Annotated in this window: 56 protein-coding genes and 1 tRNA gene (1 of these 57 only partly in view); 22 read left to right on the plus strand and 35 right to left on the minus strand. The window is 68.7% G+C overall.

The genetic code is table 11. The features are described from left to right. Together DFR50_RS25785 and DFR50_RS25790 are read left to right on the plus strand one after the other, a co-directional pair. A partial coding sequence (locus DFR50_RS25785) for a YHS domain-containing protein (protein WP_113892166.1) occupies window positions 1–608 on the plus strand: 608 nt, incomplete at its 5' end. A 128-nt stretch (window positions 609–736) separates the two neighbouring features. After that, entirely contained in the window at window positions 737–1,105 is a 369-nt protein-coding gene (locus DFR50_RS25790; protein WP_113892168.1) for a phenol hydroxylase subunit P4, read from the plus strand. Between the two features lie 270 nt (window positions 1,106–1,375). Here DFR50_RS25790 and DFR50_RS25800 read toward each other — a convergent pair whose 3' ends face one another. The 5 genes from DFR50_RS25800 to DFR50_RS25820 form a co-directional block, all read right to left on the minus strand. Beyond that, window positions 1,376–1,603 carry a hypothetical protein gene (locus tag DFR50_RS25800; protein WP_113892172.1) on the minus strand — a complete coding sequence of 76 codons (228 nt, stop codon included), beginning with the start codon at window positions 1,601–1,603 and terminating at the stop codon, window positions 1,376–1,378. Between the two features lie 288 nt (window positions 1,604–1,891). Beyond that, window positions 1,892–2,752: an HpcH/HpaI aldolase/citrate lyase family protein gene (locus DFR50_RS25805; RefSeq protein ID WP_113892174.1), complete on the minus strand. Its 861-nt coding sequence runs from the start codon at window positions 2,750–2,752 to the stop codon at window positions 1,892–1,894. Window positions 2,753–3,800: 1,048 nt separating this feature from the next. Then, window positions 3,801–4,142: a hypothetical protein gene (locus tag DFR50_RS25810; protein ID WP_113892176.1), complete on the minus strand. Its 342-nt coding sequence runs from the start codon at window positions 4,140–4,142 to the stop codon at window positions 3,801–3,803. A 6-nt stretch (window positions 4,143–4,148) separates the two neighbouring features. Next, a complete protein-coding gene (locus DFR50_RS25815; protein ID WP_113892178.1) occupies window positions 4,149–4,703 on the minus strand; it encodes a group III truncated hemoglobin in 555 nt (184 codons plus the stop codon). A gap of 182 nt (window positions 4,704–4,885) precedes the next feature. After that, a complete protein-coding gene (locus DFR50_RS25820; RefSeq protein ID WP_113892180.1) occupies window positions 4,886–5,179 on the minus strand; it encodes a DUF6522 family protein in 294 nt (97 codons plus the stop codon). Window positions 5,180–5,353: 174 nt separating this feature from the next. Between DFR50_RS25820 and DFR50_RS25825 the strand changes: the two genes are divergently transcribed. Next, window positions 5,354–5,800 carry an RrF2 family transcriptional regulator gene (locus tag DFR50_RS25825; protein WP_113892182.1) on the plus strand — a complete coding sequence of 149 codons (447 nt, stop codon included), beginning with the start codon at window positions 5,354–5,356 and terminating at the stop codon, window positions 5,798–5,800. Between the two features lie 81 nt (window positions 5,801–5,881). Here DFR50_RS25825 and DFR50_RS25830 read toward each other — a convergent pair whose 3' ends face one another. Continuing rightward, entirely contained in the window at window positions 5,882–6,061 is a 180-nt protein-coding gene (locus DFR50_RS25830; RefSeq protein ID WP_113892184.1) for a hypothetical protein, read from the minus strand. A gap of 420 nt (window positions 6,062–6,481) precedes the next feature. Here DFR50_RS25830 and DFR50_RS25835 point away from each other — a divergent pair, with 420 nt between their 5' ends. After that, the gene (locus DFR50_RS25835) at window positions 6,482–7,591 is read left to right on the plus strand and encodes a hypothetical protein (RefSeq protein ID WP_113892186.1); all 1,110 of its coding nucleotides are present in this window, start codon (window positions 6,482–6,484) and stop codon (window positions 7,589–7,591) included. A gap of 266 nt (window positions 7,592–7,857) precedes the next feature. Here the strand turns inward: DFR50_RS25835 and DFR50_RS32660 are convergent, their stop codons facing one another. Then, window positions 7,858–8,733, minus strand: a complete 876-nt coding sequence (locus DFR50_RS32660; protein WP_342634581.1) for an endonuclease domain-containing protein — start codon at window positions 8,731–8,733, stop codon at window positions 7,858–7,860. A 627-nt stretch (window positions 8,734–9,360) separates the two neighbouring features. Here DFR50_RS32660 and DFR50_RS25845 point away from each other — a divergent pair. Both DFR50_RS25845 and DFR50_RS25850 read left to right on the plus strand, forming a co-directional pair. Then, the gene (locus DFR50_RS25845; RefSeq protein WP_113892188.1) at window positions 9,361–10,164 is read left to right on the plus strand and encodes an NAD(+)--dinitrogen-reductase ADP-D-ribosyltransferase; all 804 of its coding nucleotides are present in this window, start codon (window positions 9,361–9,363) and stop codon (window positions 10,162–10,164) included. Window positions 10,165–10,265: 101 nt separating this feature from the next. Further along, complete coding sequence (locus DFR50_RS25850; RefSeq protein WP_113892190.1) at window positions 10,266–10,841, plus strand: TMEM175 family protein; 576 nt, start codon at window positions 10,266–10,268, stop codon at window positions 10,839–10,841. 264 nt (window positions 10,842–11,105) lie between these two features. Here DFR50_RS25850 and DFR50_RS25855 read toward each other — a convergent pair whose 3' ends face one another. The 7 genes from DFR50_RS25855 to DFR50_RS25885 all read right to left on the minus strand — a co-directional run bounded on the left by DFR50_RS25855 (window position 11,106) and on the right by DFR50_RS25885 (window position 16,363). After that, window positions 11,106–11,981: an SIR2 family NAD-dependent protein deacylase gene (locus DFR50_RS25855; RefSeq protein WP_113892193.1), complete on the minus strand. Its 876-nt coding sequence runs from the start codon at window positions 11,979–11,981 to the stop codon at window positions 11,106–11,108. After that, window positions 11,978–12,190: a putative nitrogen fixation protein NifT gene (gene nifT, locus DFR50_RS25860; protein WP_113892195.1), complete on the minus strand. Its 213-nt coding sequence runs from the start codon at window positions 12,188–12,190 to the stop codon at window positions 11,978–11,980. Before nifT ends, DFR50_RS25855 begins: the two co-directional genes overlap by 4 nt. Continuing rightward, window positions 12,187–12,486 carry a nitrogen fixation protein NifZ gene (locus DFR50_RS25865; protein ID WP_113892197.1) on the minus strand — a complete coding sequence of 100 codons (300 nt, stop codon included), beginning with the start codon at window positions 12,484–12,486 and terminating at the stop codon, window positions 12,187–12,189. The genes nifT and DFR50_RS25865 overlap by 4 nt, the downstream gene beginning before the upstream one ends. After that, the gene (locus DFR50_RS25870; RefSeq protein WP_113892199.1) at window positions 12,486–13,253 is read right to left on the minus strand and encodes a 4Fe4S-binding leucine-rich repeat protein; all 768 of its coding nucleotides are present in this window, start codon (window positions 13,251–13,253) and stop codon (window positions 12,486–12,488) included. Before DFR50_RS25870 ends, DFR50_RS25865 begins: the two co-directional genes overlap by 1 nt. A 20-nt stretch (window positions 13,254–13,273) precedes the next feature. After that, complete coding sequence (locus DFR50_RS25875) at window positions 13,274–13,468, minus strand: 4Fe-4S binding protein (protein ID WP_113892201.1); 195 nt, start codon at window positions 13,466–13,468, stop codon at window positions 13,274–13,276. A gap of 66 nt (window positions 13,469–13,534) precedes the next feature. Next, window positions 13,535–15,028: a nitrogenase cofactor biosynthesis protein NifB gene (nifB, locus tag DFR50_RS25880; RefSeq protein ID WP_113892203.1), complete on the minus strand. Its 1,494-nt coding sequence runs from the start codon at window positions 15,026–15,028 to the stop codon at window positions 13,535–13,537. Between the two features lie 579 nt (window positions 15,029–15,607). Then, window positions 15,608–16,363: an acyl-[acyl-carrier-protein] thioesterase gene (locus DFR50_RS25885; protein WP_170153396.1), complete on the minus strand. Its 756-nt coding sequence runs from the start codon at window positions 16,361–16,363 to the stop codon at window positions 15,608–15,610. 335 nt (window positions 16,364–16,698) lie between these two features. On the opposite strand from DFR50_RS25885, the gene DFR50_RS25890 reads away from it, so the two are divergent. Next, window positions 16,699–17,874 (plus strand): aminotransferase, encoded by a 1,176-nt coding sequence (locus DFR50_RS25890; RefSeq protein WP_210209047.1) that lies wholly within the window; start codon window positions 16,699–16,701, stop codon window positions 17,872–17,874. A gap of 183 nt (window positions 17,875–18,057) precedes the next feature. Here the strand turns inward: DFR50_RS25890 and rdgB are convergent, their stop codons facing one another. The 3 genes from rdgB to DFR50_RS25905 are packed head-to-tail and all read right to left on the minus strand — an operon-like array spanning window position 18,058 to window position 21,040. After that, entirely contained in the window at window positions 18,058–18,702 is a 645-nt protein-coding gene (rdgB, locus tag DFR50_RS25895) for an RdgB/HAM1 family non-canonical purine NTP pyrophosphatase (RefSeq protein WP_113892209.1), read from the minus strand. Next, window positions 18,699–20,198: a M48 family metalloprotease gene (locus DFR50_RS25900; RefSeq protein WP_113892211.1), complete on the minus strand. Its 1,500-nt coding sequence runs from the start codon at window positions 20,196–20,198 to the stop codon at window positions 18,699–18,701. Before DFR50_RS25900 ends, rdgB begins: the two co-directional genes overlap by 4 nt. Beyond that, window positions 20,195–21,040, minus strand: coding sequence for a thermonuclease family protein (locus DFR50_RS25905; protein ID WP_113892213.1), 846 nt, complete (start codon window positions 21,038–21,040; stop codon window positions 20,195–20,197). The genes DFR50_RS25900 and DFR50_RS25905 overlap by 4 nt, the downstream gene beginning before the upstream one ends. 57 nt (window positions 21,041–21,097) lie before the next feature. On the opposite strand from DFR50_RS25905, the gene DFR50_RS25910 reads away from it, so the two are divergent. Next, a tRNA-Arg gene (locus DFR50_RS25910) sits at window positions 21,098–21,174 on the plus strand. A 64-nt stretch (window positions 21,175–21,238) separates the two neighbouring features. Here the strand turns inward: DFR50_RS25910 and DFR50_RS25915 are convergent. Next, window positions 21,239–22,303 (minus strand): hypothetical protein, encoded by a 1,065-nt coding sequence (locus DFR50_RS25915; RefSeq protein WP_113892216.1) that lies wholly within the window; start codon window positions 22,301–22,303, stop codon window positions 21,239–21,241. Window positions 22,304–22,995: 692 nt separating this feature from the next. Continuing rightward, window positions 22,996–24,639, minus strand: coding sequence for a porin family protein (locus DFR50_RS25920; RefSeq protein WP_113892218.1), 1,644 nt, complete (start codon window positions 24,637–24,639; stop codon window positions 22,996–22,998). A 721-nt stretch (window positions 24,640–25,360) separates the two neighbouring features. On the opposite strand from DFR50_RS25920, the gene DFR50_RS25925 reads away from it, so the two are divergent. The 7 genes from DFR50_RS25925 (at window position 25,361) to DFR50_RS25960 (ending at window position 35,300) form a co-directional block, all read left to right on the plus strand. Further along, window positions 25,361–26,101, plus strand: a complete 741-nt coding sequence (locus tag DFR50_RS25925; RefSeq protein WP_245428149.1) for a response regulator transcription factor — start codon at window positions 25,361–25,363, stop codon at window positions 26,099–26,101. Further along, window positions 26,088–27,467 carry a sensor histidine kinase gene (locus tag DFR50_RS25930; protein ID WP_113892220.1) on the plus strand — a complete coding sequence of 460 codons (1,380 nt, stop codon included), beginning with the start codon at window positions 26,088–26,090 and terminating at the stop codon, window positions 27,465–27,467. Before DFR50_RS25925 ends, DFR50_RS25930 begins: the two co-directional genes overlap by 14 nt. Window positions 27,468–27,627: 160 nt before the next feature. Next, window positions 27,628–30,810 (plus strand): efflux RND transporter permease subunit, encoded by a 3,183-nt coding sequence (locus DFR50_RS25935; RefSeq protein ID WP_113892222.1) that lies wholly within the window; start codon window positions 27,628–27,630, stop codon window positions 30,808–30,810. Continuing rightward, window positions 30,807–32,114, plus strand: coding sequence for an efflux RND transporter periplasmic adaptor subunit (locus tag DFR50_RS25940; protein WP_113892224.1), 1,308 nt, complete (start codon window positions 30,807–30,809; stop codon window positions 32,112–32,114). Before DFR50_RS25935 ends, DFR50_RS25940 begins: the two co-directional genes overlap by 4 nt. Before the next feature lie 17 nt (window positions 32,115–32,131). Next, window positions 32,132–33,580, plus strand: a complete 1,449-nt coding sequence (locus DFR50_RS25945) for an efflux transporter outer membrane subunit (protein WP_170153397.1) — start codon at window positions 32,132–32,134, stop codon at window positions 33,578–33,580. Window positions 33,581–34,152: 572 nt separating this feature from the next. Further along, the gene (locus tag DFR50_RS25955) at window positions 34,153–34,512 is read left to right on the plus strand and encodes a hypothetical protein (protein ID WP_147262926.1); all 360 of its coding nucleotides are present in this window, start codon (window positions 34,153–34,155) and stop codon (window positions 34,510–34,512) included. A gap of 449 nt (window positions 34,513–34,961) precedes the next feature. After that, the gene (locus DFR50_RS25960) at window positions 34,962–35,300 is read left to right on the plus strand and encodes a hypothetical protein (protein ID WP_113892231.1); all 339 of its coding nucleotides are present in this window, start codon (window positions 34,962–34,964) and stop codon (window positions 35,298–35,300) included. 72 nt (window positions 35,301–35,372) lie between these two features. Here DFR50_RS25960 and DFR50_RS25965 read toward each other — a convergent pair whose 3' ends face one another. Genes DFR50_RS25965 through DFR50_RS25980 form a run of 4 tightly spaced genes read right to left on the minus strand, consistent with a single transcriptional unit; the run spans window position 35,373 to window position 38,556 of the window. Continuing rightward, complete coding sequence (locus DFR50_RS25965) at window positions 35,373–36,497, minus strand: YihY/virulence factor BrkB family protein (RefSeq protein WP_245428151.1); 1,125 nt, start codon at window positions 36,495–36,497, stop codon at window positions 35,373–35,375. 10 nt (window positions 36,498–36,507) lie between these two features. Then, on the minus strand, window positions 36,508–37,584 hold the full coding sequence (locus DFR50_RS25970) for a DUF3618 domain-containing protein (RefSeq protein ID WP_113892235.1): 1,077 nt from the start codon (window positions 37,582–37,584) through the stop codon (window positions 36,508–36,510). Then, window positions 37,581–37,976: a phage holin family protein gene (locus DFR50_RS25975; protein ID WP_113892237.1), complete on the minus strand. Its 396-nt coding sequence runs from the start codon at window positions 37,974–37,976 to the stop codon at window positions 37,581–37,583. Before DFR50_RS25975 ends, DFR50_RS25970 begins: the two co-directional genes overlap by 4 nt. A 10-nt stretch (window positions 37,977–37,986) precedes the next feature. Further along, complete coding sequence (locus DFR50_RS25980) at window positions 37,987–38,556, minus strand: hypothetical protein (protein ID WP_113892239.1); 570 nt, start codon at window positions 38,554–38,556, stop codon at window positions 37,987–37,989. Window positions 38,557–38,778: 222 nt separating this feature from the next. Here DFR50_RS25980 and DFR50_RS25985 point away from each other — a divergent pair, with 222 nt between their 5' ends. Continuing rightward, window positions 38,779–39,606, plus strand: coding sequence for a lytic murein transglycosylase (locus tag DFR50_RS25985; RefSeq protein WP_113892242.1), 828 nt, complete (start codon window positions 38,779–38,781; stop codon window positions 39,604–39,606). 409 nt (window positions 39,607–40,015) lie between these two features. After that, the gene (locus DFR50_RS25990) at window positions 40,016–40,939 is read left to right on the plus strand and encodes a glycosyltransferase family 2 protein (protein WP_210209048.1); all 924 of its coding nucleotides are present in this window, start codon (window positions 40,016–40,018) and stop codon (window positions 40,937–40,939) included. Between the two features lie 34 nt (window positions 40,940–40,973). Here the strand turns inward: DFR50_RS25990 and DFR50_RS25995 are convergent, their stop codons facing one another. Beyond that, window positions 40,974–41,609 (minus strand): glutathione S-transferase family protein, encoded by a 636-nt coding sequence (locus tag DFR50_RS25995; protein ID WP_113892246.1) that lies wholly within the window; start codon window positions 41,607–41,609, stop codon window positions 40,974–40,976. 165 nt (window positions 41,610–41,774) lie between these two features. Beyond that, a complete protein-coding gene (locus DFR50_RS26000) occupies window positions 41,775–42,341 on the minus strand; it encodes a cytochrome b (RefSeq protein ID WP_170153398.1) in 567 nt (188 codons plus the stop codon). Between the two features lie 405 nt (window positions 42,342–42,746). Between DFR50_RS26000 and DFR50_RS26005 the strand changes: the two genes are divergently transcribed. Next, window positions 42,747–44,210, plus strand: a complete 1,464-nt coding sequence (locus DFR50_RS26005) for an MATE family efflux transporter (protein ID WP_113892250.1) — start codon at window positions 42,747–42,749, stop codon at window positions 44,208–44,210. Here the strand turns inward: DFR50_RS26005 and DFR50_RS26010 are convergent. Beyond that, complete coding sequence (locus DFR50_RS26010; protein WP_113892300.1) at window positions 44,147–44,959, minus strand: alpha/beta hydrolase; 813 nt, start codon at window positions 44,957–44,959, stop codon at window positions 44,147–44,149. The two genes, DFR50_RS26005 and DFR50_RS26010, sit on opposite strands and share 64 nt — an antisense overlap. 157 nt (window positions 44,960–45,116) lie before the next feature. Here DFR50_RS26010 and DFR50_RS26015 point away from each other — a divergent pair, with 157 nt between their 5' ends. Continuing rightward, window positions 45,117–46,097, plus strand: a complete 981-nt coding sequence (locus DFR50_RS26015) for a nucleoside hydrolase (RefSeq protein WP_113892252.1) — start codon at window positions 45,117–45,119, stop codon at window positions 46,095–46,097. 12 nt (window positions 46,098–46,109) lie between these two features. Here the strand turns inward: DFR50_RS26015 and DFR50_RS26020 are convergent, their stop codons facing one another. From DFR50_RS26020 to DFR50_RS26035, 4 genes are all read right to left on the minus strand, one after another. Further along, window positions 46,110–47,345: a cation:proton antiporter gene (locus DFR50_RS26020; RefSeq protein ID WP_210209049.1), complete on the minus strand. Its 1,236-nt coding sequence runs from the start codon at window positions 47,343–47,345 to the stop codon at window positions 46,110–46,112. A gap of 82 nt (window positions 47,346–47,427) precedes the next feature. Continuing rightward, on the minus strand, window positions 47,428–48,105 hold the full coding sequence (locus DFR50_RS26025; RefSeq protein WP_113892256.1) for a D-lyxose/D-mannose family sugar isomerase: 678 nt from the start codon (window positions 48,103–48,105) through the stop codon (window positions 47,428–47,430). Between the two features lie 19 nt (window positions 48,106–48,124). Beyond that, window positions 48,125–48,661, minus strand: a complete 537-nt coding sequence (ppa, locus tag DFR50_RS26030; RefSeq protein WP_113892258.1) for an inorganic diphosphatase — start codon at window positions 48,659–48,661, stop codon at window positions 48,125–48,127. Window positions 48,662–48,745: 84 nt separating this feature from the next. Next, window positions 48,746–49,252 (minus strand): GNAT family N-acetyltransferase, encoded by a 507-nt coding sequence (locus DFR50_RS26035; protein ID WP_113892260.1) that lies wholly within the window; start codon window positions 49,250–49,252, stop codon window positions 48,746–48,748. 162 nt (window positions 49,253–49,414) lie between these two features. Between DFR50_RS26035 and DFR50_RS26040 the strand changes: the two genes are divergently transcribed. Beyond that, entirely contained in the window at window positions 49,415–50,230 is an 816-nt protein-coding gene (locus tag DFR50_RS26040; RefSeq protein WP_113892262.1) for a DUF3108 domain-containing protein, read from the plus strand. A gap of 942 nt (window positions 50,231–51,172) precedes the next feature. On the opposite strand, the gene DFR50_RS26045 is transcribed toward DFR50_RS26040, so the two are convergent. From DFR50_RS26045 to DFR50_RS26060, 4 genes are read right to left on the minus strand one after another with little or no spacing between them, the layout of a single operon-like run. Next, window positions 51,173–52,114: a hypothetical protein gene (locus tag DFR50_RS26045; RefSeq protein WP_113892264.1), complete on the minus strand. Its 942-nt coding sequence runs from the start codon at window positions 52,112–52,114 to the stop codon at window positions 51,173–51,175. Between the two features lie 52 nt (window positions 52,115–52,166). After that, window positions 52,167–52,601 carry a DUF1178 family protein gene (locus tag DFR50_RS26050; RefSeq protein WP_113892266.1) on the minus strand — a complete coding sequence of 145 codons (435 nt, stop codon included), beginning with the start codon at window positions 52,599–52,601 and terminating at the stop codon, window positions 52,167–52,169. Then, window positions 52,598–52,861: a glutaredoxin 3 gene (gene grxC / locus DFR50_RS26055; RefSeq protein WP_113892268.1), complete on the minus strand. Its 264-nt coding sequence runs from the start codon at window positions 52,859–52,861 to the stop codon at window positions 52,598–52,600. Before grxC ends, DFR50_RS26050 begins: the two co-directional genes overlap by 4 nt. Window positions 52,862–52,914: 53 nt before the next feature. Next, window positions 52,915–53,709 (minus strand): ComF family protein, encoded by a 795-nt coding sequence (locus DFR50_RS26060; RefSeq protein ID WP_113892269.1) that lies wholly within the window; start codon window positions 53,707–53,709, stop codon window positions 52,915–52,917. 64 nt (window positions 53,710–53,773) lie between these two features. Between DFR50_RS26060 and DFR50_RS26065 the strand changes: the two genes are divergently transcribed. Together DFR50_RS26065 and DFR50_RS26070 are read left to right on the plus strand one after the other, a co-directional pair. After that, window positions 53,774–54,667 (plus strand): methyltransferase domain-containing protein, encoded by an 894-nt coding sequence (locus DFR50_RS26065; protein WP_245428157.1) that lies wholly within the window; start codon window positions 53,774–53,776, stop codon window positions 54,665–54,667. Between the two features lie 143 nt (window positions 54,668–54,810). Beyond that, window positions 54,811–55,191, plus strand: coding sequence for a hypothetical protein (locus tag DFR50_RS26070; RefSeq protein WP_113892273.1), 381 nt, complete (start codon window positions 54,811–54,813; stop codon window positions 55,189–55,191). 101 nt (window positions 55,192–55,292) lie between these two features. On the opposite strand, the gene DFR50_RS26075 is transcribed toward DFR50_RS26070, so the two are convergent. Then, window positions 55,293–55,479: the 3' end of a DMT family transporter gene (locus DFR50_RS26075; protein WP_113892275.1), read on the minus strand. It continues 725 nt past the right edge of the window; only the last 187 of its 912 coding nucleotides appear in the window; its start codon lies beyond the right edge, outside the window — the gene reads right to left on this strand; its stop codon occupies window positions 55,293–55,295.

Consider the following 55,479-nt stretch of genomic DNA (forward strand, 5'->3'; position numbering starts at 1 on the left):
CGCTGTTCCAGGATCTCGCCCGCTACGGCCTGCGCCCGCCCAAATACGCCGACCAGGCGACGGTCGAGGCCGACCACGTGTCGCACCAGAACTGGCTGACCTTCCATCAACATGCCCACGTGGCGGCCTTCCACACCTGGGCGCCGGACCGCGAGCACCTCGACTGGCTCTCGGAAAAATATCCGACCACGTTCGACAAGTTCTATCGGCCCAACTGGGAGATGTGGGCGGAGATGACGAAGCAGGGCAAGCGCTTCTACAACATGGCGTTGCCGATGCTGTGCCAGACCTGCCAGATCCCGATGGTCTACACCGAGCCGGGCGATCCGACCACGATCTGCTTCCGCGAGTCGAACTTCAAGGGCGAGCGGTATCATTTCTGTTCGGACGGCTGCAAGGACATCTTCGACGGCGAGCCGGAGAAGTACGTCCAGGCTTGGCTGCCTGCGCACGAGATCTACAAAGGCGCCTGCGGCGGTCCGACGGTGCCCGATGTTCTGGCCTGGTACCGCCTCAACGCCGGCGTGGACAACATGGACTACGTCGGCTCGCCGGACGAGGCGCTGTGGAACAGCTGGCAGGCCGGAGCGGTCAAGGCCGCTGAATAGGCTTCCCCCGACGGGGGCGGGCATCAGGCCGCGCGCCCACCCATGTTCGCGCTCGAAAGGTTCCAATCGACCCCCTGCGCGCGTCGCCCACGCCGCGCGCCCCAAGCTTCGCACTCCCGGAGGAGACAATGGCCGTCACGGCGCTTTCGCCCGACTACGAAAAGCACATCGAATACCGCGACTTGGAAAAGAACTTCCACGGCAATCGTATCGTCTACGTCCACTGGGAGGAGCATCTGTCGTATTGCGCGCCGCTCGCCTTCCCGCTGCCGCCCGACATGCCGTTCGCCGCCTTCGTCGAGGTGATCGTCAAGGGGCACTACACCGCCCATCCGGACTTCGACAAGATCGACTGGGACAGGGTCGAGTGGATGATCGACGGCGCGCGGGCGAAGCCGGACCCCGGCCAGTCGCTCGCCGACAACGGCGTCGGCCACAAGTCGGTGATCCGCTTCTGGACCCCGGGCCTCAACGGCTATCGCGGCTCAAGCCGCTGAACGCCGTCGCCGTCGGTCGAGCGCCGCCGGCGGCGGAGCGTGGCGGAGACGGCGCGGCTGGTCGCGGTCATGGACGAGCCGGGCGCGGGCAGCACGGCGACGCTCGCCAAGGCGAAGTTCCGCGCAAGGTTCTCGCCACCCGCCTGGTAGAGGGCGCCCAGCGCGCGCCGGTCGTCGAGGCCGCTTGCGCGCGCTGGGCGCACGGGAGGCGCGACGTCTTCGACCTCGCCAGGCGCCTCGTGACCTCGCCTTCGGCGGCGATCGGAAAGATCATTGCTCCCAGGGCCACCGTCCGTGGGAACGGCGGTAACGGACCGCCTTCACGGCGTTGTGAGCGACTCTGATCTTGGCGGCGACGAATGGGGCTGCGAGGGCGCCGATGACGCATATGCCGATGATATAAGCAACCCGGATCGGCGGGAGGCCCAGCGCGGCGAGGGCCAAAATCGTGCTCCCCACCGCGAGCGCGACACTCTGGGTCAGGGTCAGGTTCGGCATTGCTTCGTCCTGTCGCGCGAACTCGAGTCCGGCGCGCCGGGCGAGGCTACTCCCTCTTGGCGCCGATCCCAATCGGTCATTGAGCCTGTCGCCGGGACGGCGCGCCGGGCGGGCGGGAAATCCACGAATCGTCGCCGCAACGTCCACGTCCATGGCGGCGATCGGGGCGGCCGCGGCGATCGGCGCGGCCGTCGCCTGGGCCCTGCGCCTGTGCTGGTGGACACCGACCCGAGCCGGAGGAACGCCTCTTGGGACGCCTGCCGCTGAGGCAGGGCCGACGCGGGCGTGTCAGACGGAGGCGAGCGTCTTCTGCGCCGCCTTCAGATGCGGGATGTCCACCATCTTGCCGTCGATGCCGAGCGCGCCCGCGCCGGGATTGGCGGCGAACGCCTCGACGATCCGGCGCGCATGGGCGATCTCGGCCTCCGACGGCGCGTAGCAGCGGTTGATGATCTCGACCTGGTCGGGATGGATCGCCAGGCGGCCGAGAAATCCATCGCGCCGCGAACGGCGGCAGTCACGCTCGAGCCCTTCCGGGTCGCGGAAGTCGGCGTGGATGGTGTCGATCGGCGCGACCTCGGCTGCGACCGCCGCGAACAGGCATTGCGCGCGGGCGACCTGATAAGGGAAGGTCCAGCCGCCCTCTTCCCTGTTCTCGGTCGCGCCGAGCGCGGCGGCGAGGTCCTCCCCGCCCCAGGTCAGCGCGGCGAGGCGCGGGTGCGCCGGGGCGTAGCTGTGCAGGGCGAACATCGCCTTCGCCGTCTCGGTCGCGACCACCGCGATCCGGACGGCGCCGAGCGGCATGCCGGCCTTGGTCTCGAACGCGTCGAGATAGTGGCCGAAACAGGCGATGTCCTCCGCGCCGTTGGCTTTCGGAACGAGGACGCCATCGAGGCCCGGCTTCACGACCGCGGCGAGGTCGTCGAGGCTGAGGCCGGTGTCGAGCGCATTGATGCGGACGAAGAACGACCAGCTTCGCGGCGCCCCGCTGTCGAGCAGGCGCGCGACATGGGCGCGCGCCTCGGCCTTCCGGTCGGGCGCGACGGAATCCTCGAGGTCGAGAATCAGCGCGTCCGCGCCGGACGCCTGCGCCTTCGCGACCTTGCGTTCCGAATCGCCGGGAACGAACAGCAGCGAGCGCAGCTTCATCGGCCCGTTCCTGGCGCCGGGGCGGGAACGGTCGCCGCGCGGGCGAAGGTCCGACCGACTGCGCATTCCTGGAAAACTCTTCCGCTCAAGGCAAGGCCTCCGCTCTCATCGTCTCAGTTCGCCCCGAACTCGGGCGCTGGAACCCGCTGCGCGGTCCGATCCGGCGCATCCGTTTGCTCGCTCACGGCGCCGCGACCACGACCCCGCGGACACACCTGACGCGCTTTTGGCGCCGACTCAATGTTTCCAATGCATTGGGCGCCACATTTTGTCACGCGGTAACTCCCAACCCCGTCATTGCGAGGAGCAAAGCGACGAAGCGATCCACGACGCAGTTTGCGTCCATTTTGCAAGGATTGCTCCGTCTTCTGCTCGCAACGAAGCTCGAGGGACGGCGTGGCGGTCCACGAGCCGCAACAGCAGCCCAGCGGCCCCTGGGTCGCTTCGCTTCGCTCGCGATGACGGCGTTCTTCGGCGTCCACCTTGGGAGATACGTCACGCGGCAACTGCCGACCTGCCGCTCGGCGGGCCCCCTCCACCATCCCCCGGATCAAGTCCGGGGGATGGTGGTGGGGGCGAGCGCCGAGGCTTGGGAGACACGTCACGCTGCAACTGCCGAGGCAGTTGCCCGCGAGGAGACGGACAGGGCATGCCCCGGGAGCTGCAGCGTCCCGTCGCCCCGGGGACGCGCCCTCCCGTCGAAAGGGGCGGCCGCCGCTCCTACGGTCGGCTTGGGAGTTGCAGCGCCGACCATCCTGGCGGGGCGGAAACGCCCAAGTGGGGTGGGCGCACTGCCGGCGCCGGAGGCGCGCCTGCTCCGCGCCCGGTCCGATTGCCGTGATGAACGAATCAAACACCGAAACCCCGAGCCGGCCGCCCTTCGCAAGGGACGGTGGAACCGGCTCGACCCTGATCACAGCCTAGCATCGACTTCGGTTTTACGGAAGCATTTGTCGCGCGCATGTCGGCGGTGCAGGGGTCTTCCGGTCGCATGGGCTACGTGCGACCGGCGCCCCCGCGCGCCGTCGCCGCGGCGCCGGTCCCGCGGTCAGGGCGTCCCTCCGCCGGCCTCGTCGGAACGCCGTGCGGCGACACCCGCAAGCAGCGCGCGGGCGCGGGTCTGCAAGGCGGCGAGCGTCGCCTCCGCCCCGCCGGGCTTGGCGCGGGTGGTCGCGACGAGACGGACGAACGCCTCGAGGTCCGCGGCGCGCGTCTCGGCGCGGTCGACGCGGTCGAGGGCGGCGACGAACGCGTCCAGCTCCACCAGGCGCGCGCGGCGGTCCTGACAGACGCCGACGCAGGGCCGAGAGGCCTCCACCCGGCCGCAGCCGATGCAGCGCCAGCTTTCGATGACTTCGACGCTTTCGGCGAAGGTCGCGAGATCGGCCATCGTCGGTCAGGCCGGGTCCAATGACCGATAGCGCTGCCCCTTGCCGAGAAAGGCGCCGTTGGACCCGGCGATTCCGATCTCGAGACTCTCTGCGATGCGCCGGGCGCGCGCGATGACATGATCGGCCGCTCGCGCGGGGCAGATCTCCCGCGCCGTCTCCTCGAACAAAGCGAGCCAGCGATCGAAGTTGGCGGCGTCGACCGGCAGCGGCAGGTGCTTCGCCATCGGAGTCCCGTGATAGCGTCCGGTCATCAACGCCACCGAGGACCAGAACGCGCACATGCGCCGCAAATGCGGCTCCCAGTCGCGGATGCGGGTCGCGAACACCGGTCCGAGCAGCGCGTCCGCCCGCACCCTGTCATAGAAGCGCCGCACCAGGCGCTCGATCATCGGCTCGTCGATCCCGGTTTCGGCGGCGATGCGCCCGGTCAGCGCCGCGCGGCGCGCCTGATGCGAAACGTCGAGCGCGATGTCGGTCAAACCTTCGTATCCCGCGACGCGCGCACGGCCCGGCGCCCGTTCGAGGTCGCGGACCGTCGGGTCCTGTGCGCGGATGGACATGAAGCCTCCATTTCCGTTCGTCGGCCGAGGGGATCAGACAAACCCCGGAGGGTCTAGAGCGATAAACAAGTATCCTCAATACCACAATTGGCCGCATGCGGCTCGACGCGCCTCGTCCGCCGGCGTCCTCGCGGCCGCCCGGGGTTCGCCTCGCCGGCCCGGAGCGTGGCGAGTCGGGGAATTCAGGCCCGAAGCGAAGGGGGAAGCGGCCGCTCGCCGAAGTCGATCGTGCTGCGCCGCAGAATCCGGCCCGAGGAATCGACCACGATTCGAAAGCGGCGACTGCGCAGGAAGAAGGTCAGCCGGGTCAAACCGGCGTCCTGATCCTGGCCGACCTCGCATCGGCTCGTGAGTTCCCCCGACCGCATCAGCGGCTGGACATCGCTTGCGGACATCCCGAGACCCTCGGCGATCGTCGCCGCGTCGACGGTCGCCGAGCCGTTCCCGAAGCGCACAGCTCTCGGCGTCGAAGCCATCGGGACCCTGCTGGAGGCATAGGGCTTGCGCCGACAAAGTGTTATGTTTGTGGCTTGGACGACGGGTTGGGGCATGGCCGCCGCGCCTGGGCTGTTGACCGGCGCGCGGCGCCCGGAGGTCGACCCGGGGTCCGCGCCGCCCCGAAGCACGACGGCGCGGCTGTGGGATTCTCCATGCGACTTCTCGCCTCGACCGACTACGCTCTGCGCATTCTGATGCTGCTCGCCGAGGCCGCGCCCGAGGACACGATCACGGTTCAGACGCTGGCGCAAACCCTGGGCGGCCTGTCGCGCGACCATCTTCACAAGATCGTTCAGGCGCTCGCGGCGCTCGGAATCGTGCGAACGGCGCGCGGCGCGGGCGGCGGCGTCAGGCTGGCGAAGCCCGCCTCGGAGGTTCGGATCGGCGCGCTGGTGCGCGCGCTCGAGAACGGCCAGGCGATCGTCGAGTGTTTCCGCGCCGACCGTGGGTGCTGCACGCTCGAGCCCGGTTGCCGTCTCCGTCCGATGCTGAGACAGGCGAGCGAGAGCTTCCACGCGACGCTCGACGCCTACACTCTGGCGGATTGTCTCGGCCGGCCGGGCGTCGGAGCGACCCGACCGCCGCTCGGTTCGCAGTGAGAACCGCTCGCCTTTCCCGTGTTGCGCGACGTTGATCGGGTTCGCGGGCCGGCGCGGCGCCGACCGGTTCAGTCGCCCGGGTCATCGCGCCCCCAAGCCGTCTTGACCGTGATGACCATGGCGGGGCAGCGGCGCCAGCGTCACCGGGTCAAACTCGCCGTGCAGCGGCTCGCCCTGGTCCTTGAAGGCATGGACCAGATAGCAGCCGTCCTCGACCCGGATCGCGACCCCGAGCCAGCCTTCGCGCGGCCCTGCCTCCACCCGGCGCGGTTTCCACCCGAAGCACGCGTTTGTCTAAATTCCACCTCGCCAACTGGGTGGTGGCCCCAGAGCCATTTGGGCGGCGCCGACGCGCAAACCCCCGCTTGGCGGATCACCACGCCCCAAATATACTCAGTGATCTTACTAGTGTGAAGGAAGAATCATAATTTCGCGTAACTCCCAAGCCGGCAGCGAACAGCGCCGTCATCGCGAGCGAAGCGAAGCGATCCAGGGCCGCTGGGCCGCTGTTGCGCCCTCTGATCGTCCCGCCGCCCTTCGTTGCGAGCAGAAGACGGAGCGATTTTTTCCGCAGGAGGCAAGCGGCGGCATGGGTTGCTTCGTCGCTTCGCTCCTCGCAATGACGGGGTTGGGAGTAACAATTTCGTACGTCTAATTGGGTCTCAACAGGCGGAGATCGCTATGAAGATCGTTTTAGGCGGCGCGGTCGTTGTGCTGAGCGTTGGCGCTATCTGCCAAACCTCCGCACAACCAGTATACACGGCCACTGAGTGGAACGGCCGTCAGGTCGTCCAACTCGGAGGCCTGCCAGGAACTCTGTACTCCTACCCGTCCTACGCCAAGGCTATCAACAATGCGGATCAGATAATCGGAGAGAGCGTCTCGTCTAACGGGTATCACGCCGTCGAGTGGAGCGGCGGCCAAATCCACGACCTCGGCGATCTGCCGGGGAATACCCGGCGTTACTACTGGGCCGAAGCCATCAACACCGCCGGTCAGGTGGTGGGAGAAAGCTCGACGGCGAATGGTTTGCGGGCTGTCGAGTGGAGCAGCGGCCAGATTACGGACCTGGGGGGGTTGCCTGGTTACACAGAGAACTCAGCGAGCGGCATCAACGATTTGGGGCAGGTAGTCGGAGCGAGCGGCAATGGTCCTGGCCCATATTACGCCGTCGAATGGAGCCACGGCCAGGCTGTCGACCTCGGAGGCTTGCCCGGCTCCCCAATCAGTTACGCCGAAGCAATCAACACCGCGGGTCAAGTGGTAGGAGGGAGCCAGATTGCAGGCGTCGATCATGCCGTGGAGTGGAGCGGCGGTCAAATTCGAGACCTCGGCGTCTTACCGCTGCGGGGCTACACGGATAGCGTCGCATACGATATCAACGCCGCGGGACAGGTTGTGGGCCTGAGTTGCGATATCGCCAATGATAATTGCCATGGCGTTGAGTGGATCAATGGGAATATTAGAGATCTCGGCGCGTTACCGGGAAATTTATATAGTCGAGCAAATGCAATTAACGACGCTGGACAAATCGTAGGGGAAAGCTGTGTCGACATTGCAGGCAATGATTCGTGTCACGCTGTAGAGTGGAGCGATGGTCAGATCATTGATCTCGGCGGACTGCCCGATTTGATAGGCCCCGTAAGCAGCGTGGCTGAAGGCATCAATGCGGAGGGGCAGAGTGTTGGATCATCTCTCACTGGAATTCCCGAGCTCTCAACTTGGTCCATGACCCTTCTCAGTGTCGCGGGTTTCGGGTGGGCGGCGTATCGGCGTGATCGACATGCGTGACACTGCCGAGGTTAGGCTTGGAACATGTTCGTTGGTAACACATGCCCGGCTTTCACGGCAAAGGCCGCTTCCAGCGGCCTTCTGCCGTACCGGAGCGAACCTGAACGGTGGTAAAGGGGCGGATTTGTTCCGTTTAGCAAACCTTCCCTTAAGGGCCGCTCCTTGCGCAGTCCGCCATTCCGGCCGGCAGTCATACGTTTGGTTTGAACCGCCAGCGCGGACGCCTTCCCCGCGCGCGGCGCGAACGAGGCGCGGCCGCGCCGGCCTCAGCCGACGCGCGCCGCCATGTCGGCCTTGCGCGCGATCATCGTGTCGGCGAGCGCCGCCGAGCCGCCGTTGGCGAGCAGCACCCGGCGGATCGCGGCGTCGGGAACGCGCGTCACGATTGACGCGGCCTCGCGGATATCGGCGGGACTCATGTCGCCGTAGAGCCGGACCGCGTGCGGGTTGTCCGGGTCCGTGCGCAAGCTGTCGAGTTCGCCGACCGACGCGCCGAACGCCCTGCCCTTCGGGTCGCCCTGGGCGCGGAACGCCAGCGCCCCGCCGACGTCGAGCGTCGTCACCACGCCGGCGACCACCCCTTGATGACGGGCGGAGAACCGGCCGCGGAACCCTTCCCCGGCTTCGCCGGGGAAGGCGGCGCGAAGCGCCGGATGGGGTGTGGGCGACCGTCGCCGCCTGCCTGCAAACGACGGGTCTTGCCTTCCACACCCATTCGGCCTGACGCGCCCGCTTTCCAGCAAAGACTTTTCAAAAGGGCTCTGACGCGCTTCCTCGCGCAGCGCTGCACGAATGCGCTCGACGACGATCGGCAGACCGCCGATGATCAACGCGTCGGGGAACCGAAGGACGCGAAATCCCGCGCGCCGAAGCCCCTCGTCTCTCGCGGCGTCTCTGACCTCGGCGTCCGCAGTCTCGTGCGTCTGGCCGTCCGCTCCGACGATGATCTTTCGTTCAAGGCGGACGAAATCCGCGAAATAGGCTCCGATCGGCATCTGTCTGCGAAAGCCGTAGGCGTCGATCCGATGGTCGCGCACGGCGCGCCAAAGCATAGTTTCCGCCTTCGTCATGATCCGACGCTGCGACCGAGCGAACTTGCGCGAAGACTGACGGTAACGCGGCGGCTCATCCATACTGATCATGTATCACAGCAATGCCCTTTATCACTCCCATCTCCTGGGTTTGCCGGGTAGAGCGACGCCGAAGGACGTCCGCGTGTCGCGGCCTGATGGATTGCACGACCGTCGCCGCCCGCCTGCATCGACAGTTTCCTGCTTTCCACACCCCATCCGGCGCTTCGCGCCACCTTCCCCAGCAAAGCTGGGGAAGGGGTCGAAAGCGGCGCGCTCAGAGCAAACCTCGGTGAAGGCCTGCTCTTGAGCAGTCCCGCCATTCCGGTCGGAAATCATACGTTTGATTTGAACCACGCGCCCGGCGGCGCCAACTGGTGTTCATGCGGGACCGGAGTTGTGTGCATGCCGTAGCGGGAGGAGGCGCGTCGGAGACGTTCAAGCGATAGCCCCGCTGGAACCCTCGTCGCGATGGACGTTTGTGCGCCGTTGATGGAGAATGCGGCGCCGTTCGGATAACCGGGGTCCGGACGTCGGCGTCGTTGTCGCCGCGCTCCATAGCCAGTCGAAAGACAAGGCGTCCGATGGACGCGTCATGGCGCGCGGAGGCGCGGTCAGCGACCGCGCCTCCTACAGCGACGCCCCGCCGTCCGCCCCGGTGGCTCGAGTCCCACGCCCACCCGGCTTTCGCGCAAACCCATGCCGCTGCCTCACGGCCCCAACCTCATCGGCCTTCCCACCGACTTCCTCGCCTCCGCCGACTATGCCGCAGCCCCGTGCGAACTGCACATCAGCGGCGTGCGCGAGATGAACGCGCCGCTGTTCGAAATGCTCGCGCTCGCCAACGACATCGACGAGGCGAGCGAGGCGCTCGCCAAATACATGACGGCGATGTTCGGCCTCGAGGCGCAGCAATTGCGCGAGGAGGCGCGGGGCATGGGCCCGCCGTTCCGCCACTCGTTCGTCCGCCTCCTGATCGGCTGGGGCCTCGACTCTTCGTCGCGCGACGCGGCGGTGCTGAAGGGCTGGGTCGAGAGCCGCTTCGGCCTCGCGCCCGCCCATCACGGGGCGAAGATCACGAGCTTTTCCGACCCGGCATGGGCGACCTATGTCGAGCACAAGATGGGCAGCGGCTTCCACGCCAATTCGATCTTCGCCCAGCTCGACCTGGTGTACGAATATGTGCAATGGGCGCTTGCGACGCTCGTGCGACCGGGCGAGACCCATTTGCGGCTCTACCGCGGCGCCGATCGGGTGGAGGACCAGGTGGTGCGGCGGCTGAACGTGCGCCAGCCGGTCCTGCGGCTGAACAGCCTGTCGTCGTTCACCACCGACCGCGCCGTCGCCGACAGTTTTGGGTCCGTGGTCGTGTCGGTGGAGGCGCCGCTGACGAAAATTCTGTTCGCCAGCGCGCTCATGTCGTTCTTCGCGTTCCGCGCCGAGCGCGAGGTGCTGCTGATCGGCGGCGACTATCCGGCGACGGTGGAACGGCCGCTTCCGTGACGGCGCGCGGGCGCCCTTGCCGGGGTTGGCGTATTGCACGATGACCGCGCGGTCGCGCTCGACAGGGCGAGCGCGGCGACCGAGCGACAAGGAGCCGGCCAATGGGCAAGGAACGGATGACGGCGTTCACCGACGGCGTGATCGCGGTCATCATCACGATCATGGTGCTCGATCTGAAGGCGCCGGAGAGCGCGGACTGGTCCGCCTTGAGCAAGCTGCTGCCGACCTTCCTCAGCTACGTGCTGAGCTTCCTCTATGTCGCGATCTACTGGAACAATCATCATCACCTGCTCGCGGCCTGCGAGCGGGTGAGCGGCGGCGTGCTCTGGGCCAACATGCACCTCCTGTTCTGGCTGTCGCTCATTCCGTTCACCACCGCCTGGCTCGCCGAAAATCACTTCGAGCCGGTCCCGACGCTGCTCTACGGCGCCTCGCTGTTCGCGCCGGCGCTCGCCTACGCGATCCTGGCGCGGACGCTGATCGGCGTGCAGGGGCGCGAGAGCCTGCTCGCGAACGCGCTCGGCGCCGGCGTCAAGGAAATCGCCTCGCTCGCGCTGTACGGGTTCGGGGCCGCCTTCGCGCTGTGGGCGCCGGCCGTGTCGCTGGCGACCTATGTCGCCGTGGCGCTGCTCTGGCTGGTCCCGGACCGACGCATCGAGCGAACGATGACGCGGTGACGGCGGTCGGGGCGATGTCCCGCCCGGAGGGAGTGTGTCCATGAGTCTGGACAGAGATCCCGATCGTCAAGGTTACTGGACAGACCGAGGCGATCCGGATATTCGTTGCCGGCCCGGAGTCGCTCCAGTGCCCCGGTCGCAGGCAAGGGCTGCTTCCTCCTCATCCGGCAGCCCTTGTTTCTGCGCGTTTCGCTCTGGCGACGGCGAGACCTCTCGCCGGGGCGCGCGAGACGCGCGCCCTTCCAAGGGGCGCCGCGGCTCGCGTCAGCTCAGGATCATCTGCGCCGCCTCGGCCAGCGGCGCGTCGATCACCTCGATCATCTGGTCGGCGAAGAACTTTCGCTCGTTGCGCGTCATCGCGGCCGTGTCCGCGACGGCGAAATGCGGCCCTTTCGAGCGCTTCATGATCTGGCGCGCATAGGTGCGCAGCATCTGGTCGTGGAAGCGACAGCCGAGGAACAGGAACCCGCGATCGGTGCGCGCCTCCTTCACCGCCGTCGGGATCGGCGTCTGGATGTCGATTTCCGTCATCACCTCGACATAGTCCGAATCGGCGACGAGGAAATTCTGCGCCGGACGAACGCCGCCGTGCGGCGAATAGAGCACCGTGCGCGCCGCCTCGATCGCCGCCCCGTCGCAAGGGCGGCCGGCGGCGTCGTAGGAAAGCGTCCAGGCGTCGTAGTTGATTCCGGCGCGGGTAATGCCCTGGATCTCGACGAAATCGTCGCGGCCCGCCGCTTTCAGCGCGGCGGCGAATTGGTCGTCGTACCAGGAGTTGACGACCAGCCGGGACGGCAGGCCGGCCAGGAACCGGACGAGCGGGCTCGGCGGCGCCGGCGCGGCGAAGATGTCGGCCATGAACGCCTGGAGCGTCTTGCGATGCCGGCGGCTCTCGATGAACTGCGCCACCGCCCACATGTTGGTGCGAATGCGCGACGGCGCGGGCGCCTTGGCGTGCAGCGCCGCCGCCACCGCCTCCGGCGTCGACGGCAATGCGGAGTCGGTCAGCGCGAGGAGGCCCGGACCGAGGTAGGGGACGAGCGCGTCGCGCACGAGGAGATCGCGCACGACGGCCATGCGCCGCGCGGGGTCGGCCGGGTCGGCGCGCCCGGCGCCGAGGTCTGCGAGGGCTACGGTCATTCGTCCTCTCCGAGCTTCCTGGCGTTGACGGTGATCGGCAGCTTGGTGTCGGCGGGCATGTCGGGCAGGATCAGGGTCCAGCCGTTGCGCAGCTTCACCGACCCTCCCCACAGCGTCTCGCGCTCGGTCTCGACGATCGCCTCCTCGAGGTCCTTTTTCGGCACGTAGACGGACAGGCCCTTTTCGCCGCGGCGGATCATCACCTTCATCGTCCGGATTCCTTCGCTTCCGCAGCATGGGTGTCGATCCGCACGAGTTCCTTGCCGCGCATGCCGACGATGGTCCCACTGTCGACCCATTCGACCGCGTAGATGTAGAATTGCTGGAGGAAAGTGCCGATGTCGCGCACGTAGCCGACCTCGCCTTTTCGCACCAGAATGTCGCCGATCTCGCGGCCGCGGTAGGTGCCGTCGTTGCGGATGTGTTTCAGCGACCGGACCGTCTCGCCGGGCAGGAACACCGGCGGGTCGCGGATTTCGATTTCCTGTTCGCGCGCCAGTCCCATCACCCGTTCTCCGCTGTCTTGCGCGCCAGGGCCGCCTCGCGCACCATTGCGTCCTCGTCGTCCACGAGCTTGCCCAGAAGCGCCGGCGGCAGCCGTTCGGCGCAGACGAAGCGCACGCGAAAATCCTGGTCCTTCGCCATCAGCACCAGGCGTTCCTGCGGCAGCCGTTCGGCGACCGCGATTCGGACCAGCGCCTCCGGGTCGCCGGTCATGCGCGGCAGGACGTAGTCCGGGGCGCGCCAGGCGACCTCCCGGCGCACCGAAGGGTCGGGATCCTCGATCAGCCGCACGAGCAGCGCCGGCTCGGCGCGCCGCGCCGCGGCGAGTCGCACGGCGTAATCCGGATCGTCGAACAGCGAAGCGAGCGCGGCGCCGGTCAGACGCTGGGCGAGCGCGATCCGCACCCTCGGTTCCGGATCGGCCAGCAGCGGGCGGAGACGGGCGACCGGCAGGCGCAGCGCCACCATGGCGCGGACGTCCGGCTCCGGGTCGTCGATCAGCGGCCCGAGGCGGAACGGCGAGGCGTAGCGGGCCGCGAGCGTGCGCACCTCGAAATAGGGATGGCCGAGGTGGCGATCGGCATGGGCCGGATTGGCGGCGAAGAACCGGTCGATCCGGCGCGCCCGCCGATCCATCACGCAGGCGCGGCGGAATTCGCAGCGTCCCGCCGCGCGCGTGTCCTCGTTCGGGCAGTCGGCGCACGAGATCGGGTTGCCGAGCCAGTCGAACGGCCCGTCGTCCTCTTCCGCGGAAACGCCGCCGCTCATCGGATTGCGATCCGAAGCCGTCAGGCTTTGACGCAGGTCTTGGGCACCGGGCAGACCGCCGCGCATTGCTGCGTGTCGAAATGCCCGTCGCACTCGGTGCAGGTCTTGGCGTCGATGATGTAGGTGTCGTTCTTGAACTTGATCGCGGCCGTCGGGCACTCGAATTCGCAGGCGCCGCAGGCGGTGCACTGGGAGGCGATGATCTTGAAAGCCATTTTGGTCTGCTCCTCTTGCTCTTGTCAGCCGGCGCCAGCCGAGCGCGCCGGTATTCGTTCGCCGCGTCAGGCGACCGCTTTCGTCTGTCCGGCGTCCGATGCGGTCGCGGCGTAGAGCGCGCTGATCGCGGTCTCGGCGTATTCGTAGGCGTAGGCGTCGGTGGCCTCGATTCCCGCCGCTGTCAGCATGTCCTTCGGGCAATCGCCGACCTTGGCGCACAGCACGTGGGTCACGCCCTCGAGCGCGGCGATGGTGGCGTCGAGGGTCGCGTCCTCGCCGAAGCCGTCCATGCAATAGGCGTCGATCCGGCGGTGGCCGACGAACGCCACGCCTTTGGTCGAGGCCTCGTAGACCTGGAATTCCCTGGCGTGGCCGAAGTGCTCGTTGATCCGGCCGCCGCCCTTGGTCGCCACCGCGACCAGAATGGAATGGCCGTCGCCGGCGTTCTCCTTGACCGCCGCGATCGCCTTCTCCTTGGCGCGGACATGGTCGCCGCGCTCCTCGGCGACGATCTCGCGATAGGCGGCGCGCTTGCTCGGATCGTAGACGACCGCCTCCGGCAGCTGGTCGAGGGTGAATTCCTGGCCGCGGTCGTCGCCCAGAAGGCCGACCGCGTCGGCGCGGCACTGCCGGCAATGGCGCATCAGCTTGGCGCCGCCTTCGAGCTTGTCCTGCAGGGCCTTCAGCTCCATCGCGGTCGGGCCGCGCTGGCCGGTGAGGCCGAAATGCGTGCCGTGCGCCGGATCGGAGATCAGCGGCATCACGTTGTGCAGGAAGGCGCCGCGCTCCTTGACCCAGCGGTTGACCTCGATCAGGTGCTCGTCGTTGACCCCGGGGATCATCACCGAGTTGACCTTGACCAGAATGCCGCGCGCGACCAGCATCTCGAGCCCGAGCATCTGCCGCTGGTGCAGGATCGTCGCCGCCTCGACGCCGGTGTAGCGCTTCTTGTTGAAATAGATCCACGGATAGATCTTCGCGCCGATCTCGGGATCGACCATGTTGATGGTGATCGTGACGTGGTCGACGTTCATGTTCGCGAGTTCGTCGACGCGGTCGGGCAGCGCCAGGCCGTTGGTCGAGATGCAGAGCTTGACGTCGGGAATCTCGCGCGCGATCGCCGCGAAGGTCGCCTGCGACTTCTTCCAGTCGTAGCAGGCGTCGCCGGGGCCGGCGATGCCGAGCACCGAGAACTGCGGCACCGTGTTGGCGACCGTGATCACCTTGCGCCGCGCCTCGTCCGGCGTCAGCTTCTCCGACACGACGCCGGGACGGCTCTCGTTGGCGCAGTCGTACTTGCGATTGCAGTAGTTGCACTGGATGTTGCAGGCAGGCGCGACCGCGACATGCATGCGGGCGAAATAATGGTGCGCCTCTTCCGAGTAGCAGGGATGGTCCTTGATCTTGTCCCAGGTGGCCTCGTCCAGGTCGTCGGGCTTGGCCGACGATCCGCACGACGAGGTCGAGCAGCCGCCCGAGGTCGCGGCCGTTTTCATCGCCTCGAAGTCGATCGGCGTCATCAGGCTGTCGAGCGAGATGGTGAACGGCTGCTGGCTCATGGTGTCGCGGCTCCTGTCTCCGGGCAAGGAGACGCAAGCCGTGTGCCAAGAGGTTATGTCAGGGATTTCAATGTGTTGCCGGAACGCCACACCGCCCAGGGCCGGACATGGCCGTGTCGCATTCGCGACAGAAGCTCTCTCCGGCGTTCCGCACGGGCCTTTTCAGCGCTCAATCGCGCAGGCCCGGCCGGCGGCGCATACGCTCCGGCCGAGAAGGCCGGTTGACGGGTCCGGCAGGGGCGCGCACGCGTCGACGCCGCCGGTGTGCGCCTTCCCCAGCGAGCTGGGGAAGGTGGCCGGAGGCCGGATGGGGTGCGGAAAGCAGGGCGAGATCGGCGAAGGCTTCGCGCCGGCGGTCATGCGATGCCGCTGACGCCGCAGGAGGACGGCAGGCGCCGACGGGTGGACGCTTCGCCATCGGCGGCGCCGTCCGTGCGATCATGTCGAGGTTCGCGCGGCGTCCCACACCCCACCCGGCGCTTCGCGCCACCTTCCCCAGCGAGCTGGGGAAGGGCGTCGCGGATGTGTGCAGGCCGTAGACGGTCCGGTTTGGCCGCGTCCCTCGTCGTTCAGGCCTCGCTAAGCCGCCGTCGCCGGGACGACCTGCAACCGCGCGGCGAACACGACCCTGCCGTCGGCCTCGCGCCGCCCCTGGAAGCGCAGGGCGTCGGTCGCCGCCGCGCCGCCGCCGTCCCATTCGACGCTCACCGCGTCGCCGACGCTGGTCTCGGCCAGGAAATTCACCTCGTAGTCGCGCACCACCCGGGTCCGATGGGCGCTGGCCGGCGCCGCGTCGAGAATCCACTGCGCGTAGCGGACGTTGTTGACGTGGCCGTTGGCGTCGAGATCGCTGGTGTGCACCCGGAACCGCGCCAGCGGCGCGAGATCGTCCGACGGGGCGATCCGGGCGGGCGCGAGGTCGAGGGCGCCGTCGTCGCGGGCGAGGATCCCTTGTTTTCGCATCCCGGTCTTCGGCGGCCGCCGCGTCGCCGCGTCGAGAACGAGCCAGCTCGCGACGCTTTCGCCCACCTTGCGGCCGGCGCTCCAGATCTCGGTGTCGCGCATGACCAGCACGCCCTCGATCGGACGCACCCAGGTGCGCACGGAGAGGACGTCGCCCCACGTCGGCCAGTCCCCCATCACGAGCTTCTGCCGGGCGAGAACCCAGATCCACCCCCTCGCCATCATCGCGTCGAAGCCGTGGCCGAGATGGTCGCCGTGGATCCAGGCGACGTCCTGCAGAATCTTCAACAGACCCACGAGACCGAGCCGCTTCTGCCCGTTCACCACCAGCGTGTTGACGGCGTAGCGTTCGGTCCAGATGGCGGATGTCAAGCGAGGGCTCCCACGCGGTGTGCGCCGTCGCCTATCATGCGGGCGGCCGCCGCCGCGAGTCCGGCTCGCCTCCCTGAACGGTGTGAACGTTTGTCGCATGGCGGTCGGCGAACCAGCCGGCGACGAGCGCGGCGGCCGAATGCGGGACCGCCATCGGCCGGGACGGCTCTTTTGCCGGCGGGACTCGGAGCGGCGACCACGTCCCCGCACGGCGCCGACCTTTGGTCATGCAGGGCCGCGATGTATGCAATGCCGTAGGGCGGCGCCCGCATGCCGCGCTCGAGCGAGCGCGGCGACAAGAGACGCCGGCGGGTTGACGAGAAAGGATCCAAGCTTTGGGCAACGTCGTCTTCGATTCGTGCGGAACCTCGATCTTCGAGACGATGTCGCGGCTCGCGCGCGAGGTCGACGCGGTCAATCTCGGACAGGGCTTTCCAGAGGGGCTCGAGCCGAAGGAGGTGATCGAGGCGGCGATGCGCGCGCTTCGGGACGGCCCGCACCAGTACCCGCCGATGCTCGGCCTGCCCGACCTGCGCCAGGCGGTCGCCGAGACTGCGCGTCGGTTCCTCGGCCTCGAGGTCGACTGGGAGCGCGAGGTTCTGGTCACCTCGGGCGCGACGGAAGCGCTGGCGGACGCCCTCTTCGGCCTCCTGAACGCCGGCGACGAGGTGATCCTGATCGAGCCGGCCTACGACAGCTATCCGGTGATCGTCCGGCGCGCCGGCGCGATTCCCATTCCGGTGCGGCTCAGGCCGCCGACCTGGGAGCTGCCGCGCGACGAACTGAAGCGCGCAATCGGCCCGCGCACGAAAGCGATCGTGATCAACACGCCGATGAATCCGATCGGCAAGGTGTTCGACGACGACGACCTGCGCTTCGTCGCCGATCTCCTCATCGAGCACGACCTCGTCGCCATCGCCGACGAGGTCTACGAGCACCTCGTGTTCGACGGCCGCCGGCACAACACCCTGTTTGCGCAGCCCGACGTCCGCGACCGGGTGGTGCGGATCGGCTCGGCCGGAAAGACCTTCTCGGTCACCGGCTGGAAGGTCGGCTACGTCACCGCGGACGCGAAGCTGCTCGCGCCGATCGCCCGCGCCCACCAGTTCGTCACCTTCACCACCCCGCCCGCGCTGCAGGCGGCCGCGGCGTTCGGCCTGCGCCTGCCGGATTCCTACTACCACGGGCTGCGGACGGCGCTCGAGGCGCGGCGCGACGTCCTCGTCGACGGCCTGCGCGACATCGGCTTCGCGGTCGGGGACGTCGGCGCGACCTATTTCGCGGTCGCGGCGGCGTCGCGCTTCGACCCGGCGGGCGACGACGCCGAATTCTGCCTCCGCCTGACGCGCGAGGCGGGCGTGGCGGCGGTGCCGATCTCCGCCTTCTATGGAGAGCGCGACGTCAGGAGCCACATCCGCTTCTGCTTCGCCAAGACGCGAGAAACGCTGGACGAGGCGCTCGCGCGGCTCGCGCGGTGGAGCCGGCGCGAGGGCCGGGGTTCGGCGTCGTAGGGCGTGATGACGCTGGATCGAGTCGCGGCGCCCCCCCATGCGGTCGCTTCGCGGCCACCTTCCCCCCGAGGGGGAAGGGAGGCGCCCTCTCCCTCGGGAAGAGGCGCCGGCGCGAAGCGCCAGGGTGAGGGGAAGTCGACGCGACCCCGGGTGGTCACGCCATAGCGAAGCGCTTTCCCGGCGTCACAGGCATTCGCGCGCAAACATCTGGAACGCCCGGGCGCGGTGCGACAGGGCGGTCGAGCCGTCGGCGGGGATGCCGTGCTTCTCCTCCGAACTCATCTCGCCGAAGGTGCGGGCATGGCCGTCGGGCCGGAAGATCGGGTCGTAGCCGAACCCGAGCGTTCCGCGCGGCGGGAACACGAGCTCGCCGTCGACCCGGCCCTCGAACGTTTCGATCCGCCCGTCCGGCCAGGCGAGCGCCAGCGCGCTGACGAAGTGGGCCCGCCACGGCCGCGGCGCGCCCGCAGCCAGGAGCTCCCGCTCGACGCGCGCCATCGCGGCGGCGAAGTCCTTGGAGCCGGACGCCCAGCGCGCGGAATAGATTCCCGGCTGCCCGCCGAGCGCCTCGACGCACAGACCCGAATCGTCGGCGAGCGCGGGCCGGCCGGACGCCCGCGCCGCCGCGTCCGCCTTGATCACCGCGTTGTCGCGGAAGGTGGTCCCGGTCTCCTCGGGCTCGGCGAGGCTCAGTTCCGCCGCGCCCGCCGCCTCGACGCCGTGGGGCGCCAGCAGTTCGCGCAGCTCGCGCAGCTTGCCGGCGTTGTGCGTCGCCGCCACCACGCCTCCCGCGAGGCGCCGCCGCGCGCCGTTCGTTTCAGCCGTCATTGGGTCACCACCTTGTAGCGCTGGCCCGCGACCAGCGGCGCGCCGCGCTCGAGGCCGTTCAGAATCAGGAACTGGTCGATCGCGTCCGGCAGAAACGCCATCCGTCCGGCGAGCGTCTCGGGCGTGTCGACCGAGCCGGCGGCGACGATCTTGATCGCCTCGGGCGCGGCCAGCGCCGAGTCGCGCGCGTTGATGAGATGGAACGATTCGAGGGAGGCGCGAAAGCGCTGGTCGACCGCGGGCGACAGCGAGCGGGCGGCGAAGATGAGGCGATAGAGGCGGCCGTTGAGCCGCACCGCGCCGAGGCGGAAGCTCCACTGGTCGCCGATCGCGGTCGCCGTCGCCGCCTCCAGGCCGCCGACCTGCAGGGCTTCGACGTCGGTGGTCTTGACGCCATCGATCCAGCCGGAGGCGATCGCGGTCGCGACGGGGGTCGATTCGGGCATCGGAATGCTGTCGAGCCGCAGCGCTTCGCCGCCGCCTTCGCCGACGCCGATCAGCGCGGCGGACTGATTCTCGAGCGTGAAGCCCGGCGGGGCCTCGAAAGCGAAGCCGAGCTTGGGATGGATGAACAGCGCGCCGCGGACCACGCCCTGGGACGGATCGTCGCCGAACAAAATGCCGTCGATCGCCGCCAGCCAGGCGTCGCGGCCGGTGACGCCGTCGCCGCGCGGCCCGATTTGGCGCGCTTGCGCCTCAGCGGCGGCGATCCGCTCGGGCGTCGAGGGGTGGGTCGCCATCATGTCCGGCCGGTCGGCCGAGGGCGCCCCGGAGATCGAGGCGGTGAGCGCGCTCCATTCGCCGAGCGCGGTCAGGAACCGGGCGGCGCCGTAAGGATCGTAGCCGGCGCGCGCGACCGCCTTGATGCCGATCTGGTCCGCCTCGAACTCCTGCTCGCGCGAGAAGGTCGCAACCGACAGGCGCGAGCGCGCCTCGGCCTCGGCTGGCGCCTGCGAGCGGTCGAGCACCTGGGCGTTGACCCGGGCGAACAGCGCCGCAGTCCGGGCGAATTCCGCCCGCTGCGCCGCGTGCCGGGCGGTGACGTGGGCGATCTCGTGCGCCATGACGGCGGCGATCTCGGCGCTGTCGTCGGCGAGGGCGATCAGTCCGCGGGTCATGAAGATGTCGCCCGAGGGCAAGGCGAAGGCGTTGACGACCGGCGAATCGAGCAAAGTGACGCGGTAGGGCTGGCTCGACACGTCGGAGGTCTGCGCGAGCTTGCCGAGAACCCCGTCGAGATAGGCTTCGGTCGCCGGCGCGCGATATTCGCCGCCGAAGGCGTCGATCAGCCGCTTGCGCTCCGGGCTGACCGGCTGGAGAGCTGCGGGCCGCGGCTCCGGCGCCGCAGGGGCGGCAGCCGCGCTGGCGGGCGCGGGCGGCGCCTCGACCGAGGCGCAGGAAGCCAGGCCCAGCGCGAGCGCGAGCGCCGCCAGCAGCGACCAAGGCCGCCGCGGCGCGGCCCGCGGCCGGTCGATATCGGGAACGCGTTCGATCATGGACGCGGCTTGATTGCCCCCGGCGCGCCGGAACCACCCAGAAATTCGATCATCGCCGGCTCGCTGACCTCGAGTCTGGGGCCCAAACGGTTGTCCAGCGCCCCTCGAACACGGATCGTCCGGCCGGCCGCCGCCTCGACGGAAACCCCGGCTCTCGCGAAAGCCCCCTCGAGCTTCCGCGGGACGACGATCGTCGGACCGCCCTTTGGCGCAAGGTCAAGATAGAGCCGGGAGCGGCCAAAGCCAACCCTCCGCACCGTTCCCTCGATCACCACCAGTCGCGAGCCGCTGCGCCGCAGGGCGTCGACGTCGGCCGCGGCGATCACGGCGCTCCCCGGATCGCTCCACACCCCGAGCCCGGCGCCGCGCGCCTCACCCTCGGCCCGCAGCCGCTCGGCGGCGCAGGCGCGCGCCTCGAAGGCCGGCGCGACCCGCCCGAAGCCTGCGGCCAGCACGGCCGCGGCCGCCGAGCCGCCTGCGCCGGGCGGCCCGGAGATCGCGAGGTCGGCGAGAACCCGTCCCCAGCGGTCCGTCCCGCCGGCGAGGCGCTCGAGCTCGGCGTCCCGATCGACGAAACGGTCGGCGAGAAAGCGGCGAGCCTCTTCGGCGAGATCGGGCGAACGGGCATAATCGGGCAGCGCGACGCCGGCGAGCCGCACCGTGCGGCCGTCGGCGAGGACGAGATCGAGGCGATCGTCGACGCCCGCGACGCGAACGCCGCCGTCCGGCGCGCCGCAAGCGGCCCCCGCCCGCCCGGCCGCGACGGAAACCGCCAGCAGGAAGGCCGCCCGCCCGAGGGGCGCAAAACGTCGAGCGAGACGGTGCGCGCGGGAAAAATCCATGCTATCGGTTTGCCCGCTCGCGGCGCTTTCGTCAAAGGCTGCGCCCGCGCGCCGGTTGTCCCGGTAGCTCAGCAGGATAGAGCACAGGTTTCCTAAACCTGGGGTCAGGGGTTCGATTCCCTTCCGGGACGCCATTCTCCAGACGCTGCCTCGCCTGTCTCGTCGTCTCTCCGGACGGCGGCGCGGTTCAGCCGCCGATCATTCGGCGGGACTGGCTTCGGGGGCTGACGAAGCGCGAGCGGCGGCGCGCCTCGAGATGAACGACAGCACGATCAGCGGCGCGCTGACCAGCGCCATGCCCGCAGCAAAGACCGGCCCGGGGATGAAGCTGAGCGTCGGGATCCACCTCGACAACGGCCAGGAGATCAGCGCGGAGATCGCCGGTATCAACAGAAAGAACATCGTCACCGTGCCGTTGTCGTTCTTCGTCGACGTCAAGGCCAACTGGTAGAACAGCCTGCCCGCGGCCGAGGCCGCCAGCGTGCCGGCGAGAAGCAGCACGATCGCGCTGGCGGACTGCTCGCTCAGGCGCGACGCCTCCTGCCCGAGGCCAGAACGGATGGCCGCGATCGGCAGCAGCACGAGCGCGGACACGACGAAATTGGCGCCGATCGCTCCAGCCTCGTCGTAGTCCGAGAACCACTCGTAAACGAGCGTCCCGCTCAAGGCGAAAAACACAGGCATGGGCAGGGCGTAGATCCATTTGCTGTGGAGCAGACTGGCGATCAGGTCACGCAGGAGAACCTCGCCGTCGGCGTCGATCTGGCTCCAGGCGATCGCCATCGCGCCGCAGAACGCGGCGACAAAGGACAACCAGAACGCCCAGGGCGCAATCGCAATCGAGCGCCTCGACACGGCGAGGGCGACCAGCGCCGCCCAGAAAGGCGAGAGATTGAGGACCGCTGCGGTAATGATCGGATGCGCGCTGCTCAGTCCGATATCGTAAAGCGACAATCCCGCGAGGCCGACGAGAAAGATGACCGCCAGCTTCGGCCATTGCCGGATGTCGAGCAGGATCGCCGCGAAGTCCCGTCGGCTGACCGCTTGCGACAGCAGGAACGGGAGCGAGAGCAGCAGCGCCAATTGGGTGAGCGCCATAAAGTCGAGGGAACTCAGCGTCCGCGCCGCAAGCGCGGAGAACGGCTCCTGAACGGCGAGCAATGCCGCTGCGGTGATTGCGTAGACGATGCCGAGCCCATAGTCGGTCTCCACCGTCCGGCGCGGTCTCGTCGGCGTCGGCTCAAACACTTCGGGCTTGTCCATCGGTTCCCTTCCCCTCCGGTTTCGCCGCAGGCAAAGCCGGTCTCTCTCGCGAACATGGCTGCGCCGGAAGCGCGATTGGCCCTCTCCCGGCCGGTGACATGCACGAGAAAGCGGAAGACGAGCGTGAGCGACCCCGCGGCCCGCGTATTCGGGAGCCCTGAGGGAAGCGCGCTGCCCAAACGCGAATAAAGAAAAATCTTGTCGCAACAATGGTATTGCTGTAAATTTACCTTTATAACGGATAAGTTATCGCGTTTACCTTAACAGACGTTACTTACTCGACTTTATGTTCCGGAATTGCATTGAATGATTGGTCTACGACGCTTTTGCTCTTACAAGACCCTGCACAATAGAGCTGTTCGATCGGCAGAGACCGAGGCGGCGAATCGGCGGACATTGCGCCGCAGCCCCTGTCGCGGCCAAAAGCTGGACGACGATTTCGCCCCAGGTCAGGACCTGCTTCCGCAGACCTCGCAACCGTTTCACCGTCCGTCGCGACTCCCGACCGCCGAGCGGTCTGAGCGCTCTGGCGGAAAGGGGCCGGTTTGCAACGGCTTTCGTTGAGCGAAGGGCGCGTGCCGCCGCGGCGCTTGTGCGCGACGGCGGCACCATTTGCGGAGGCGACGCCCGCGCGGCCGAATGGCGGACCGCGCGGGCCTCGGATTCCAGGACGTCCGGTCGCGGCGCTCGCTTCAGAACTTGATTCGGAGACCGGCGGTCGGGTTGATGGTCTGGGTCGCGTAGTAGCCGCTCGCGAGACCCGCGTAGACGTTCGACAGCATCACGCCGGCGTAGACATCGACGCGCTTGACCGGCCGCCAGTCGACCATGAAGGAGAGGAAGTCGGTCGAACCGGCGCACTTGCCGCTGCTGATGCGGGAGATGGAGAAGGCCTGTCCGTTCGGCTTCGTACCGTTGGTGACCGTGGCGGTGCAGGCCGCCGGAGTGGTCACACCCTGCGAGTTGATCGAGAAGTTGTAGTTGTTCTGGCCCAGATAGTAGTACGCAGCAGCCACGTCGAGTTGCGAGTTGACCGCGTACTTGGCGCCGAACCAGACGACGTTCGCGATACGCGGGACGTTATAGGCGTTGGTAACGTCCCATTGGGCTGTCGACGACGGCCAGTACTTGGTCGCATTCTTGAGGGTCGCCGGAATCGTCCCGGGAACATTGAAATAGCCGATGGTCTCGAACCCGTTCGGATAGGAATCGCTCGGGTTCTGCTGCCTGATATACTCGTATGACGCATAGAATGTCCAGGCCTGCCACTTGTACTTGGTGTTCAGCATGAACCCGGTGTTGTTCGACAGCGTCGCCTGGAAGTCAGACTGGCTGTAAACTCCGGCGGGCCCCGGGATGCTGCTGCTGCAGCCGGTCTCCCCGGCGAAGGGACCCTTGGTGAGGGTGGAGCACTGGGTGAGCGTGCCGAACGTGCCGAGATTCACCGTGTCCTTGGAGAAGTTGGCGATGCCGTCGACCGACAGGACGCCGCCGCCCGGGAACTTGAAGTCGCCGCCGACCTGGCCCTGATACTGGCCCTGCGCGCCGTTGCCCCAGTTGTAGCCGCCGACCTGCACGAGGCCGCCGAGGCGGAAGTTCTGGATGTCGACGCGGTACTTGACCGCCGTGTTGGCGCGCGCCGCCTCGGTGTCGCCGAAGCCGGCGTACGAACCGGAATAGCCGAGCGGCGAGAAGGCATAGGCCCCGCCCATCGGATCGTAGGCGTTGATCGCGTCCAGCGACAGGGTGTTGACACGACCGCCGGTCAGCGTTCCGTAGGTCGGATTGCTGAAACCGAGATACCATTGCGAGTTGAGCGGCTGCCCCGTCCGGCTCGAGTCGGCGTTGGCGTTCTGGAGGAAGAGCGACTTGCCGTTGTTCACCTGCTGCGACTTCTGCGCATAGGCGAGGTTCATGGCGTACGGGTTGAACCCGGTTTCCGCGACGCCGATCAGCGACCACCCGCTCGAACCGAGGGGTTCGCTCATCTTGAGGCCGACGACCGACTGGCTGAGGCCGTTCGGCGTCTGCAGCCACTGCGGCCCGTGCGTGCTCTGCTTGGTGATGATGTTCGCGACGCCGTTGTTGAACCAGCCGTTGTAGCCGGCGCCGTTGGACTCGTAGCCGAAGCCTGCGTCGAGGGTCGCATAGAGCGTGACGCCCATGTAGCTGATCGGGCAGTCCGCGGCGCTCGAGTTCAGCCAGTTCCAGACGCTGGCATAGCAGTTGGCGGGAGGCGCCGCCGCCGGCGCCTTGGTTGTCGGAAGATCGGCGGCTTGGGCCGCGCCGGCTGAAGCGGCGATCAAAATCGCCAGAGAAGCCCCGAACTTATTCATCACGTCCCCATTCCTCGGCGGACCGTCGCGGCCCGCGTGATTCGTTGCCCTCGGGTTCGGCCGGGCGCCGGTGACGACGCGACGCAGGTTAACTCGAGCCGTCGTGAGCGAACATCGTCACGACAAGGTGATCGGTAACGAATATCAAGGTCACAAACAAACAGTGATCGTCGTGAAGACTGGATTGCGCGGAACGTGTTGCATCATAACAACACAAAAATCGCTCGAACCAAGTATTATTACTACACAATGATTACATGCGCACGCTCACAGGCGGAGAGACGCCACTCCCGCCCTAAGCCATAAACCCTATCGTGGTATCGCATTATTCTCAAGATGTAACGATTTGGCGACAGAGCCCGCGGCAAAAACTAAATTTATTTTTATAAACCGCACCTTAGTTCATCAATATAAGCTTAAACTTAGCAATTTGAATTTATAATGTACAAATTACTGAGCAGATCGTTGCCATAAACATTCGGCATGATATGTAGTAAATTACAGCTTATAAACTTCCCCGCTCATACGAGTTTGTAACGATGAACGAATGTCGATTATTAACCAATTTATTCACAAAACCTCAGGATAGCGACACCGACCACTGTAGATACGCGCAGACGTTAAGAATAATCGGGAGGCAAGAATCGCTGTCGTAGATCACCATGAAGTCGCCATTGTTGAAGGCCACCTCGAGCATCCGAAGCTGAAGAACGGAGAAGCCATGTCGATGCCGTTTACCCAAGGTCCGAAAGCCCCGACGGCTGCGCCGATCGACCAAGCCCGAAATTTCAGAGTGCTGCTCGTCGAGGACGAGACGGAACTCGCGACCGAGGTGCGGTTCGAACTCGAGGCCGCCGGGTACTCCGTGCGGGTCGCTCACACCCTCGAAGACGGGCTGTCCGCGGCGCGCTCGGGCTGGGCCTCCGTTCTCTTGGTAGACCGGATGCTCAACGGGGAGGACGGGCTCTCGATCGTCGAGGCGCTGCGCGAGGGCGGCGATGCGACGCCCGTCCTGGTGATCAGCGGCCTGTCGTCGGTCGACGAGCGGATCAGCGGCCTGAAGGCCGGCGGCGACGACTACCTCGTCAAGCCCTTCGACGTTCGCGAGCTCGGCGCCCGCGTCGAGGCGCTGCTCCGACGGGGAGCGCAAACGCGCGCCAGCCGGCTGAAAGTCGGCGTTCTGGAAATGGATCTGATCGATCACGCCGTGCAATGCGCGGGCCGGCCGGTCGAACTCGTGCCACGGGAATTCAAACTGCTCGAGTACTTCATGCGTCACGCGGACCAGATCGTGACGCGCACGATGTTGCTGACCGACGTCTGGAATTTCAAATTCATGGCTCCCACGAACGTCGTCGACGTCCATCTCGGCAGCCTTCGGCGCAAGCTCGATCCAACGGGGAAGCGAAACTACATCGTGAACGTCCGCTCGGTCGGATTCAAACTCGATGCCGACCACTGATGTCTTTCGGGCGCGGGCGTTCCGCCTTGCGCTGACGTTCAGCTTCGCCATTTCCGCCGCCACCGTCGCGGCTTTCGCGTTCGTCTATTTGCAGGTCTCTCACGCCGACGTTCTACGCGTGGGGGCGGTGCTGGTCGACGAGGCCGCGAAAAGCGAGAGCGACAGCGACGATCGGCTTCGCCGCGCGCTGGAGTTGCGTCTGACCCGAGACATCCGCCGGCTCGACTATGTCGCCTTGTTCGATCCTTCGGGGGCCAAGGCGTTCGGCGACGTCGACGCCATGCCCCCGATTCCGGCCGACGGCGCCGCGCATGTCGTGGCGCAGCAGCGTCTGCCGGATTCGACCCGCTTCGAACCCGCCCTGTTCGTCGCCCGCCGCCGCCCGGACGGCGCCGTCGTTCTGTTCGGCCGCAGCCTGCGCGACGTCTACGACCTGCAGGAATCGGTGCTGAAAGCCCTCGCCATCGCCCTCCTGCCGACCGTCCTCGTCATCCTGGCGATCGGCGCGGTCTTCGCCCGCCGGGCCACGCAGAGGCTGGAGCGCATCCGCGACGCGATCCTTCGGATCATCCGCGGCGAGCTGGGATCTCGCCTCCCCGAGGGGGAAGGCGACGACATCGCGAAGGTGGCTGAGGCGGTCAATCTGATGCTCGACGAGATCGAGCGTCTGCTCGATCAGCTCAGATCGATCGGCGACAATATCGCGCATGACCTGCGCACGCCGCTGACGGTGGCGCGCACCAGGATCGCGCGGGCGCTCGACGAGGACGCCGGCGAAGCATCCCTGCGGTCGGCGATGGACGCCGCGCTCGTCCAGATCGACCGCGCTTCCCTGACCATCTCCGCCATCCTGCGCGTGTCCGCGCTGGAAAGTTCGGCGCGGCGGAAGCAGTTCAAGGCGTTCGACCTCAGCGCCGTCTGCATCGAGATCGCCGAATACTACCAGCCGTTCGCAGAAACGAAGCGGATCGCGGTGACCGTCGAGGCCGCCGGGCCGGCCCCCATGCTCGGGGACGCTGATCTCGTCCGGGAGGTCGTCTCGAATCTCGTCGACAACGCGATCAAGTTCACGCCCGAAGGCGGAAAGGTTCGGGTCGAGATCGCGATGGCGGAGGGATTTCCGCGTCTCGCGGTGAGCGACACCGGCCCCGGCGTGCCTTTACCAGACCGGACCCGGATTTTCCGCCGGCTGTATCGCGGCCCAGGCGCCGACACGGCGCCGGGGCACGGCCTGGGTCTGAGCATCGCCAAGACGATCGCCGAGCTGCATGGCTTTCATCTGTCGGTGGAGGACAACAACCCCGGGGCCTGCTTCGTCATGCAGGCGACCGTCAAGGCGGCGGCCGGGTTGGCCTACGCGGCATAGTGACCACCAAGTAACAGCTGAGCCAGTCTGAGTATCTCCTCAACTTTAATTTAGTGGTTCTGGCCTCCCGCCCAAGCTACCAGAGTCGACGCCGAATGCGCTAACGAGGGCGCGCGCCGCCTTGTCGCGGCAATGCCAAAAGTCAAAATCGAACAGATTTATGCTTGCCATCGTCCGTATTGCTCTCAGCAAACCGTATACGTTCGTCGTGATGGCGATGCTGATCGTCATCTTCGGCGTCGCAGCGGCCGTACGGACGCCGACCGACATCTTCCCCAACATCGGCATCCCCGTGGTCGCGGTCGTGTGGACTTACGACGGCCTGCCCGCCGACGACATGTCGAAGCGCGTGATCTACTATTATGAACGGACGCTGAGCACTCAGGTCAACGACATCGAGCATATCGAGTCACAGTCCCTTCCGCGCTACGGGGTCGTGAAGGTGTTCTTTCAGCGCGGCGTCAACATCAACGCCGCGCTCGCCCAAACGACGGCGGCCTCGCAGACCGTCCTCAAATACCTGCCCCCCGGCATAACGCCGCCGTTCGTCCTCAGCTTCAACGCCTCGAGCGTGCCGGTCATCCAGCTTGCGCTGTCGAGCAGCGCGCTCTCCCAGGCGCAGCTCTTCGACGCGGGACAGAACTTCATTCGGCCGCAGCTCGCTTCGGTCGCCGGTTCGGCCATCCCTTCTCCCTATGGCGGCAAGATCCTTCAGGTGCAGGTCGACATCGATCAGACCAAGCTGCAAGCCTACGGTCTGTCGGCGCAGGATGTCGTCAACGCGATCGGCCAGCAGAACATCGTCACTCCGGTCGGCTCCGAGAAGATCGGCGATTTCGAGTATATCGTGTCGCTCAACGGGTCGCCGACCCGGCTCGACGAGCTCAACGATCTGCCGATCCGCGTGGTCAACGGGGCGACGGTTTTCGTTCGTGACGTCGCCTACGCGCATTTCGGCGCCCCGCCGCAAATCAACATGGTGCGGGTCGACGGCTCCAACGCGGTCCTGATGACGATCCTGAAAACGGGATCGGCCTCGACTCTCGACGTCATCAACGGCGTCAAGGCGCTGCTTCCCAAGCTTCGGGAAACGCTGCCGCCGAGCCTGAAGCTCGACGCCATCAACGACCAGTCGTCGTTCGTCTACGCGGCCGTCGATTCGGTCGTCTTCGAGGGCCTCGTCGCAGCGGCGCTGACCGGACTTATGATTCTCGTCTTTCTCGGCAGCTGGCGTTCGACCCTCATCATCACGATCTCGATCCCGCTGGCGATCCTCGCGTCTGTCGCCGCCTTGTCGGCGATCGGGGAAACGATCAACGTGATGACGCTCGGCGGACTGGCTCTGGCGGTGGGCATTCTGGTCGACGACGCGACGGTCACGATCGAGAACATCAACTGGCATCTCGAACAGGGCAAGGAGATCGAATCGGCGATCATGGACGGCGCGCGCCAGATCGTCATTCCGGCGACGGTTTCGCTTCTGTGCATCCTGATCGTGTTCGTGCCGATGTTCAATCTCGGCGGGGTCGCGGGCTATCTGTTCCGCCCGATGGCGGAGGCGGTGGCGTTCGCGTTGATCGCCTCCTACGTGCTGTCGCGCACGCTCGTGAACACGATGGCGCGCAACCTGCTGGCTCATCAGGCTGTGCACGAGCACGGAACGGCTGCGAAGCCGACCCGCAATCCTCTCGTGCGTTTCCAGCGCGGCTTCGAGCGGCGGTTCGAGGCCTCGCGCCGCCTTTACCGCGACCTGCTGGAAACCGCGATCGCCGCGCGCTGGACCTTCGTCGCCGGATTTCTCCTCGCCGTCGTCGGTTCCTTCGCTCTCGCCCCCTACCTTGGTCAGAACTTCTTTCCCTCGGTCGCCAATACGCAGCTCAAGCTTCACGTTCGCGCGCCCACAGGCACGCGCATCGAAGGGACCGCGGCAATCTGCAACGGCGTCGAAACCGAAATTCGGCGGATTATTCCCGCTGCCGCGCTGGGTCCGATTGTCGACAATATTGGCCTGCCGGTGAGCGGCATCAATTCCACTTACAACAACTCGGGCACCGTCGGCCCTGGCGACGCCGATATCCTGATCACGATCACGCCGGCGTATCAGAGCGAGGCCGACGATTACGTCCGGACCATGCGCGAGATCCTGCCGCGCGCGTTTCCCGGCACGACCTTCGCCTTCCTGCCCGCGGACATCGTCTCGCAGATTCTCAATTTTGGCCTGCCCGCGCCGATCGACGTGCAGGTCGTCGGCGCAAATTTCGACGCCAATCATGCCTATGCCAACGCGCTGCTGAAGAAGATCGCACACGTCCCGGGCGTCGCAGACGCGCGCATCCAGCAGGCGTCCAACTATCCGACGCTCGGGGTTGAAGTCGACCGGATGCGTGCGGCGGCGGTGGGCCTCACCGAGGGCGACGTCGCGAAGAGTTTGCAGGAGTCCCTTTCCGGCAGCTTCAAGGTGGCGCCGACGTTCTGGATCAATCCGAAGAACGGCGTCGCCTATCCGATCGTGACCCAGACTCCGCAATACTGGCTGGATTCCGTCTCCTCGCTCGAGAACATTCCCGCCTCGTCGCAGGATTCGTCGCAGCTTGTCGGAGGCCTGGCGACCTTGAAGCGCGGGACGAGTCCGGCCGTCGTCTCGCACTACGCCGTTCAGCCAGTCCTCGACATCTATGCCGCCACCAACGAGCGCGACCTCGGCTCGGTTTCGGCCGACATCCAGCGGATTCTCGACCAGACGGCGAAGGACCTTCCTCGGGGCTCCTCCGTCGTCATGCGTGGACAGACGCTGACGATGACCTCGGCGTATCAGCAGCTCCTGGTCGGCATCGCGCTCGCGATCGTGCTGATCTACATGCTGATCGTCGTCAATTTCCAGTCCTGGCTCGATCCATTTGTCATCGTGAGCGCCCTGCCGACCGCGCTCGCCGGCATTGTCTGGATGCTGTTCGTGACCCGCACGACGCTGTCGGTGCCCGCGCTGACGGGGGCGATCATGTGCATGGGCGTCGCGACCGCCAACAGCATCCTCGTCGTCAGCTTCGCGCGCGAGCGGTTGGCGGAAGGCGTCGACGCCGCAACCGCTGCGATGGACGCTGGGTTCACTCGGTTCAGGCCGGTGCTGATGACGGCGATGGCGATGATCATCGGCATGTTGCCGATGGCGCTGAGCTCCGAACTGAACGCGCCGCTCGGCCGCGCCGTCATCGGCGGCCTCCTGTGCTCCACGCTCGCCACCCTGTTCTTCGTGCCGGCGGTCTTCCGAATCGTGCACGACCGCAGACCCGTCAGCGAACGCGACCCGGCGCACACTCCGGCCATCGAGGCGACCACGATATGAAGCACGATGACCCGCCGAGATCCGTTCTGGACGAGGACGAAGGCGACCCGCGCGACGACGCGCCGCCGCGGTCGGCGCTGGGAAAAGTGAAGGCCGGCCGAACGATCATGCTGTTCGGCCTGGCTGCAGTCGCGATCGCGGTCACGGGCGTCGTCGGTCGAAGTCACGACGAGGAGAGGCTTGCCCGGTGGACTGACAAGCAGGCTGTTCCGACCGTCGCCGTGGTGGCGCCGGCGCGCGGCAGCAAGACGAGCGAACTCGTGCTGCCGGGCGACGTCGAGGCCTTCTACAGCGCGGCGATCCATGGCCAGACGAGCGGCTATGTTCGCGAATGGCGCAAAGACATCGGCGCCGAGGCGCGCCAGGGCGACGTGCTCGCCGTGATCGACACGCCGGAGCTCGACCAGAGCATTGCGGTCGCCGAGAGCGAGGTCGCCAAGGCGAAAGCGAATCTCGCCCTCGCCAAGGTGACGGCTCAGCGTTGGGATTCTCTACGCGCGTCCGCAGCCGTGTCGCAGCAGACGGCCGACGAAAAGACCGCCGACGCCCGCGCCCGCGCCGCCGAGGTCGCCGCCGCACAGGCCAGCCTCGACCGGCTGAAGGCGCAGAAGACGTTCGCCAACATCGTGGCGCCGTTCGACGGCGTCGTCACCTCGCGCAACGTCGACGTCGGATCGCTGGTCAAGGGGGATTCGAACGACGGCGCGGCGTTGTTTTCGGTCGCCGACATCCATCGGATGCGGATCTATGTGCGGGCGCCGGAAGCCTATGCGGCCGCGTTGACGAGCGGCATGAAGGCGACCCTCCAACTGCCGGAATACCCAGACCGCGTCTTTGAGGCGACGGTCGAGACGACATCGCGAGCCATCGACAGGAAGTCGCGCTCGCTGCTGGTCGAACTCTATGCCGACAATGAGGACGGCGCGCTGACGCCCGGCGCCTTTGCGCGGGTTCACTTTCAAATTCCCCCCGACCCCAAGGCGCTCAGACTTCCAGCGAACGCGCTGTTGTTTCGCGACAACGCAATCGAAGTCGCGACCCTCGACCCCGACAATCGTGTCGTGCTCAAGACCGTGCGGATTGCCCGCGACCTCGGCTCGGAGGTCGAAATCGACGGGGGTCTGAGCGCGGGCGATCGCGTCGTCGCCAATCCTCCCGAGTCGCTCGGCGACGGCGAAGAAGTCAGGGTCGCGGGCGCCGGGACCGGGACGCCGAGTTCGCCGGCCGGACAACGGGGCGCACGAAGGGAACGGCCGGGCGACGCCCGGCAACTGGCCGCCTCGGAGCGGGGCCGGGTCGAATGAAGGCTCGGCTTTGGCTAATGGGAGCGATTGCCCTGGCGCTCGGCGGCTGCGCCTTCGCGCCGCGCTACGCGCTCCCGACGCCGTCGCTTTCGGCGAAGTTCAAGGATGCGACGGCGGAGGGCGCCGCCCTCCCGGCAGACGAGGATTGGTGGCGGAGCTTCAACGACGCGACGCTCGACAATCTCCAGGCTCAGGTCGACGCCGCCAATCCCGATCTCGCCGCCGCGATCGCATCGAACGCCGCCCAACAGGCGCGCGCCGAGGCGGCTCTGTCCGGACTGCTGCCCAACGTCGACGCGGTCGGGCACGTGACCGCCAACAGGCAGTCGAACAACCGGCCGCTCCGCTCGGCGAACCAGCCGACCTATTACGGCGACAATCTCATCGGGGCCAAGGCGTCCTACGAGGTCGATATCTGGGGCCGGGTGCGCGATATCGCATCCTCCGCCAACGCGACCGCCGAGGCGGCCACGGACGCGCTCGCTCAGGCGCGGCTCGAACTGCACGCCGAACTCGCACGCGATTACATCGAATTGCGCGGCCTCGACGACGAGGCGAAACTGATCTCGGACACGATCGGCATCTACCGTTCGGCGTTCGACCTCACCAAGTCGCGGCTCGCGGCGCAGATCGCCTCCCCCGTCGATGTCGATCGCGCTCAGGCCCAGCTCAGCAGCGCCGAGGCGCAGGGCTCGGACTTGGCCCTGAGGCGCGCCGCGCTGGAGAACGCGATCGCCGCGCTGGTCGGACAATCGGCGGCGTCCTTTACGGTCGCGCGCGCGGCCCGGCCGCTGCCGCTGCCTGCCCGTCCGCGCGCCGTGCCCGCCGACGTCCTGCGCCGCCGCCCGGATGTGGCGGAGGCCGAGCGGCTGACTGCGGCGGCGAATTTCGGCGTTGGCGCAGCCCGCGCCAATTTCTTTCCGAGAGTCACGCTGATCGCCCTCGGGGGAACTCAAGACACCGGCTTCCGGTTGTTCAACCCGGGAAACACGCTGGGGGCGATCGGTCCGACGGTCGATCTGCCGCTGTTCGACGCGGGCCTGCGGCAGGCCGAGCTCGACATCGCCAAGGCGGGGTTCACCGAGGCCGCCGAGACCTATCGGTCGACGGTCCTGCGATCGGTCAAGGAGGTGCAGGACGACCTCAGCGCATTGCGCTGGCTCGCAGCGGAGCAGCGTCAGAGTTCGACCGCCGCCGCCGCCGCCCGGCGGGCCGCGGACCTGTCTCTGACGCTGTATCGCGACGGCGCTTCTTCCTATCTCGACGTGGTCACCGCCCAGAGCACGGCGCTGGAAGCCGAACGCCTGACGATCGCGCTGCACACGCGGGAACTGGAATCCGACGTCGGCCTGATGCTGGCGCTGGGCGGCGGATGGACGACGCCCCCCGAGCCCGCGCCGCGGACGATCGACGTGACCCCGCCGCCTGTCCAGATGGCCAGGGAACTGACACGAGCCAAGCCATGAGCGACGCGACGGAGAGGCCGGGGAATTGCGGCGCCTGCGCCTTCTGGCGAAAGCTTCGCGAAAGCGACGGCCTGTGTCGCCGCTGGGCGCCGCAAGCGACGAGCCATCCCGAAGCGGTGGCCCATTGGCCGTTGACCCACCGGGGCGATGGTTGCGGCGACGGAATCGCCGCCGCCGAGTTCTCGCTCGTCGTCGATTGCGCGACGTGCGTGTCCTGGCGGCGACCCTCGCTGGGACTCCATCCGGTCAATCGCGGTGACATGCCGATGACATGGTGGGCGCACGCCGGCACTTGCACCCGCCACGCGCCTCACCCGGTTCGCGAACCCGGCCCGCGCGGATTCTGGCCTGCGACCCTCGACGTCGATGGCTGCGGCGAGGGCTCGCCGCACCGTCGCGACCGCGAATGACCAGAGGAACGCAGTGTCGAGGCAACTCAATTCTTCCTTATAAATAGATAATTTAGTTTATCTGGATTGTAACGTCGGATAAAATACATATCTTGACACAACTTCCGGAGCGCTTGCCAAGATCACCAGCGTTTCTGTCTTATTTTTCCGAGGATAAGTTCAGTGGTAAATTCTGCAGCGGTTGCGGCTGCTGTAACATTCGGCTTCGCTTTGCTTGCTCCACTATCCATACCGGCGGCGTTCGGCAGCGAGGCGACCTCGATCGCCCTTGGTCATCGCCATCATCATGTCCTTCGGCGCCACACCCATCGCGGCGTCGAGAGCGGTGCGATCGGGCCGGTCGCCTCGGCCGCTCCGGGCTGGACGCCCTTCCAGGGGCCTTTCCTCAACCCGTTTGCGACGCCGCCGCAACCGCTCGAATGGCCGAAGATCGCCCCTTATCCGCCGGGACAAGGCGACACGGACGGAATGAGCCGCAACATCGAGGACTGCAACAAGGGATGCATCGACGGCCCTTACTGACCGCCTGGGCGCAGGTGGAGCTTCAACGCGGTTTTTGTATTGGTTCAACTGAAAGGAACACACGATGAAACAAGGCCTGATCTTAGGAATTGCGCTCGCGGCGGCGATTTCGCTACCGGTCCTGGCCGCTCCATCCGGGAGCGAAACACCGCCGGTCCACCCACATCGCCACCTCCACCATCATATTCACGGAACCGTTGTGGGAGGCGCTATCGCGCCGAACGCGACTGCGCAGGTTGCGCCTCCGGCGCCGGCGTGGGGCTTTCCGCACATCGCGCCCTTTCCGGATGGCCAGGGCGATGTGGATGGGCTGAGCCGCCACAAGAGCGATTGCAACGAGGGCTGTATCGACGGCCCTTCCTGATCTTTCGGGTACGGGAGAGAGCCGGCGGCGGACGATCGACCACGCCTGTCGCCCGCTTCAGGCGGCGCGACAGCCGATTCCGGCGATGGGCCCCCCTGATGACGCCCCCCTCCGCATCGCGACCTTGTGCACGGCGGCCTTTTCGGCGGTGCTGGGCGCGATGGCGCCCTGCGACGCGGGCGTGGGCCGGACACCCGGCGGTTGCGTCGCCGTCGTCAACGCCGCCGCCCTGAAGGCGATGGGACAGACTGGCCCGCTCGGGCAAATGCAGATCTGGGGCGATCCCGTCGTGTTTGGGCCGAATCTCGTTCGTGTGAACGTCGACGTTTTCGGCGGCGGAGAGTACGACGTCGATGTCGTCATCGGCGCTGGCTGCAACGTGCTTTCGGTGACCACGCGGTTGGCGTCGAACGGTCCGCCATGACATCGACAGTCCCAATCACGACCCTCCCCAACCGCGACCCTCGCCCTCACAGTCCAGGCCGCGCTCGGGTGGCTATTCCGCCGCGGCCCCCACCGTGTCCGCCATCGTCGCCCCGCGCCGCCCGATCGGCTTGTCCGCTCCGACCGTCGAATCGAGCGCGGTCTGATGCTCGATCTCGGCGTTGAGCTGGGCGCCGAGCAGAACGACGACCATCGAGATCCACATCCACACCATCATGCCGATCGCCGCGCCGAGCGAGCCGTAGGTCACGTCGTAGGCGGCGAAATTGGCGATGTACCAGGAGAACAGGACCGAGGCGACGAGCCAGGCGACCGCCGCCGCGACGCTGCCGACGCTGAGCCACTGCCAGCGCGGCTCGCGCCGGCTGGGGGCGAAGCGGTAGAGGATTCCCAGGCCGAGGACGATCAGGACGAGGATCGCCGGCCAGCGCAGGATTCGGATGAGCGCGTCCGACGCCGCGCTCAGCCCCAGGAAGGCGAGCGCGATCGGCGTCGCCACCACGACCGCGATCGCCACCGCCAGCGAAACCATGGCGCCGAGCGTGAAGATGAACGACAGAATGTTCAGCCGGACGAATCCGCGCTTTTCGATCTCGCCGTAGACGACGTTGAGCGCGTCGATGATCGCCTTCATGCCCGAGTTGGCGCTCCACAGGGCGACAGCGAGTCCGACGGCGAAGCCGACGCTCAGGCCCGAGCCGCTTTTCGCGGTCAGGCGCTGAAGCGTCTCGTGAACGATCTGGAGCGCGCCCTCCGGCAGGATGCCGCCGACGAGCGAGAGGTGGGAATCGATGGTCGAGGGATCGGCGACCAAGCCGTAGAGCGAAACGAACGCCGTCAGCGCCGGAAACAGCGCGAGCAGGCAATAATAGACCACGCCCGCGGCGACCGTCAGCAGGCGCCCCGCGTTCATCTGTATGTAGACGCGCCAGAGAATGTCCTTCCAGCCGCGCCACGGAATGTTCCACGGCGCCGCCGCCGCCCGACCCCGTGGGCCGTCCGCGCCCGTGCCCGCACCTTCGGCCGCCGGTCCCGGCCCTTGGCGCGGCGGCGCGGGCTCGCTCGCGCCCGCGCCGCGCACAACCCGCTCCCGGCCGGCGACGGCGCGCGCCGCCGCCAAGGCCAACAGCGCCGCGTAGGCGACCAGCGGCCAAAACGCGCCTCTTCGCTCCGACACGGGCGCGGCCTCAGGGGCCGGCGCGCTGGTCATCGCTCACGGGCTTCGGGGCAAATCCGGGGATGGGCGCCGGCCTCACGCCCTCGTGGAAGCCATCATCGAGACGGCGCGCCGCGTCGACGACCGCGCCCGGGCTGAAACCCTCCTCGCGCGCCGCGGACTTGACCCGCTCGGCCGCCTTGCTCGCCACGTTTTTCGCGCTCCCGAGCGTTTCGCTCGCGGCCTTGCCGGCGGCGTCCTTCACCTGGTCGCTGGCGTCGCCGAGCCACTGGTTTTCCGTCTCGGTAGGGGGAAAGAGGCTCGCGATCGCGGCGCCGACGGCGACGCCGATCGCTGCCGCCAGCAGCGGCTGCTCGGCGACGAAGGAGGTCGCGGTCTCTCGACCGCGCCTCGCCGCGTCTTGCGCGACGCGCCGGGTGCGATCGGCCGTGTCGACCAGCCGGCCGCCGACGGAGGCCGCGCCGTCGCGCGCCGCTCCGGCGGCCCCGGCTGCGCTCCGGGCGACCTGATCGAGGGCGCCGGAAGCCTGCTCTTGAAGATCATGGGTTGTCGATTGCATGGCGTTTGACGCTCCTGCTCTTTCGGTCATGGCGGGGGCGCTGCGGCGCGAGGGTCCCGACGCCGCAACGGTCGCGTTCGATACCGCGCCGCCGGCAGCGGCTACGGTTCGTCTCCTCGTGTCGGGTGCGTTGCCGACGGCGCGCGACGTCTCTGTCGCGCCCGCTCCGGGACGGCCGACGCGGCCGGCGTAACGATCGTAGCCGGCCTCCGGCGCGGGCCTGCGCAACGCGCCGGCGATCGACCCGCCGCGCGCGCCCATCTTCTCCGACAGGTACATCACACATCCGGCGCCGATCAGAAAACTCGGGACCGGGTTCTCGCGCATGGCGTTGGAGAGGGCGCGCGCCAGCGTGTCCCCGCCGGCGCGGGAATAGATCAGCGCCTCGTCGAAGATCTGCCCGGGCGTCAGCCGGTCGGCGAGCTCGTCGAGGTTTCCGGCGAGACGGCGGCGGGTCAGCTCGGCCTCCGCCTCGTACGCCGCGGCGGTCGACAGGCGATCAGCTCCCGCGTCCTCGGACAAGGTCATCGGGCGCGCTCCCTTGCTGTCGCGTAGTCTTCGCGCATCTGTCCGAGCGCGCGATTGGGCACGAAAGCGGACGCCTTGAGCCGGTTGACGCCGGCCATTGCCGCGAGACCGCCGGCGACCAGCGCGACCCCTGCGACGATCAGGAGGCTCCATTCGGACGGCAACCCGGCGACCGTGATCCAGCGGGCGATGTCGAACAGAAGCACGATCAGCCCGGCGAACGCAACGAAGGCGCCGATGCCGAGACAAACCCCGGCGCTGGCGACGGCTGCGAACGTTTCGCCCATCTCGGCGCGCGCGAGGCGGAACTCGGTCTGGACGAGATGACCGAGGTCGGTGGCGACCTCCGTCATCAGAGACAGGATGGGGCGAGCGCTGTCTGTGGCGGCCATGGCTTCGTCCTCAAGGCTGGAGGGGCGGGTCCATCGAGCGGGCGGCCGATCCGCGCGCGCCGGTCATCAGGAAGCGGGCGACGACGAAGCCGGCCGCGACCGATCCGCCGACGAACAGGACCGGTCGTCGACGCGCGAGCCCCATCGCCTGGTCGACCAAATCGTTGACGCTGCGGCCCGCGATCGCGTCGCTGAAGCCGTCGAGCTGGCGCGCCGCCTCGCGCGCCGTGCGCGCTGCGATCGGCGACTGGTCCTCCAATTCGTCGGCGGCGCCGTCGATCGCCCGGGCGACCCGGTGTAGCGCATCGACCCCGCGCGCCTTCTGACGTTGGCCCATCCGGCTGAGCTCGTCGCCGACGTCCTCGGCCAGTTGCGCCGCCTTGCGCTCGAGGGCCTCCGCCGCGGCTTTCGCGGTCGCGCCCAAATTCGCGGCCGACTCCGCGTCGTCGCCCTCCGGGGACTTTCCGTACACGGGATCGGACGGGGACCGCGCCTTCTCGGGCGCGCCGATTCGAGCGTCGAACGGGGTCTCAGTCGGGCGCCCGCCTCCGTCTCCCCCAAGTTCATAGGAATTCGCCATCTGTGTTCTCTCCGGCTCGAGAAGCGCCGGCTAAACTCGACGAACGATCGTCTTGTTCCGGGTCCTCGCCGGAACTCGGGCGACGGGGCGGCGATGCGCCATCCTCCGGCTCGCCGCGAGGCTTGCCCGGCCGTCGGGCTTTGATAGGGTCGCCGGCGTCCACGGAGCCTGAGGCCAGGCGTTCGCGGCCGGGCGACCGATGGGCCAAGGGGACGTAACGGAATGGCGGGACGGATCAAGAAGCTGTTGGCGGCGGCGGCCGTCGCCGGATCGGTCCTCGCGGCGCCGGCGGCGCGCGCGGAAGACTGTGGCAAGGGGCCCGATGGCTTTCACGAGTGGCTGGCCGGCTTTCGGCAGATCGCGGCGCGCGACGGCGTCTCGGAGGCGAGTTTCGAGGCCGCGCTCGGCGGGGTCTCCTACGATACGTCGGTCGGCGCCCACGACCGCGGCGTGGTCATGCTCGGCCACAATTTCGAGGCCTTCGCCGCCGCCCACGTCACACCGGGGATCGTCTCTCGCGGCAAGGCGCTGCTGGCGAAAAACGCCGCGACGCTGTCGGCGATCGAACAGCGCTTCGGCGTTCCCGGCGCGATTCTGGTCGCCATCTGGGGCCTCGAGACCAGCTTCGGCGGCGACAACGGCTCCTATCCGACCTTCGCCGCGCTCGCGACCCTCGCCTGGGACTGCCGCCGCGCCGACCGGTTCCGCGCCGAACTGATCGACGCGCTGACTCTGGTCGAGAAAGGCGTCTGGCCGAACCCGAAGTCCCTGCGCGGCGCCTGGGCGGGCGAGATCGGCCAGACCCAGCTCATGCCCTCGGCGATCATGATGTTCGCCACCACGCCCGACGGGGCCGGGACGGCGGATGTCGTGCACAATTCGGGAGACGCGCTCGCCTCGACCGCCGCCTTCCTCGCCGCCCACGGCTGGCAGCGCGGAGCGGGCTGGAACGAGGGTGAGCCGAACTTCCCGGCGATTCTGCAGTGGAACGCTTCGCCCGTCTACGCCAAGACCATCGCGCTGTTTGGCGACCGGCTCGCGGGCCGGTAGGCGCGCCGGTCGCCGTCCAACCCGTCCCCGCGCGCCCGACCGGGGGCGGTGCAGCCGCGCTCGCGCCCGCCTCGGCCGCTGCATTCGCGCAGCCCTTGTCCTGCCGACCGTCGGGAAGGCGGCGGCCGGCGTTCGCGCCCGACTTGTGCGAGAGGGTTCCCCGTCGTCGTGCTCGATCGTGGCCGGTATCCAAATGCTCGAGGCGAGGGTCAGCGATTGGTGCGCCTGTAATCTTTCCGCGTTGACGTTTACGGCGATGCCAGAGCCCGGATAAGTTTACACAAAATCCTTTCATTTCGTCGTCTTGACATGCGACGACCATGTCCGTTACGCACTTGTTTGACGGACAGCGTTCGATTGCTCGCCGTTGTGTTGCTCAAAGACCGATTATTGAACGGAGCGTCGGACTTTGACCCTTTCGCCCCATGGGCGCGCCGTCCCCTCGTCCGAGGCGCCGGCCCCTTCGACGACGCCTGCGGTCTCGGTGATCGTTCCACACTATAACGACATCGAGAACCTGAAGATCTGCCTCGACCTGCTCGACCGGCAGACGTTTCCGCGCGAAACGTTCGAGATCGTCGTGGCCGACAACAATTCGCGCTGCGGCCTCGCCGCGGTCGCGACGGTCTGCGGCGCGCGGGCGCGGGCGGTCGCGGCGCCGGTCCAGGGCGCGGGCGAAGCGCGCAATGCGGCGGTCGCGGCGTCGCGAGGCGCGGTGCTGGCGTTTATCGACTCGGACTGCCGCCCGGAGCCGGACTGGCTCGCGCGGGGCGTCGAGGCGCTCGAACAGGCCGACGTCGTCGGCGGGCCCGTGATCGTCGAGGTCGAGGATCCGGCGCATCCGACCCCGGTCGAGGCCTTCGAACTCGCATTCAGCTTCGATACGCGCCGCTATGTCGTCGACCACCACTATTGCGTGACCGCGAACATGTTCACCCCGCGCGAGGTGTTCGACCGGGTCGGCCCGTTCCGCGGGCGCGTGGCGGAGGACGTGGACTGGGGCTGGCGTGCGACGCGCCTCGGTTTCACCCTGGCTTACGCGCCGCAGGCCGCTATCCATCACCCGGCGCGTCGCACCTGGGACGAACTGATCCGCAAGTGGCGACGCACGACGCCGGAAATGTTCTACCTGACGACCGAACTGCCAGGGGGGCGGTTGAAATGGGCCGCGCGCACCTGGGCGCTGCTGATCTCTCCGGTGAGCGGCCTCGTCGAGGTCGCCGCCAGCGCGAAGCTGCGCTCGTTTCGCGAGCGCCTCGACGCCTACGGCGTTCTGGTGCGGCTGCGCGCGTGGCGGTTCGTCGAGAACAACCGGCTGCTGCTGACCCGATAGCCGCGCCCGGGCCGGACGCGGCGCCACGGGGGTTTCAGACCTTCGGCACGGCCATGCCGCGCTGCACCGCTTCGCGCTCGCCGACCGAGGCGAGCCAGCGGCGGACCGCCGGACAGGTCTGGTACACCGGCCCGAGAACCGGCTCGAGGAAGGTCGATCCCGCATAGGCCCAAGTGTAGCAGGCGATGTCGGCGATTCCGTAGTCGGGCCCCGCGAGATAGGGAGCCTCCGCGAGGCGGCGCTCCAGGACGCCGAGGAGCCGGGCGCATTCGTCGGTGAAACGCCCGATCGCCAGCGCCGACTTCTCCTCCGAGCGCATGGCGAAGAAGCCGAGCTGGCCGAACATCGGGCCCATGCCGCCGACCTGCCAGTTCAGCCACTCGAGCGCCCGGTAGCGGGCCGGACCCGAGGGCGCGAGAAGCTTTCCGGTCTTCTCCGCGAGATAGACGAGGATCGCCCCGCTCTCGAACACCGACAGCGGACCGCCGGGCGCGTCCGGATCGACGATCGCCGGGATCTTGTTGTTGGGCGAGATCGTCAGGTACGCCGGGTCGAACTGCTCGTTCTTGCCGATGTTGATCGGCTTGACCGTGTACGGCAGCCCGATCTCCTCGAGCATGATGGGGATTTTCCGCCCGTTCGGCGTCCCCCAAGTGTAGAGTTCGATCATGCGCCTCTCCTCCGTCGCGCCGCCCGGCACGGCGGGCCGCTCCCGCAGATAGGCCTTTTGCGGAGAAACGCCAGCGCGCCCGGCAGCGGCGATCCGGGACCCGGACCACCCCCGTAGGAACACGGCTTGGGATGCCGCGGGCGGCGCGCCGCCCGCGGGGCGTTGTCAGCCTGCTCCGCCGGGCGACATCCGCAGCAGGAGTCCGTCCCGTCGGACGAAGTGATGGTAGAGCGCGCCCGCGATGTGCGCGCCCGCGAGAGCGAACAGGGCGTAGGCGAGCAACTGGTGAACGGTTTCGGCGGGACGATACACGGCCGGGTTCGAAGCGACGCCGACATTCAACTGGAAAAGGCCGTAGTCGAACGGCCGACCGTGCCAGACGCGCGCCACGACGCCGACGATCGGGATCAGCAGCATCAGGACATAGAGCAGGTGGTGCACGGCGACCGAGGTTATTCGGCTGAACGCGCCGACCTCCGGCGGAAGGTCCGGCGCCGTGTGTGTCGCCCGCCAGAGGATTCTCGCGATCACCAATAGGAAATAGACCAAGCCGACGCACACGTGGACGTTGATCCAGAACGGCCGCGCCTCCTTCGGGATATCGTCGAACAGAAGCCCGAGGCCGCCGAGGAAGACGATCAGGGCGGCGACCGTCCAGTGGAACGCAACGGCGCCCGAGCCGTAGCGCGCAGGCGCCGCCGAGCCCTGCTTCCTTGTCGATCCTTGTTTCATTGTCTCTCTCATCGGCGAAACGACCGCGTCTCGCGGTCGCTGTGGGGGCTGCTCTCGCAAGGTGACGTACTCCTCCGGGCCGGTGTTTGTTCCGATCCATGGCGGGCCCGGCCCGCTTCCTTACCGGACCGAGTCCCGGCCGAACAGGCCGCGACGTCGCCCTGGTCGACAGGGCCCTCCGCCGCGAGGCGTCGCGCCTCGGCGCGACGGGGCCAACAGCCGCGCCGCGATGACCGAATTGCGGCGGCGCCGATACAATCTCCCAATGCTGTGGACGGACCGGCTGGAATCGCCTCCGGAGCAGCGCAATTGCCGCCCATCCTGCTCCCATCCTGCCCAGAATTTGCCCTCGGCGGCCCGTTCGGCTATCACGCCCGGCTTTTCTCGCGCCAAAGGTCAAAACCAATGTCCGCCCCGTCCCGAGCCGACCGCTGGCGCGCGAGAGGCGCGCTCGCGCGCGAGACGGGCGCGACGCTCGCGCTGGCCACGCCGCTGATCCTCGCCAATCTCGCCGTCACCCTGATGACGACGACCGACTATGTGATGCTCGGGCGCCTCTCTCCGCAGGCGCTCGCCGCCGGCGCGCTCGGCTTCAATCTCTACCAGCCGGCGTTCCTGCTCGGGATCGGCGTCGTGGCGGCGGTGTCGCCGATCGCAGCGGCGAAGCTCGGCGCGGGCGACGCGCTCGACGGCGTCAGGCGTTCGACCCACCAGGCGCTTCTCACCGCCCTCGTCATCGCGGCGGTCGCGTGGGCGTTCCTGTCCCAAACGACGGCGATCCTGACGGCGATCGGCGAGCCGCCCGAGCTCGCGCGGGAAGCCGGGCGCTACATGTGGGCGTTCCAGTGGGGGCTGGCGCCGAGCCTGATGTTCTTCGCCGGCCGTTCCGTGTTCGCGGCGTTCGAGCGGCCGCGCGAGCCGCTGCTCGCGGGCCTGGTCGCGGTCGGCTTCAATGCGCTCGCCAATTATGCGCTGATCTTCGGCAAGTTCGGCCTGCCCGCGCTCGGCATCGCCGGCTCCGGCCTCGCCACCACGCTGTCGCAGACGCTGATGCTCATCCTGCTGGTCGGGTTCTCGCTGATCGATCCGCGCATGCGCCGCCTCGCGCTGTTCTCGCCGCCGTGGCGCTTCGCCCGGGACGAGTTCGTCGCCCTGTGGCGGCTCGGCCTGCCGATCGGGGCGACCATCGCCGCCGAGGTCGGCGTGTTCGCGGCCGCGACCCTGGCGATGGGGCTGATCGGACCGGCGACGCTGGAAGCGCATACGATCGCGCTGCAGATCGCCTCCCTCGCCTTCATGGTCCCGCTCGGCCTCGGCCAGGCGGCCACCGTGCGGATCGGCCGCGCCTACGGCGCCCGCGATCGGTCCGCGATCGCCCACGCCGGCGCCGCCGCCTTCGGCCTGACGCTCGTGTTCGCGGTCCTGTCCGCCGCGACCATGATCGCCATCCCGAAGCTGCTGATCTCGGGCTTCCTCGCAGTCGACGCGCCGGCGAACGCGGCGACGGTGCGGATCGCTGTCTCGCTTCTGTGGATCGCGGCGATCTTCCAGGTGGCCGACGCCAGCCAGGCGACGCTCGCCAACATGCTGCGCGGCTTGCACGACTCGCGCTGGCCGCTGGTGATCGCCCTCCTCGGCTACTGGGGACTCGGCGCGCCGATCGGGGTCGCGCTCGGCTTCGCGACGCCGCTCGGCGGCGTCGGCGTGTGGATCGGTCTCGCCGCCGGCCTCGCAGCGGTGGCGCTGCTGCTCGGCGCGCGCTGGCTGCGCAAGGCGCGCGGCGGCTTCGTCGCGGACCGCCCCGATCAGGGCGCAATGAACGCCGTCATCGGCGAAGCGGGATCGGAGAGACCGGCGATCACGTCGTAGTGGTGGCGCCCGCTCACCTGCTCGCATTGGGCCTCCGCCCCGAGGCCGGTCCAGACGTTGGCGACCAGTTCGCTCTGGCGCAAGAATTCCGGCCGCTCGTCGGACCCGACGAAGGCGACCACCGGAAGGTCGGTGGCCGGCCTGGCCAAGGCGGGGCTTTCGGCCACCGCCTCGGCCTCGTCCAGCCCGAGCGTCCCGTTCATGCGCGTCTTCATCAGCGGCCGCAGGTCGAACAGGCCGCTGATCGGCGCGACGCGGACGCAGCGGCGGCGCGCGGCGTCCGGCAGCGGCCCGCCGAGGCAGGCCATGCGCGCGACGAGTTGGCCGCCGGCCGAATGGCCCGCGAGCGCGATCGGCCCTCCGACGCATTCGGCCGCGACCGCGATCGCCGCGGCGATCTCCAGCGTGATGTCGCGAATGCGCGCGGCGGGGGCGAGCGTGTAGCTCGGCATGGCGACCGCCCAGTCCCTACGCACGGCGCCTTCGGCCAGGTGGGACCAGATCGACTTGTCGAACCGCATCCAGTAGCCGCCGTGGACGAACACCACCAGACCCTTGGCGGCGCCGTCCGGCAGGAACAGGTCGAGCCGGCGGCGAGGCCCGGCGCCGTAGGGAAGGTCGATCTCGGCGCGTCCCGCCGAGCGCCGTTGGGCGGCGAATTCTGCTGCGCGCCCGGCCCAGAGCGGCGGAAACTGGTCGGCGTCGGCGATGTGGGGAGCGTTGGCGTAGGCGTCGTCCCAGTCGGAGATCATGCGTCCCTCCCGGTCTCGGGACCATTGTGCCGCAATTTCTCCGGTTTCGCAGCTAGCCGTTAGGCCGGGTTTGACCGCGCGCGGCGCGCGGCGGCACAATGAGGCGCGGATCCGCCCGGGATGGCGCGGCAAGAGAGGGTAGAAAGGAAATCCCTTGTCTCACGAGCCGGATCGCCTGTTCGTCGACGTCGACACCGGCATCGACGACGCCTACGCCCTGCTCTACGCCTGCGCCGAGGCCGGGCCACGGCTGGTCGGCGTCTCGACCGTGGTCGGCAACGTCAGCCTCGCCGCCGCCACCCGCAACACCCGCGCGGTGCTCGCGCTCGCCGGCCGCGGCGACGTGACGGTCGCGCCCGGCGCCGCCGTCCCGCTCGCGCCCGAGGCCGTCGACGCGCGCGCCGTGCACGGCGACACCGGCCTCGGCCATGCCAGCCTGCCCGAGCCGCAGGAGCCGGCCTCGACCGTCCACGCGGTCGACGCCATCGTCGCCGCCGCGCGCGCCGAACCCGGGCGGCTCGCCCTCGTCGCCACCGGGCCGCTGACCAACATCGCGCTCGCGGTGATGCGCGACCCCGACCTGCCGCGCCACGTCAAGCGCTTCGTCATCATGGGCGGCGCCTACGCCGCGCACGGCAATGTGACGCCGAGCGCCGAGTTCAACATCTGGCACGATCCCGAAGCGGCGCGCATCGTGTTCCGCGCCTTCGGCGGCCCGGGCGCGGCGCCGGTGGTCGCGATCGGCCTCGACGTCACCCGCAAGGTCACGATCGACGGCGCCGATCTCGCCGCGCTCGCCGCCCGCTGCGGCGGCGGCCCACGGGCGCCGGCGCTCCTGCGCTTTCTGGAGGATTCGGCGCGCCATTATTTCGAGCGCATGGAGCGCCAGAGCGGCCGCCGTTTCCTGGTCATGCACGACCCGCTCGCCGTCGCGGTCGCGCTCGATCCCGGGCTGGTCGAGACGCGCCGCGCCGCCGTCGACGTCGAGACCGCCGGGCGGCTGACGACGGGGGCGACGGTGGTCGACTGGGACGGCCGCTGGGGGCGCCTCGCCAACACCGAGGTCGCGGTCGCGGTCGACGCCGAGCGGGTCCGGGCGAAGTTTTTCGCCGCGATGGAGCGGCTGGCGGGGTGAGCGGCCCGGCGTTCACCCATCGGCCGCGGCCGCCGCGGCGCGGCGAACGGCGAAGTCAATGACGATCGGCCCCAGCACCTGCGACACCAGCACGCCGAGCAGCACGATGGAAACCGCGGCGTCCACTTGTCCCGAGGCGCCCGGAGGCAGCGCGCGGACCGCGGCCGATCCGGCGCAGGCGAGCGCGAGGCCCATGGCGAGGCCGCCCTGCGAGGGAAAGCACAGGCCGAGATAGCGCCGGGTCGCCGCGTCCAGCCGCAGCGCCAGCGCCCCCAGAAAGATCGCGCCATATTTGCCGGCGAACCGCGCCAGGATGTAGGCGACGCCGGCGACCGCGATCCCGCCCCGCGCGAGATCGGCAGCTGGCAGGTGCGCGCCGGCGAGCACGAAGAACACCATGTAGAGCGGCTCCTCGACATCGCCGATGACGGTCTGCGTCTCCTCGGGCTCGCGGGCGCCGTTGGCGATCACGACGCCGAGGGCGAGCGGGGTCAGGAGCGACGAGAACCCGAACTCGACGGCGGCGCCGACCGACGCCAGCAGCAGCGCGTAAAGCATGGCGCGCAACCGGCTCGCCGAGCCGGGACGGCCGTCGGCGACGACGGAATGGAGGAGCAGGTAAAGTCCGCCGAGCAGGGCGCCGACCAGAACCGACGACCCTTCCCGCATTGCCGCCGCCCGCAGCGCGGCGAAGGCGTCGCCGCCCGCCCCCGGCGCCCCGATCCAGGCGACGGTCGCCGCGGAAACCACGCTGAACACGAGCATCGTCGCCGCGTCGTTGATCGCGAGAATGGCGAGGAGGCGGTCGACGAAAGGACCCGAGGCCTGCCGGCGTTGCACCACCGCGTAGGTCGTCGTCGGCGCGGTGGCCGGCGCGACGGCGGCGGCGATCACGGCGGTCGGCCAGGAATAGCCGGCCAGCAGGAGCGCCGCCAGCACCGCGAGCATCGGCGCGGCCAATTGCAGGATCGCCAGCGCGGCCGCGCTCCTTCCGACCTCGCTGAGCCTCGGGACGGTGAGACGACAGCCGATGTTGAACGCGATCAGCGCGAGCGAGGCCTGCAGGAAATCGCCGAACGCCGACTGTTCGGAGCGCGACAGCAGGCCGAGCGCGTCAGGCCCGAGACACACGCCCGCGACGATGCAGCCACTGATCCAGGGCGCGCCGATCCTCTCGGAGGCGTCGCCGAGGACCACCGCGAAAAGGAGAACGAGCCCGAGAACGAGCAAAGGGTTGGAAAGCGCCATACCGACCATTTCGCCCCTCCCACGCAGCGCCGGGCGGACCCGTCAGCGCCGCGCCAGGAAAGACGCGATCGCAGGCCGCCGGTCAGAGCCGCCCGTAGTCCCTCACCGTCACGCGCCGCGCCGGCGCGTCCTCCTCGATCAGCGCGGGCGGCGCGAGCGGGGGGACGAAATAATTGTCCGAGGCGTCGTCGTTGGCGAGCGACACTTCGCCGGCGAGCGCGGTCCCGCCCTCGGCCCAGAAGGCGTGGGCGACATGGGGCTCGAGCGTCAGGCTCTCGCCGGGCTCGAGCCGCACCTGGTCGCCGGGTCCGAGGTCGAGCACGCTCGCGTCCTTGAGCACGCGGAAGCGCTCCCGGGTCGGGCGGCCGAGGTCGTCGACCATGAACAGTTCGACCACGAAGCGCGCGCCGCCGCGGTTGACGATGTCTTCGGTCTTGACCACGTGATAGTGGTGCGGCGCCCGCTGCCCGTCGAGGCTCATGATCGCCTTCTCCGCGTAGAGGCGGCCGCGGCTCGACCCGAGATCGCGCCAGTCGCCCATGCGCAGGGTGAACAGCGTCAGCCCGTCGGTCGCGAAGGCGCCCGGGCGGAACTCCACCACGTTCCAGCCGAGACCGCGCGACGCAATAAAGTCGGACGCCTCGCGGTTCGCCCGGAACGCCGCCTCCGTCCAGCGCGCGAACGGCGGAAGCGCGACCCCGTGCCTTTGGCACAGCGTCGACATCTCGTCGATTCGGGCGTCGACGAACGACCGCTTCACGACCCTCTCCGCGGGGATCTCACCCCTTGGCTTGCTCGGCGCGCTCAATGCCTTCCATCACCAGTTTCTTCGCCTCGTCGGCGTCGCCCCAGCGCAGGATCTTCACCCACTTGCCCGGCTCGAGGTCCTTGTAGTGAAGGAAGAAATGCTCGATCCGCTTCAGGGTGATGTCGGGAAGGTCGGAATAGTTCAAGATGTCGTGATAGCGCGGCGTGAGCTTGTCCCCCGGCACGGCGATGATCTTCTCGTCCGCGCCGCCCTCGTCCTCCATGATCAGGACGCCGACGACCCTGCAGTCCATGATCGCGCCGGGCGCGACGGCGCGGGTGTTGGCGACGATCACGTCGCACGGGTCGCCGTCGCCCGACAGCGTGTGCGGAATGAAGCCGTAATTCCCCGGATAGCGCATCGGCGTATAGAGAAACCGGTCGACGACGAGCGCGCCGCTTTCCTTATGCATCTCGTACTTGATCGGCTCGCCGCCGAGCGGCACTTCGATCACGACGTTGACGTCATGCGGCGGGTTATTGCCGATCGGCAAAGCGTTCAGATTCAAGGGCCAAGCTCCAGGATAGTCGTCGCGTCCGCCGCCGATCCCGGGCGGCCGTGGCGCGCGTCGCCTTATAGGGGTGAAACGGCGTCAGCCAAAGCCGAAAGCGACCCGCTCGCGCTCCTGACCGCCGAAGGTCTCATGCGCCCGGCGCACCACGCGACCGCCGAGCTGCTCGTAGAAGCCGACCGCCCGCTGGTTGTCGGCCAGCGCCCAGACTACGAACGAGCCGTAGCCGTGGCCTTCGAGATCCTTGCGCGCCGCCTCGAACATCCGGCGCCCGAGCCCGCAGCCCTGGCACGCCGGCGCAAGGTAAAGCTCGAAGATTTCGCCGCCGTAGCCGAGCGCGGGGACGCGGTTGCGGCCATAGCTGACGTAGCCGACGACGGAGTCGCCGTATTCGAGCACCATGAGGGGGGTGCGGCGCGCAATCGCCATGCGCCACCAGGTCGGACCGCGGCGCGCGATCATCCGCTCCAGCTCACGGCCCGGTATGACGCCGCGATAGGCTTCGCGCCATGCCTCGTCGTGGACCTCGGCGATGTCGCCTTCGTCGCCCAAACGGGCCGGGCGAATGGTGATGACCGTCTCGACCATGGGCGGATGTTATGTCCGGCCGCGAGCCGGCCGCAAGACCTTGACACGCGGCCCGCATGACTTTTTTCCTGCCTGTGGGTTTCGTATCCGAGTCGACGCGCTCGCGCCGGAATTCGCCATTATTCGCCTCTCGAAACACTGTTGCGATTCGGAACCGGAGCCATGACGAGGATGAAGTTGCGATCGACGGGAATTCGCCTCGGCCTGGCCGTCGCGGCGGCGGCGCTGGCCCCGGTCGCGGCGGCGCGGGCCGACATGCTGCACGCCATTTACCGGGTCTCGCTCGTCGGCTTGCCGATCGGATCGGCCAATCTCGACGCCGCGCTGTCGCCGTCGAGCTATGCGATCCGCGCCGACGCCAAACTCACCGGCCTCGCGCGGCTGTTCGCCAACGCCCGCGGCGCCTCGACCGGCGCCGGCGCCATCGTCGCGGGGCGGGTTTCGCCCTCCACCTTCGCCACCACCGCGGCCAGCAGCCAGATGACGCGCACCATCCGCATGGCGCTCGCCGGCAACGCCGTCACCGGGGTCGACATCGCGCCGCCGTTCGACGACAAGCCGGACCGGGTTCCGCTCGGGGCGCACGACGAGCAGAACATCGTCGATCCGGTCGGCGCCGTGGTGATTCCCGCGCCAGCCTCGGGGGCGATGCAGCCGACCGAGGCCTGCAACCGGAAAATCCCGATCTTCGACGGCTACACCCGCTTCGACATCGACCTCACCTATGTCGGCGAGCGCAGCGCCAAGGCGAAGGGCTACGACGGGCCGGTGGTCGTCTGCGCCGCCCGCTACGTGCCGATCTCCGGCCACAGCCCCGACCGGCCGGCGACCAAGTTCATGGCGGAAAACAAGGACGTCGAAGTCTGGCTCGCCCCGATCGAGGCCGACCGGGTGTGGATGCCGTTCCGGATCTCGGTGCGCACGATGATAGGCACGACGGTGGTGGAAGCGCAGGAGTTCCGGGTGAAGGCCGAGTAGGCCGCGCTGCCGTCGGCCGCGCCAGCGCCGGCGCGGCTCCGGCAATCTCCGGCGGATTGCATGGACTTTCGCTGTCGCGCGCAACGGCCCGCGACGCCCTCGCGCCGTCATCGCCTCGCTCCTCGCGGAAGCCGACCGGCGAGGGGCCCGGCCCGGTCCGCCGGGTCCGCTTCCGTCTCGGCGGCCCGCTGTCCGCAATCTGGATCGGCGAGCGGAGAGCCCGGCGCTTCGGCTCCGGAAACGTGACTTCCCAGAGGCTTGCGCGGCATTTCGGTCCCCGCCGTAACTCCCAAGCCGGCGCCGCCCTCTCCCTTGGGAAGAGGACCGCCGGGCGAAGCCCGGCAGGATGAGGGCTCGGAACGCCGACCGTCGGCGTGGCGCCCCCTCACCTGGCCGCTTCGCGGCCTGTCCTCTCCCTGAGGGAGAGGGATTGCCCACTGCCTGCCTACTGCCCACCGCCTCCCCCCGGCTTGGCTGTTACTTCCCGCCGTCCTCGCGAGGAGCCCGAAGGGCGACGCGGCGATCCAGGGGCCGCCTGCGCCGACGTTGAAGCGCGGCGCCGCCCGGCACACGGCGGACCTCGGCCGCGCCCCCTGGATCGCCACGTCGCTTCGCTCCTCGCGATGACGAGCCACGTCGCTTCGCTCCTCGCGATGACGAGCCACGTCGCTTCGCTCCTCGCGATGATGGCGGCTTGGGTGTTGCGTCCGCGCCGCCCCCGAGCCCGTGATCGCGGTCGAGTCTGTCGGACCACATGGCCGGCCTCGCTGTCCTGTCTGGCATGAACAAATATAGAACAGGTTTGCGCGGCCGGCAAGGAATTGCGTTGACGTCATTCTTCTCGTGAGCGCCGCGTCCATCCGCCGCCACGATGCGCGGCCGCGCTCGCCGGCCCTTAGCGCCGGACGCCCGGACCAGCGCGACCCCGGCGCCGGCGCGCAGTCAGTCCGCCCGCCCGTGCGCGTTGTAGCGCAGCAGCGCCGACCCGACAGCGATCGCGACGAGGCCGCCGCCCAGAACGGTCAGCGGGTTCGCGCCGAGGCGCTCGAACCACTGGCTGTAGAAATTGATCGCGCCGAAGGTCGCGGCGGCGTTGACCATGAACCGCCGGCCGCTCCGCGCGCCCCACCAGCCGGCGACCACCAGGGCCACGGCCCAGGCGGCGGCGAAGGCGACCGCCGGGATCTGCGGATCGAGCCGCCCGGCGGGTTCCGGACCGCGCCACAACTGGCCGGGCGAGTCGCCGCACAGGGACCCGACCCAGAACCCGACATTGACGAGGATGACCGACATCCTGGCCAGCGTCAGCGCGAGGTCGCAAGCGGGCGGCGGCAGGACGCGGGCGGCCTGCCAGCCGGCGAGGGCGAGGAGCGCAAACAGCGCGATCGTCACCGCCGGCTCGCGAACCGCGACCTCGTAGCAGGCGTCCCAATATCCGGCGCTCGCGCCGATGACGGCGGCGAGCGCGAGCGGGGCGAGCGCGGTCAGGAGATGGCTGCGGGAGAGGACGGCGGCGGCCGACAGGATCGTCGCGGCGGCCGCCGCGGACCAGAGCGGCCGGTCGATCAGGATTCCGACCGAAACCGACAGCGTCAGCGCGCCGACGACCATCCAAATGCCGGCGAGCTGGCCCCAGGACCCGGACGCTCTCCCCATCACGGCGCAGGCGGCGGCGACGAAGCCGGCGCCGATCGCCGTCGCGAGCCAGCCGGACGGGAACAGCGCGATCACCCCGGCCGCGACCGCGATCGCGCCGAACCCGAGCACGACGTTGATCGCCGACGAGACGACGCTCTCGCCGGCCCGGTCGCGCAGCGTCGCGGCGACGTCCGGCTTCAGGACGCCCTGCCGCTCGAGGTCGTCGATGTCGATGAGGTACTTCAACGCCGCAGATCCTCGCCGGCCGGTCCGGCTGGAAAGCAGCCCGCCGGAAGCCTCAGTTCATCTCGTCCGCGAGCGCCGGGATCGGCATTACGCCGACACCCTCCTCGATCAGCGCCCTGGCTTCCTCCGGGGTCGCCCGGCCGCGAATCGCCCGCTCGGGCTCGTCGCCGGCGTGGATCGCGCGCGCGACTTCGGGGAATTTGGCGCCGACGTCGTCGGTGTTCGCCTCGATCTCGCGGCGCAGGTGCGCCGCCATCGCGCGCAGGCTGCGGCGCCGGTCGTCGAGCAGCGCCACGGCGCTGGTCTCGGGCGCCGCGCGGTCGCCGCCGACCACGGCCGGCGCCATGATCGCCTTGTCGACCGCGGTCGAGCCGCATTCGGGGCAAGCGACCAGCCCCCGAAGGCGCTGCGTCTCGTAGGCGGCGCTGTCGGGAAACCAACTGTCGAACTCGTGTCCCCCGGCGCAGCCGAGCGCGTATCTGATCATCCCCGACCCGCCAGAAGCCCGTCCAGTTCGCCAGCCGCGTCGAGATCGTAGAGGTCGTCGCAGCCGCCGATCGCGACGCCGCCGATGAAGATCTGCGGCACCGTCGACCGGCCGCCCGCCTTTTCCGCCATCGCCGCCTGCGCGGCGCGGTCGCCGTCGACGCCGATCTCGTCGAACGCCGCGCCCTTCTTGTTCAGAAGCGCCTTGGCGGCGTGACAGTAGGGGCAGGTTGATTTGGTGTAGATGACGACCGGCTGCACTGGACCCTCGACTCCATCGAAATGTGGCTTTTCGCCCCGCACTATATGGGCGTTCACCCGCCTGTCACAACCCGCGCGAACACCAGCACGTCGACCCGGGCCGCGCCCGCCCTGAGCAGCGCCCGGGAAGCGGCGTTGGCGGTCGCTCCCGAGGTCAGCACGTCGTCGACGAGCACGATCGCGCGCCCCTTCAGCGCCGCCCCGTCGGCGGCCCGGAACGCCCCCTGGACGTTCTCCGCCCGCTGCGCCCGGCTCAAGCCGACCTGGCTCGCGGTCGCCTTGACGCGGCGGAGCGCGCCGGCGTCGCAGGGTTTTCCGGTCGCGCGCGCAATCTCGCGCGCCAGCAGGGCGGCCTGGTTGAAGCGGCGCCGCCAGAGTCTGAGCGGATGGAGCGGCACCGGCGCGAGACAGTCGGCCTCGGCGAGGATGTCGGCGCCCGCCCGCGCCATCCAGCGCGCCATCGGCCGCGCGATCTCGGCGCGGTCGGAATATTTCAGGCGGTGGACGAGTTTTCGCGCCGGACCGTCCTCGAACCGGGCGACGGCGCGGGCGCGGGCGAACACCGGCGGGTCGGCGATCGCCTGCGGCGACAGGAGACCCTCGCCGAGATCCTGCTCGAACGGGATGCCCAGACGGTCGCAGAACGGCCGCTCGATGAAGCGCATCGCGCGCCAGCAGCGCGGACAGAGCGCGCCGTGCGCCTCCGTCGCGGCGCAGCAGGCGAGGCAGGTCGGCGGATAGAGCGTGTCGAGCGCGGACCTGGCGAGAGCGAGCGCGAAGCTGCGCGCCCGCCGGCCCCACTCCGGCGCGGCCGCTTGGTAACCGCCCGGGGCGAATTCCGCGTCCATGCGGGCGAGAATAGACCCGATCCGGACTTGGCGCGAGAGGACCGCTCGTCGCATAAGGGGAGCCGTGACCTCTCCCTCGCCGCCGCCTCCCGTGATCTTCGACCGCGCGCTGGTCCGACGCCGGCTCGACAGGGCGTGGGCGCGACCCGAGCCGGGGGCCGACTTTCTGCTGCGCCGCACGGCCGACGAGCTCGCCGACCGGCTCGCGCTCGTCCGGCGCCGTTTCGCGCTCGCAGCCGACCTCGGCACGCCGGGTCCCCACGCCGCGGCCACGCTGCTCGCCGGCGGACAGGTCGACCGGGTCGTGCGGCTGGCGCCGACGCTGGCGAGCCTCGGCGGCGGCGATGGCTTCCGCGCCGTGGGCGATGTCGAGCGGCTGCCGCTCGCCGACGGGCGGTTCGACCTCGCCGTGTCGCTGCTCGCGCTCGACAGCGTCAACGATCTGCCCGGGGCGCTGGTCCAGATGCGCCGGGCGCTCGCTCCCGACGGGCTCCTGGTCGCGGCCTTCGTCGGCGGCGACACCTTGACCGAATTGCGCCAGAGCCTGACGCGCGCCGAGAGCGAGGTTCTGGGCGGCGCCGCGCCGCGGGTCGCGCCGTTCGTGGACCTGCGGGCCCTGGGTTCGCTGGCGCAGCGGGCGGGGCTCGCCCTACCCGTGATCGACCTCGACCGGACCATTGTGCGCTACGGCGACATGGTCGCCTTGATGCGCGATCTGCGCGCCTTCGGCGCCGCCAGCGCCCTCGTCGATCGCAGCCGCAGGCCGCTGCGGCGCGAGGTTTTGGCGCGCGCCGCGGCGATCTACGGGGACGCGTTCGCGGACCCGGACGGGCGCCTGCGCGCCACCTTCGACATCCTCTGGCTCAGCGCCTGGGCGCCGCACGCGAGCCAGCCGAAGCCGCTGAAACCCGGGTCGGCCGCGATCCGGCTCGCCGACGCCCTGAAGGGGCGGAGTTGACCGCGAAACAGGGAACTGCGCGCGCCGGCCGCGCGTTTGAAAGAGCGCCGATTTGACCGCGGCGACCATAGGGATACAATCGCTTGGCAACGACTATCGCTGGCGATCGGGAGGTTGGGCGCCGGGTGAAAACGGAGGGTTCGATGGCGGATTCGGATAGGGTCGACCAGACCCCTGCCTACGACGCCGGCGCGCGGCGGCCGAAGAAGCTCGACCCGCTCGTCCGTTACATGATTTTCCACTGGATCATGGGCACGCTCGGCGGCGCCCTGTGCGCCACGCTGCTGCTGGTTTTCGACCCGTTCGGCCTGTGGCCGCTGATGCACGACAGCGGGCTCGGCCTCGAGGCGCTGCTTCTGCTCTATATCGGCTTCATGACCTCGTTCGGCGGCCTCGTCTGCGCCGCGGCGGTGATGTTCCCGCCCAAGGACGACGACGAGCCGCCGCGCGGCGGCCTGCGCGGAACCGTCGTGCCGGCGGGCTGGAAGCCGGCCTACGTGCGCGTGCCCAGCCGCGTCCCCTGAGGGGCTTCGCCCGGCGCCGGCGACTCGGGACGGGCGGCGTCCCGCCAGCCCGGGCGCGCTGGACGCGCGCCCTCCCGGAAGCGCCGCCAAGCCCGATTTCGTCAGCGCGAGCGCGCGCCCTCGCCTGAGCGCGTCGCCCGGCCGGTCAACACCACGCCCGACAGAACCAGCGCGAGCCCCGCCCAGGCCGTCGGCGCGACGGACTCGCCCAACGCCGCTGCGCCGCCCACGACGCCCACCACGGGGACGACGTCGTTGTTGAGGCTGGCGAAGGTCGGGCCTTCGCTG

The organism is Roseiarcus fermentans, from assembly GCF_003315135.1.
In the GTDB taxonomy this organism is placed as follows: domain Bacteria; phylum Pseudomonadota; class Alphaproteobacteria; order Rhizobiales; family Beijerinckiaceae; genus Roseiarcus; species Roseiarcus fermentans.

Coding starts and splice junctions, on each gene's coding strand:
- DFR50_RS25790 (WP_113892168.1), top strand. CDS start 737: ATGGCCGTCACGGCGCTTTCGCCCGACTACGAAAAGCACATCGAATAC.
- DFR50_RS25800 (WP_113892172.1), bottom strand. CDS start 1,603: ATGCCGAACCTGACCCTGACCCAGAGTGTCGCGCTCGCGGTGGGGAGC.
- DFR50_RS25805 (WP_113892174.1), bottom strand. CDS start 2,752: ATGAAGCTGCGCTCGCTGCTGTTCGTTCCCGGCGATTCGGAACGCAAG.
- DFR50_RS25810 (WP_113892176.1), bottom strand. CDS start 4,142: ATGGCCGATCTCGCGACCTTCGCCGAAAGCGTCGAAGTCATCGAAAGC.
- DFR50_RS25815 (WP_113892178.1), bottom strand. CDS start 4,703: ATGTCCATCCGCGCACAGGACCCGACGGTCCGCGACCTCGAACGGGCG.
- DFR50_RS25820 (WP_113892180.1), bottom strand. CDS start 5,179: ATGGCTTCGACGCCGAGAGCTGTGCGCTTCGGGAACGGCTCGGCGACC.
- DFR50_RS25825 (WP_113892182.1), top strand. CDS start 5,354: ATGCGACTTCTCGCCTCGACCGACTACGCTCTGCGCATTCTGATGCTG.
- DFR50_RS25835 (WP_113892186.1), top strand. CDS start 6,482: ATGAAGATCGTTTTAGGCGGCGCGGTCGTTGTGCTGAGCGTTGGCGCT.
- DFR50_RS32660 (WP_342634581.1), bottom strand. CDS start 8,733: ATGATCAGTATGGATGAGCCGCCGCGTTACCGTCAGTCTTCGCGCAAG.
- DFR50_RS25845 (WP_113892188.1), top strand. CDS start 9,361: ATGCCGCTGCCTCACGGCCCCAACCTCATCGGCCTTCCCACCGACTTC.
- DFR50_RS25850 (WP_113892190.1), top strand. CDS start 10,266: ATGGGCAAGGAACGGATGACGGCGTTCACCGACGGCGTGATCGCGGTC.
- DFR50_RS25855 (WP_113892193.1), bottom strand. CDS start 11,981: ATGACCGTAGCCCTCGCAGACCTCGGCGCCGGGCGCGCCGACCCGGCC.
- nifT (WP_113892195.1), bottom strand. CDS start 12,190: ATGAAGGTGATGATCCGCCGCGGCGAAAAGGGCCTGTCCGTCTACGTG.
- DFR50_RS25865 (WP_113892197.1), bottom strand. CDS start 12,486: ATGGGACTGGCGCGCGAACAGGAAATCGAAATCCGCGACCCGCCGGTG.
- DFR50_RS25870 (WP_113892199.1), bottom strand. CDS start 13,253: ATGAGCGGCGGCGTTTCCGCGGAAGAGGACGACGGGCCGTTCGACTGG.
- DFR50_RS25875 (WP_113892201.1), bottom strand. CDS start 13,468: ATGGCTTTCAAGATCATCGCCTCCCAGTGCACCGCCTGCGGCGCCTGC.
- nifB (WP_113892203.1), bottom strand. CDS start 15,028: ATGAGCCAGCAGCCGTTCACCATCTCGCTCGACAGCCTGATGACGCCG.
- rdgB (WP_113892209.1), bottom strand. CDS start 18,702: ATGACGGCTGAAACGAACGGCGCGCGGCGGCGCCTCGCGGGAGGCGTG.
- DFR50_RS25900 (WP_113892211.1), bottom strand. CDS start 20,198: ATGATCGAACGCGTTCCCGATATCGACCGGCCGCGGGCCGCGCCGCGG.
- DFR50_RS25905 (WP_113892213.1), bottom strand. CDS start 21,040: ATGGATTTTTCCCGCGCGCACCGTCTCGCTCGACGTTTTGCGCCCCTC.
- DFR50_RS25915 (WP_113892216.1), bottom strand. CDS start 22,303: ATGGACAAGCCCGAAGTGTTTGAGCCGACGCCGACGAGACCGCGCCGG.
- DFR50_RS25920 (WP_113892218.1), bottom strand. CDS start 24,639: ATGAATAAGTTCGGGGCTTCTCTGGCGATTTTGATCGCCGCTTCAGCC.
- DFR50_RS25925 (WP_245428149.1), top strand. CDS start 25,361: ATGTCGATGCCGTTTACCCAAGGTCCGAAAGCCCCGACGGCTGCGCCG.
- DFR50_RS25930 (WP_113892220.1), top strand. CDS start 26,088: ATGCCGACCACTGATGTCTTTCGGGCGCGGGCGTTCCGCCTTGCGCTG.
- DFR50_RS25935 (WP_113892222.1), top strand. CDS start 27,628: ATGCTTGCCATCGTCCGTATTGCTCTCAGCAAACCGTATACGTTCGTC.
- DFR50_RS25940 (WP_113892224.1), top strand. CDS start 30,807: ATGAAGCACGATGACCCGCCGAGATCCGTTCTGGACGAGGACGAAGGC.
- DFR50_RS25945 (WP_170153397.1), top strand. CDS start 32,132: ATGGGAGCGATTGCCCTGGCGCTCGGCGGCTGCGCCTTCGCGCCGCGC.
- DFR50_RS25960 (WP_113892231.1), top strand. CDS start 34,962: ATGGGCCCCCCTGATGACGCCCCCCTCCGCATCGCGACCTTGTGCACG.
- DFR50_RS25970 (WP_113892235.1), bottom strand. CDS start 37,584: ATGACCTTGTCCGAGGACGCGGGAGCTGATCGCCTGTCGACCGCCGCG.
- DFR50_RS25975 (WP_113892237.1), bottom strand. CDS start 37,976: ATGGCCGCCACAGACAGCGCTCGCCCCATCCTGTCTCTGATGACGGAG.
- DFR50_RS25980 (WP_113892239.1), bottom strand. CDS start 38,556: ATGGCGAATTCCTATGAACTTGGGGGAGACGGAGGCGGGCGCCCGACT.
- DFR50_RS25985 (WP_113892242.1), top strand. CDS start 38,779: ATGGCGGGACGGATCAAGAAGCTGTTGGCGGCGGCGGCCGTCGCCGGA.
- DFR50_RS25995 (WP_113892246.1), bottom strand. CDS start 41,609: ATGATCGAACTCTACACTTGGGGGACGCCGAACGGGCGGAAAATCCCC.
- DFR50_RS26000 (WP_170153398.1), bottom strand. CDS start 42,341: ATGAAACAAGGATCGACAAGGAAGCAGGGCTCGGCGGCGCCTGCGCGC.
- DFR50_RS26005 (WP_113892250.1), top strand. CDS start 42,747: ATGTCCGCCCCGTCCCGAGCCGACCGCTGGCGCGCGAGAGGCGCGCTC.
- DFR50_RS26020 (WP_210209049.1), bottom strand. CDS start 47,345: ATGGCGCTTTCCAACCCTTTGCTCGTTCTCGGGCTCGTTCTCCTTTTC.
- DFR50_RS26035 (WP_113892260.1), bottom strand. CDS start 49,252: ATGGTCGAGACGGTCATCACCATTCGCCCGGCCCGTTTGGGCGACGAA.
- DFR50_RS26040 (WP_113892262.1), top strand. CDS start 49,415: ATGACGAGGATGAAGTTGCGATCGACGGGAATTCGCCTCGGCCTGGCC.
- DFR50_RS26050 (WP_113892266.1), bottom strand. CDS start 52,601: ATGATCAGATACGCGCTCGGCTGCGCCGGGGGACACGAGTTCGACAGT.
- DFR50_RS26060 (WP_113892269.1), bottom strand. CDS start 53,709: ATGGACGCGGAATTCGCCCCGGGCGGTTACCAAGCGGCCGCGCCGGAG.
- DFR50_RS26070 (WP_113892273.1), top strand. CDS start 54,811: ATGGCGGATTCGGATAGGGTCGACCAGACCCCTGCCTACGACGCCGGC.